We start from the raw sequence: 55,365 nt of genomic DNA on the forward strand, positions 1-55,365 counted from the left end.
GCAGGGGGGACCCTGTGGGAGAGTAGGACGCCGCCGAACAATCATTAGCCTCAACCCCCGGACCATGTCCGGGGGTTGAGGCATTTTTGCGTTCTGCCGCCAGGCGGTGCCCCTGTGCACGGCGGTGTTGTGGCTGAGGGTAAGGTCGGGGGGCATCGTCCGTACGTTCCCAGCAGGAGGCCCCCGGGTGGAGGTCCAGGAGACTCGCGTTCAGACCGACCGGGTCCTCACCATCCCCAATATCCTGAGCATGGCTCGGCTCGTGGGTGTGCCACTGTTCCTGTGGCTGATTCTCCGACCTGTGTTCGGCGGTCCCAACAGTGATGGCTGGGCCTTGCTCGTGCTGATGCTCAGCGGCATCAGCGACTACCTCGACGGCAAACTCGCCCGGCGCTGGAACCAGATCAGCAACCTCGGCCGGCTGCTCGACCCCGCCGCGGACCGTCTGTACATCCTGTCCACTCTCGTCGGACTCACGTGGCGGGAGATCCTGCCACTGTGGCTGACCGCCGCTCTCCTGGCGCGCGAGGCCATGCTGCTCGTGATGGTGGGAATCCTCCGCCGGCACGGTTACCCGCCGCCGCAGGTGAACTTCCTCGGGAAAGCTGCCACTTTCAACTTGATGTACGCGTTCCCGCTGCTGCTTCTCAGTGACGGAACGGGTTGGCTTTCGTCACTCGCTGAAGTTTTCGGGTGGGCCTTCGCCGGATGGGGTACAACTCTGTATTGGTGGGCAGGGATCCTCTACGTGGTCCAGGTCCGTCGACTCGTGAAGGCGGATACCGCGGCCGATTGAGCCCGTCTGTCCTGTGTCGAGCAGCGTCGCCGGCAACAACGAGGACGTCCGAGGGCCCCTGAGCGGACAGGTGAAGTCGGCAGGACCGTCGTCTCTTCAAGGAGGACGCTTCCGACATGAAGGCCGTTGTGATGGCCGGTGGCGAAGGAACCCGCCTTCGCCCCATGACCTCGAGCATGCCCAAGCCTCTGCTGCCGGTGGTGAACCGGCCGATCATGGAGCACGTCCTACGACTGCTCAAGAGGCACGGTCTCAACGAGACCGTCGTCACCGTGCAGTTTCTCGCCTCTCTCGTCAGGAACTACTTCGGCGACGGAGAAGAGCTCGGGATGGAGCTCACGTATGCCAACGAGGAAAAGCCACTCGGTACAGCGGGAAGTGTGAAGAACGCCGAGGAAGCGTTGAAGGACGACGCTTTTCTCGTCATCTCGGGAGACGCGCTCACCGACTTCGACCTCTCCGATCTCATCGCCTTCCACAAGGAGAAGGGCGCCCTCGTCACGGTCTGTCTGACCCGGGTGCCCAATCCGCTGGAATTCGGGATCACGATCGTCGACGAAGAGGGAAAGGTCGAGCGATTCCTGGAGAAGCCCACGTGGGGGCAGGTCTTCTCGGACACCGTGAACACGGGCATCTACGTGATGGAGCCCGAGGTCTTCGACTACGTCGAAGCGGATGTTCCGGTCGACTGGTCGGGTGATGTCTTCCCGCAGCTCATGAAGGAGGGCAAGCCGATCTTCGGCTATGTCGCCGAGGGCTACTGGGAGGACGTCGGCACTCACGAGAGCTATGTGAAAGCCCAGGCGGACGTCCTGGAGGGCAAGGTCCAGGTCGACATCGACGGCTTCGAGATCTCGCCCGGAGTGTGGGTCGCCGAAGGCGCCGAGGTTCACCCCGAGGCGGAGCTGCGCGGACCGCTCTACATCGGTGACTACGCCAAGGTCGAGGCCGGCGCCGAGATCCGTGAGCACACCGTCATCGGCTCGAACGTGGTCGTCAAGAGCGGGGCCTTCCTGCACAAGGCGGTCGTCCACGACAACGTCTACATCGGGCAGCAGAGCAATCTGCGCGGCTGTGTGATCGGGAAGAACACCGACATCATGCGGGCCGCCCGGATCGAGGACGGAGCCGTCATCGGGGACGAGTGCCTCGTCGGGGAAGAATCGATCGTGCAGGGCAACGTGCGCGTCTACCCCTTCAAGACGATCGAGGCCGGCGCCTTCGTCAACACCTCCGTCATCTGGGAGTCCCGCGGACAGGCCCATCTCTTCGGAGCGCGCGGGGTCTCCGGCATCCTCAACGTGGAGATCACCCCCGAGCTGGCCGTACGGCTGGCGGGGGCGTACGCGACGACCCTGAAGAAGGGGTCGACCGTCACCACCGCGCGTGATCACTCCCGGGGTGCCCGGGCGCTGAAGCGGGCGGTGATCTCGGCGCTGCAGGCCAGCGCCATCGACGTACGGGACCTGGAGAACGTACCGCTGCCGGTGGCGCGACAGCAGACCGCGCGGGGAAGCGCCGGCGGGATCATGGTGAGGACCTCGCCCGGGGTGCCCGATTCCGTGGACATCATGTTCTTCGACGAACGGGGAGCGGACCTCTCCCAGGGCGGGCAGCGGAAGCTCGACCGGGTGTTCGCACGCCAGGAGTACCGGCGGGCCTTCCCGGGCGAGATCGGCGACCTGTCGTTCCCGGCCAGCGTGTTCGACTCCTACACCGGCTCGCTGTTGCGGAACGTCGACACCACCGGGATCGCCGAGGCGGGGCTGAAGGTCGTCGTGGACGCCTCCAACGGCAGTGCCGGGCTTGTTCTGCCCAGTCTGCTCGGGCGGCTCCAGGTCGACTCGCTGACGATCAACCCCGGGCTCGACGAGTCCCGCCCCACCGAGTCGGCCGAGAGCCGGCGGGCCGGGCTCGTACGGCTCGGGGAGATCGTGGCCTCGGCGCGGGCCGCGTTCGGCGTCCGGTTCGACCCCGTCGGCGAGCGGCTCTCGCTCGTGGACGAGCGGGGCCGGATCATCGAGGACGACCGCGCGCTCCTGGTGATGCTCGACCTCGTGGCGGCCGAGCGGCGGTCCGGGCGGGTCGCGCTGCCGGTCACCACGACTCGTATCGCCGAGCAGGTCGCCGCGTACCACGGCACGCAGGTCGAGTGGACGACCACCTCGCCCGACGACCTCACGAGGGTCGGACGCGAGGAGTCGACGATCTTCGGCGGCGACGGGCGCGGCGGGTTCATCGTGCCCGAGTTCAGCAGCGTCTTCGACGGGGCCGCCGCGTTCGTGCGGCTGATCGGCCTCGTCGCGCGGACGCAGCTCACGCTGAGCCAGATCGACGCCCGGATCCCGCGGGCGCACGTCCTGAAGAAGGACATCGCGACCCCGTGGGCCGTGAAGGGTCTGGTGATGCGCCGGGTGGTGGAGGCGGCGGGCAGCCGGTCCGTGGACACCACCGACGGAGTGCGGGTGGTCGAGGCCGACGGGCGGTGGGTGATGGTGCTGCCCGACCCCGCCGAGGCCGTCACCCATCTGTGGGCGGAGGGGCCCGACGACGCCTCCGCGCAGGCCCTGCTCGACGAGTGGGCCGAGGTGGTCGACAGCGCAGGTCGCTGACGGTTCGGGCGGTCGCGGCCGGGAGGTGCCCGAGGGGTGCCTCCCGGCCGTACATGGGGGCCATTCGGCGGTAGGCCGTGCGACGTGCGACGATGTGCGGCATGTCGCAGCAGCCCCCCGTTCGGAGCACCGGATCACCGCCGCCGCGTCCGGACGCGTCGATGTCGCTGCTGAACAACGTGATCGACCACGCGCTCGACGACGGCTACGCCGAGGCGACAGCCCGGCGCGCGGCCGAGGGCGGCGGGATGCCCCGTAACCTCCGGGCCAAGCTGGGTGTCGCCGCGGGTCTTCTGCTCGCCGCCGTCGTGGTGACCGTGGGGGCGGCCGAGGCGCGGATCTCCGCGCCGGTCGTCGCCAAGGAGCGGCAGGACCTGATCGACCGGATCGAGAAGGAGACGTCGACCGCCGATCAGCTGGAGGAGGACGTCGAGCGGATCCGGACCGAGGTCGGGGACCGGCAGCGGCAGGCTCTGCAGCAGCACGGCGGCGACCAGGCCGAGCTCGTGGCGCTCCTCTCGGGCGCGACGGCCGTGCACGGCCCCGGCGTGAAGCTCGTCGTCGACGACGCCAAGGGCACCGATTCCGGTGGTGGCGGTCCGCGGGAGAGCAGTGGCTTCTCCGACACGGGCCGGGTCCGCGACCGGGACATGCAGCGGGTGATCAACGGGCTGTGGGAGTCGGGTGCCGAGGCCGTCGCGATCAACGGGCAGAGGCTGACATCGCTGTCCGCGATCCGGGCCGCCGGCGACGCCATACTGGTCGACAACAAGCCGCTGGTGCCGCCGTACACCGTCCTCGCGATCGGGGACGGACAGCGGCTGAGCACCGCGTTCCAGGACAGCGCAGACGGGCAGTACCTGCATGCGCTGGTGGAGAACTTCGGGATCAGGAGCAGGATCTCGGCCGAGGGCGATGTGCGCCTGCCGGCCGCGCCGAGCCTGACCGTACGTACCGCAGAGCCGAGGGGGGCCGGGGTGGCGACGCCCTCCGGTCGGGCCACGGCCGACACAGGGAAGGGCACATCGTGATCGCCGTACTGGGCCTGATCGTCGGAGTCGTGGTCGGACTGTTGGTCCGCCCCGAGGTTCCGGCGGTGGTCGAGCCCTATCTTCCGATCGCCGTGGTCGCCGCCCTCGACGCGGTGTTCGGCGGCCTGCGGGCCATGCTCGACGGCATCTTCGTCGACAAGGTCTTCGTGGTCTCGTTCCTGTCCAACGTGGTCGTGGCCGCGCTGATCGTCTTCCTCGGCGACAAGCTGGGCGTGGGCGCGCAGCTGTCCACCGGTGTGGTCGTCGTGCTCGGCATCCGCATCTTCTCCAACGCGGCCGCCATCCGGCGGCACGTCTTCCGGGCGTGAGGCCGATGAGCGAGAACCCTCAGAACTCCGAGCGGCCCGAGTCCGAGCAGCCCGAGTCCGGACGGCAAGAGTCCGGACGGCAAGAGTCCGGGAGGCCCGAGTCCGGGAGGCCCGAGTCAGGGAGGCCCGAGTCCGAGCAGCCTCGTAGCCCTGAGCAGCCTCGGATCCCCGAGAAGTCCGAAGCGCCCCCGACGCCCCCGGCGCCCTCGACGCCCGAGACGCCTGAGATCGCGAAGCCCGAGGCCGTGGGTTCCGAGGCGCGGGTGCCCGTCGCCGCGCCTGCCGCCGCCGGGCCGAGTGGGCGGCGGAGGCTCGCCTCCGCTCTGTGGCCGCCGCGGGTGACCCGGGCCCAACTCGTCGTCGCGCTCCTGCTGTTCGTCCTCGGTCTCGGCCTGGCCATCCAGGTCTCCTCGACCAGCGAGAACAGCGCGCTGCGCGGGGCCCGTCAGGAGGACCTCGTGCGGATCCTCGACGAACTCGACGACCGCACGCAGCGCCTGGAGGACGAGAAGTCGCGCCTCGAGAAGCAGCGCTCCGAGCTGGAGTCCAGCTCGGACCAGGCCGAGGAGGCGCGCAAGCAGACCCAGGAGAAGGAGCGGCAGCTCGGCATCCTGGCCGGCAGCGTCGCCGCCGAGGGGCCGGGCATCACCCTCACCGTGGGGGATCCCACCGGGGCGGTCGAGTCGGACATGCTGCTCGACGCCATCCAGGAGCTGCGCGCGGCGGGTGCCGAGGCGATCCAGGTCAACGGTGTCCGGGTGGTCGCGGACAGTTATTTCACCGGTAGCGGTGATGACATGCGGATCGATGGAACGAAGGTGGCCGCTCCGTACGTCTTCAAGGTCATCGGCAAGCCGGAGGATCTCGAGCCCGCGCTCAACATCCCCGGTGGTGTCGTGCAGACCCTGGAGAAGGAGCAGGCCACAGCCACGGTGGAGCGGTCGGCGAAGATCGTCGTCGACGCCTTGCGACCCGCGAAGCGGCCTGACTACGCTCAGTCGTCCTCCCAGTGAGGGGGACGGAGGGGGTCCCGCGACAAGGGCAAGACGTTGCGGGGGGTCGGCGCACCACAACGGTGGTGCGTGGTGGAAACTGTCCGGAGGATACGGACGTTGTGAAAGTGTCCGGGTCGGCAGGTGTGAAGGATTTCGGTTCGTCCTGCCCCACGGGCGGGTCTGTTTCGGTCAAGGGGAATCGCCCGTGAGTTTTTTTGCGAAGTTGTTCGGCAAGAGCGGACGTGAGGACAGCGGCAACGCCAAGCACGCCGCGCCTCGCCACGCCCAGAGCGAGGAGCAGGGCGGCGAGCGCCCGCTCTTCCGCGACGAGGTCGACGGTCGGGGCGGTGACATTCCGGGCACACAGGGCGCGTCTTCTGTTGACCCCGCCGGTGCCGCCCGCATAGGTTTCGGAGAACCATCAACCTCAAGTACGGGTGGAGGGTTTGCGTCCGACCCGTACGCGACACAGACCTCCGCGGGGCAGCCGCGGCAGGAGGATGCGTCCATGCCGGTGTGTACGAGGTGCGGTCACCGCAACACGGCCGACAGCCGCTTCTGCTCCCACTGCGGCACGCCGCTGCGGGGCGGGGTCGCCGCCGAGCGTGCGTCGGAGACGACGTCGACGATCTCCATCTCGGGCCTTGAGGCGTACGACGCGGAGGTCACCGGTCAGACCGCCCTTCCGTCGCTGTCTCCCGAGGCGATCGCCGCCGTGGAGGCGCTGCCCGCGGGCTCCGCGCTCCTCGTGGTGCGCCGGGGTCCCAACTCGGGCAGCCGGTTCCTGCTCGACGGCGAGCTGACGACGGCCGGCCGTCACCCGCAGAGCGACATCTTCCTGGACGACTTCACCGTCTCCCGGCGTCATGTCGAGTTCCGCCGGGCCCAGGACGGCAGCTTCACCGTCGCCGACGTCGGCAGCCTCAACGGCACCTACGTCAACCGTGAGCCGATCGACTCGGTCGTTCTGTCCAACGGCGACGAGGTGCAGATCGGCAAGTACCGGCTGGTCTTCTACTCGAGCCAGCGAGGCGTGTGACGCCTCGGGGAAGCCCCTTCAGGGAAGGTCCATGCTGCGAACACCGATGGGCGGTGCCGGATCCGGCACCGCCACCGCGGGCGACCGGCTGGTCAGCATCGGCACGGTGCTGAACCAGCTGCGCGACGAATTTCCCGAAGTGACGATCTCCAAGATCCGGTTCCTGGAGGCCGAGGGGCTGGTCGAGCCCCGACGGACGGCCTCCGGATACCGGAAGTTCAGCCCGCAGGACGTGGAGCGGCTTGCCCGCATCCTGCGGATGCAGCGGGACCACTACCTTCCGCTGAAGGTCATCCGCGAGCACCTCGACGCCCTGGAACGGGGCGAGCAGATCAGGCTTCCGGCGCCCGGGCGGCGGCGGGACCTCGTCGAAGGGGCCTGGGAACAGGACGAGGCGGAGTCGCCGACCGTCGTGCGGCTCGGGCGGGACGAGCTGATCGCCGCCGCCGAGGTGACCGAGACCGAGCTCGCCGAGTGGGAGTCGTACGGTCTGATCGCCGAGACGGAGGGCGGTGGCTACGACGCCGAGGCCGTCACCGTCGCCAGGCTTGTCGCGGATCTGGGGAGGTTCGGTCTCGAACCCCGGCACCTGCGGGCCGTCAAGGCGGCCGCCGACCGGGAAGCCGGGCTGATCGAGCAGGTGGTCGCGCCGCTGCGCCGGCACCGTAACCCGCAGACCAGGGCCCATGCGGAGGCCACCGCGCAGGAGCTCGCCGCGCAGTCGGTGCGGTTGCACGCGGCACTCGTCCAGACGGCCCTGGGGATCCGGCTGCAGTGACCCGCTTCCCGGGCCCGGCTTTCCGTGGCGCGGGGGTGCTCGGGGAGGCCTCGGAGGGTACTCGGGGAGGGGGCCCGGAGGGGCCCGACTATCCAAACCGGTCGGGCACGTCCTAGGGTTGCTGTGTGAACGAGCTCGACGTTGTGGGTGTCCGGGTGGAAATGCCCTCCAACCAGCCGATCGTGCTCCTGCGTGAAGTGGGAGGCGATCGGTACCTCCCCATCTGGATCGGACCGGGTGAGGCGACCGCGATCGCCTTCGCCCAGCAGGGGATGGCTCCTCCGCGGCCGCTGACGCACGACCTGTTCAAGGACGTGCTGGAAGCCGTGGGGCAGGAGCTCACCGAGGTCCGCATCACGGATCTGCGTGACGGGGTCTTCTACGCCGAGCTGGTCTTCGCCAGTGGCGTCGAGGTGAGCGCGCGACCGTCCGACGCGATAGCCCTTGCCCTTCGGACCGGAACGCCGATCTTCGGCAGTGACGGTGTGCTGGACGACGCCGGCATCGCGATTCCGGACGAGCAGGAGGACGAGGTGGAGAAGTTCCGCGAGTTCCTCGACCAGATCTCACCGGAGGACTTCGGGAGCAGCAGCCAGTGAGACGGAGCGGTGCGGCCGGAGGCCGTTCGCGGGGTGCCGTCAGAGCATTCGAGTAGCCTTTCCCCGGAGAGGGACACGCGAAACCACTCTCAGGGTGATTATCACTCGGCGTGCCGAGTGTGGCGATCGTTGACGCACCCCGAGTGACTGCCTACCTTCGTGTGGGCAGGTCAAGGACGGAGGGTCGGCGTGATGAGCAGCGCGGACGGTACGGCAGGGAGCTCGCTCGGACGTGTGTCCGAGGAGAGCGGTCCGTATCCGCTTCACGGCAGTGTGGGCGACTTCGGGACGGACACCGGTGCCGGCGTCGCCGACGCGGCGATCGGCTACCGCGGACCGACGGCCTGCGCGGCCGCCGGGATCACCTATCGCCAGCTGGACTACTGGGCACGCACCGGACTCGTGGAGCCGAGCGTGCGGCCCGCGTACGGGTCGGGGACACAGCGGCTGTACAGCTTCCGCGACGTCGTCGTGCTGAAGATCGTCAAGCGTTTCCTCGACACCGGGGTGGCCCTCCAGAACATCCGGGCCGCGGTGCAGCACCTGCGCGCCCGGGGCTTCCGGGACCTGGAGCGGATGACGCTCATGAGCGACGGGGCCACGGTGTACGAGTGCTCCTCGCCCGACGAGGTCGTCGACCTCCTCCAGGGCGGGCAGGGCGTCTTCGGCATCGCCGTCGGCGTCGTCTGGCGTGACGTCGAGGCCGCGCTGTCGCAGCTCCACGGAGAGCGGGTCGACACCGGCGAGACGCTGGTCGGGCACAATCCGGGCGACGAGCTGGCGCGGCGGCGGCGCGACAAGGCGGTCTGAGGGCGCGCGTTCCCTGGGGCCTGGCGGGCCTCGGGGGCGTTGTCAGTGGCGTAGGGCAGCATCGGACGTGTGAGAGCCGCGCCCACCATCCTGCATCTCGACATGGATGCCTTCTTCGCCGCCGCCGAGCAGGCGTCGAAGCCCAGCCTGCGCGGAAAACCCGTCGTCGTCGGCGGCCTCGGGCCGCGTGGTGTGGTCGCCACCGCCTCCTACGAGGCCCGTCGCTTCGGGGTGCACTCGGCCATGCCGATGGGCCAGGCGCGGCGGCTCGCGCCGAACGCCGCGTATCTCGTGCCGCGCTTCGCCTTCTACCGCTCCATCAGCGAGCAGGTCATGGAGCTGCTCCGGCGGCTCTCCCCGCTCGTCGAGCCCCTCAGCCTCGACGAGGCCTTCGTCGACCTCGAAGCCGGTGGTGTCGCCGAGGACAGCGCGAGCGCGCGAGCCGTGGGGGAGCGGCTGCGGGCCGACATCCTCGCGACGACGGGGCTCACCGGGTCGGTGGGGCTCGCCGGCTCCAAGATGATCGCGAAGATCGCCTCCGAGGAGGCCAAGCCGGACGGGCTCGTCCTCATCGAGCCCGGCACCGAGCGGGAGCTGCTCGGGCCTCGATCGGTACGGATCCTGCCCGGGGTCGGCCCGGCCACCGGGGAGCATCTGCGGCGCGCCGGGATGACCACCGTCTCCGACCTCGCGGAAGCGGGCGAGGACGAGCTCGTACGGCTCCTGGGACGCGCGCACGGGGCCTCGCTGTACCGGATGGCCCAGGGGTACGACGAGCGGCCCGTGGTGGCCGAGCGGGACGCCAAGTCCGTGTCGGTCGAGGACACCTTCGACGTGGACCTCCACGACCGGGTCCGGATCCGGATCGAGGTCGAACGGCTCGCGGAGCGGTGCGTGGGGCGGCTCCGGGCCTCCGGGCACTCCGGGCGGACCATCGTCCTGAAGGTGCGGCGGTACGACTTCTCGACGCTCACCCGGTCCGAGACGCTGCGGGGTCCGACGGACGACCCGGGCGTCGTACGGGAGGCCGCCGGGCGGCTCCTGGAGGCCGTGGACACGACGGGGGGCGTGCGCTTGCTGGGGGTCGGGGTGAGCGGGCTGGCGGACTACACGCAGGAGGATCTCTTCGCCCAGGCGGAGGCCTCGGAGCGGCCGGCGGACGAGGTCGCGCCCGAGGAGGCCGCGGAGGTGGAGGCGGCGCTTTCCACCGCTTCGGAGGCCGCCGCCGAGCGGGTGTGGGCGCCCGGACACGACGTACGGCACGCCGTGTACGGGGCCGGGTGGGTCCAGGGGAGCGGGGTCGGGCGGGTCACGGTGCGGTTCGAGGAGCCGTGGTCCGGGCCCGGGCGGGTGCGGACTTTCGCGGTGGACGACCCGGAGCTGGAGCCGTCGGAGCCGTTGCCGCTGGTGCGGGGGGATGCGGCGGCGTGAGGCTGGGGCCGTGGGCCGTGGGCCGTGGGCCGTGGGCCGTGGGCCGTGGGCCGTGGGCCGTGGGCCTTGCGGCCCGGGGGCCGGGCTGGGGGCGGGGCTGGAGGTGCTCAGCCGCCCCGCCCGTGCGGCTTGGTGCGCAGAGGTGCGGGTTCTCCCGTGGGGGTGGAGCGCCGTTGGCGGGGGGTGTGCCCGGCCTGGTGGCCGGGCCGTTGTTCCCGGCCTGGCGGCCGGGCCGTTGTTCCCGGCCTGGCGGCCGGGCTGTTGTTCCCATCCGCACCACCGTGCGGTTGGGTGGGCAGAGGTGCGGGTCTCCCCTGTGCCGGGAAAGCGCCCTCGGCGGCGTTCGGAGCCGTGCGTCACCCGGGCCCTGGGCCGGCCCTCAGGCCGGTCTGGGCGGCGTCCTTGGTAGCCCTGTGGGCTTGACCCTCGGTCGGCCCCTGCGGCGTGCCTGGTGGGCCTTCGGGGGTGGTCCCTGGGTGGGTGGGTGTTGCCGCGGGTTCAGGTGCCGTCCTGGCCTGCCAGGTGCCCGAAGTCCTTGTCCGGGGTGTCCGGGGGCGGCGGCGGGAGGGTCAGGCTGTAGTGGCGGTACAGCTGGAGTTCCTGCTCCGGCGAGAGGTGGCGGCCCACTCCGAAGTCCGGGGCATCCTTGATCAGGGCCCTCTCGTACGGGATGTGGAGGCCGTCGTCGAGCAGCGCGCTCGGCTCCAGGGGGACGAAGGCGTCCCTGCTGAACAGGCCCGTGCGGACCGCGGCCCATTCCGGGATGCCGGTCGCGTCGTCCAGGTACACCTCGTCCACGGTTCCGATCTTCTGCCCGTTCCGGTCGAACGCCTTGCGGCCGATCAGGCTGCGCGGATCGATATCGGTCTGCACGGTCCCTCCAACTGGTCGCAACTGCTCTACACCCCTACGAAAGTGCACATCTGGGATGTCGGCCACTTGAGCGATGGAAGCCGCAACCTCGCTGGTAGGCTGGTTGTGGCTGTCGACCCTGTGCGGGAGAGTCCCCCGGAGAAACCTTCCGGTGGGCGCCGAAGGAGCAAATCCTCCCCGGAATCTCTCAGGCCCCTGTACCGCGCGGACGAGGTCACTCTGGAAAGCAGAGCGGATGTCCGACGGCATTCCGCTCTCACCGACGGTGAAAGCCGGCGGGCCGCGAGGCGTGCCGGTGAAACTCTCAGGTTGAGATGACAGAGGGGGAGGCCGTCCGGGTACCCGCGCCGTGGTGCCCCTCGCAGGTCGTGACGACCAGGAGGCCTCCGTACATGACCGCCAACCGCACTCCGCTCTCCGAGCTCGAACAGGGCATCCCGTTCGAGCAGCGGCACATCGGACCCGACGCCGAGGCCCGGGCCAAGATGCTCGCCCAGGTCGGTTACGGCTCGCTCGACGAGCTCACGGCCGCCGCGGTGCCGGACGTCATCAAGAACGCCGAGGCGCTGGGCCTGCCGGCCGCGCGCACCGAGGCCGAGGTTCTCGCCGAGCTGCGCACGCTCGCCGACCGCAACCAGGTCCTCGCCCCGATGATCGGTCTCGGCTACTACGGGACCTTCACCCCGCCGGTCATTCTCCGGAACGTCATGGAGAACCCGGCCTGGTACACGGCCTACACGCCGTACCAGCCCGAGATCTCCCAGGGCCGCCTGGAGGCCCTGCTCAACTTCCAGACCATGGTCGCCGACCTCACCGGTCTGCCCACCTCCGGCGCCTCCCTCCTCGACGAGGGCACCGCCGCCGCCGAGGCCATGGCGCTCTCCCGCCGAGTCGGCAAGGTCAAGAACGGCGTCTTCCTCGTCGACGCCGACGCCCTGCCGCAGACCATCGCCGTCATCGAGACCCGCGCCGAGCCGACCGGTGTCGAGGTCGTCGTCGCCGACCTGAGCGAGGGCATTCCCGCCGAGGTCGCCGAGCGCGGTGTCTTCGGTGTGCTCATCCAGTACCCGGGCGCCTCCGGTGCCGTCCGCGACATCAAGCCGCTGGTCGACGCCGCCCACGAGCTCGGCGCGATCGTCACCGTCGCCGCCGACCTGCTCGCCCTCACGCTGCTCACCTCGCCCGGCGAGCTCGGCGCCGACATCGCCGTCGGCACCACGCAGCGCTTCGGCGTTCCCATGGGCTTCGGTGGCCCGCACGCCGGCTACATGGCCGTCCAGGACAAGCACGCCCGCTCCCTGCCCGGCCGCCTCGTGGGCGTCTCCGTCGACGCCGACGGCAACCGCGCCTACCGCCTGGCCCTGCAGACCCGCGAGCAGCACATCCGCCGCGAGAAGGCCACCAGCAACATCTGTACCGCTCAGGTGCTGCTCGCCGTCATGGCCGGCATGTACGCCGTCTACCACGGTCCCGACGGCCTGAAGCAGATCGCGCAGCGTACGCACCGCTACGCCGCCATCCTCGCTGCCGGTCTCACCGCCGGTGGCGTCGAGGTCGTGCACGGTTCGTACTTCGACACCCTCACCGTCCGCGTGCCCGGCAAGGCCGACGAGGTCGTCGCCGCCGCCCGCGAGGCCGGGGTGAACCTCTACCGCGTCGACGCCGACCTCGTCTCCGTCTCGTGCGACGAGACCACCGGGCGTGAGCAGCTCGTCGCCGTCTGGGGTGCCTTCGGCGTCACGGCCGACGTCGAGGCCCTCGACGCCGTCACCGAGGACGCGCTTCCCGCCGGGCAGCTGCGCTCCGACGCGTACCTGACCCACCCGGTCTTCCACGCGCACCGCTCCGAGACCTCGATGCTGCGCTACCTGCGCAAGCTCGCGGACCGCGACTACGCGCTCGACCGCGGCATGATCCCGCTCGGCTCCTGCACCATGAAGCTGAACGCGACCACCGAGATGGAGCCGGTGACCTGGCCCGAGTTCGGCCAGATCCACCCCTTCGCGCCGGTCGACCAGGCCGCCGGATACCTCACGCTCATCAACGAGCTGGAGGACCGCCTCGCCGAGGTCACCGGCTACGACAAGGTGTCCATCCAGCCCAACGCCGGTTCGCAGGGCGAGCTCGCCGGTCTCCTCGCCGTCCGCGCCTACCACCGCGCCAACGGCGACCTGCAGCGCACGATCTGCCTCATCCCGTCCTCCGCGCACGGCACCAACGCCGCCTCCGCGGTGATGGCCGGCATGAAGGTCGTCGTCGTCAAGACGGCGGAGGACGGCGAGGTCGACGTCGAGGACCTGCGCGCCAAGATCGCCCAGTACCGCGACGAGCTGTCCGTGCTGATGATCACCTACCCGTCCACGCACGGCGTCTTCGAGGAGCACGTCGCCGACATCTGCGCCGAGGTCCACGAGGCCGGCGGTCAGGTGTACGTCGACGGTGCCAACCTCAACGCGCTGGTCGGTCTGGCCAAGCCGGGCAAGTTCGGCGGCGACGTCTCGCACCTGAACCTGCACAAGACCTTCTGCATCCCGCACGGCGGCGGCGGCCCCGGCGTCGGCCCGGTCGGTGTCCGCTCCCACCTCGCCCCGTACCTGCCGAACCACCCGCTCCAGCCCACCGCGGGCCCGGAGACCGGTGTCGGCCCGATCTCGGCCGCCCCGTGGGGCTCCGCCGGCATCCTGCCGATCTCCTGGTCGTACGTGCGCCTCATGGGCGGCGAGGGCCTCAAGCGCGCCACCCAGGTCGCCGTCCTCGCGGCGAACTACATCGCCAAGCGCCTGGAGCCGCACTACCCGGTGCTCTACACCGGTCCGGCCGGGCTCGTCGCCCACGAGTGCATCGTGGACCTGCGCCCGCTGTCCAAGTCGACCGGTGTCAGCGTCGACGACATCGCCAAGCGCCTCATCGACTACGGCTTCCACGCGCCGACGATGTCCTTCCCGGTGGCCGGCACGCTGATGATCGAGCCGACCGAGTCCGAGGACCTGACCGAGCTCGACCGCTTCTGCGACACGATGATCGCGATCCGCGGCGAGATCGAGAAGGTCGCCTCGGGTCAGTGGCCCGCCGAGGACAACCCGCTGCACAACGCCCCGCACACCGCGGCCGCGCTGGGCGGCGAGTGGAACCACCCGTACACGCGCGACGAGGCGGTCTTCCCGGCCGGTGTCTCGGCCGCCGACAAGTACTGGCCGCCGGTGCGCCGCATCGACGGTGCCTTCGGCGACCGGAACCTGGTCTGCTCCTGCCCGCCGATGGACGAGTACGACAACTGAGCACGCGCCGAGGGCCGGTTCGGAGGATCTCCTCCGGGCCGGCCCTCGGCGTTTCCCTCGTACGGTGTCCTGCCGCGCGGCTTCAGGCGGCGGTCGTCACCTGTCCCGCGGTCAGCGGCCGGTGCGGGGCGATGATCTGCCCGTCCGGCAGCAGTTCACCGGTGTCCTCGAAGAGGAGGACACCGTTGCACAGCAGGCTCCAGCCCTGCTCCGGGTGGTGTGCCATCAGTCGGGCCGCCTCCCGGTCGGCGGAGTCGGCGGTGGGACAGGCAGGCTGATGCTGGCACATGGGTGGGTTCTTTCGCTGCGTCGTGGTGGATGTCCTGCGGCTCTGCTCGCTCATGGCCGCCCCCGTCGGTCGGTTCGGTTCCGGTCCCAGTCTTGCCCCACGGACGGTCTTCCGCAGGTATTTCGCGGCAGCTCGTCCTCTCCGGGGAAGACGCATCACCCGCAGGGGCGGTTCAGGTCAACTGCACCGTCTCTTCGGGTGGTTCGGGGTGGTCCCAGCGGGCTAGTCCGTCCGGGAGGGGCGTTCGGGAGGCGCGTTCGGGCGCACGGCTCGGACAGCAGTGCGCCCCGTGACCCGGCCGGGTCACGGGGCGGCGACGCGTGGGGTCGATCAGGCGGGCGCCGGCGAGCCCAGGAGGGGCGGCGGCGCGAGTCGCGTACTCAGCACGGGCAGGAGATCGGCGACCTGGTACGGGCGGTGGGCCGCGATCCCCGGGGGTGCGGGGGCCAGCGGCACCATCAGATCGGCCGCGGCCGGGGCGACGGTGGTGCCGTCCGCCTCCGGGTCCGTGTGCAGCCAGAGCGTCAGCATGTAGAGCTCCGGTACGGACAGCAGCTGTGGCCGGTAGGTGACCGGCAGCGCCTCGGCCTGGAGCAGGGCCTGTTCCGTGGCGGAGACGTACGGACCCTCGAAGAAGTGCGAGAAGGCCCAGCCGTCCGGGGTGAGCATGGTGTCCGCGGCGGCGATCGCCCGGTCCCCGCTCCGGATCAGGAAGCGCCAGCCGACGAGCCGGGTGCGGGGTGCGAGCCCCGGTGCTCCGGTGACGTCGAGGACGTGCACGGGCAGGGGGCGTTCGGGGCTCAGCGGTCCCTGTGCGGCCCGCAGTGCGGGAGTTCGCGGCTCGCGGACGGCGGTCGGTGAGCCGAGGGCCGCGAGGACACTGCGGAGGGCCGGCGCAGGGGCCGGGGAGGGTCGGAGCATGGTGGGTCGCCTCTCACTCAGGAGACACGGTGATGCGTGGGCAGGTACGACGGCGCTGTCGGCGGCGGGGCCAGAGAGGGGCCATGAGGCCATGGCCGGGCGCCAACACTCTGCCTCGTCCGCGGAGTTTATACGACACGTGTTCACACAGTGTTTCCGCTAGACCTCGTGGATATTCCTGACAAGGCGTCATCAGGCCGTAATCGCAGGGAGTTGAAGCGGAATCACGAGGAAGATACCGATCCCACCTGCGTATTCCTCGCGAAGGCGGACGGCTGAATTCCGACCCGGAGTCTCGGGACAATATGACATTGGTATATGTCGCGTGTCGCTTGCCTTCGGGATGTGCCGGTGGAGCGCTCCGTCCAGCCTATCCAACGACAGGCCGGTTCCGCAGGCGTTGTGGATCAGCGGGGTGGGCATCATCGTCCGTGACGCGCGGCCGTCCCGCCGGCCGCCCACTCGGGGAGGGACGCTTCGATGGGGCAGAAGGTCGTGGCCGACGGGTTCGGCCCGTCCGACCGGCAGCAGTACCGCAGAAAGCTCCAGCAGTGTCTCGCGGGGCTCGCGCGGCTGTTGGCGGAGAAACGGTTCGACCGGCCCCGCAATCTCATGGGCGTTGAGATCGAACTCAATCTCGCCGGCGCCGACGGGCTGCCCAGGATGCTGAACGGCCCGGTCCTGGAAAAGATCGCCAGTGCCGATTTCCAGACGGAACTCGGAATGTTCAACCTCGAAGTGAACATCGCGCCCCACCAGCTCCACGGCCGCGTATTCGACCGGCTCGCGGAAGAGATCGGAACCGGCATCGGATATGCCGACCGCAAGGCCGCGGAACTCGATGCCGGGGTCGTCATGATCGGCATACTTCCGACGCTCGCGCAGCGCGACCTGGTCCCCGAGAACCTCTCGGACAACGACCGTTACACACTCCTCAACGACCAGATACTCGCCGCACGCGGCGAGGACTTCACCCTCGACATCCACGGCGTCGAACGCCTGCTGTGCACCACCGAGTCGATCGTGCCGGAGGCGGCCTGCACCTCGGTGCAGCTGCACCTCCAGGTGACACCGGCCCGGTTCGCCGCCGTGTGGAACGCGGCCCAGGCCGTGTCCGGCGTCCAGATCGCGCTCGGTGCCAACGCGCCCTTCGTCTTCGGCCGCGAGCTGTGGCGCGAGTCCCGGCCGCCGCTCTTCATGCAGGCCACCGACACCCGGCCGCCCGAGCTGCAGTCCCAGGGCGTACGGCCGCGCACCTGGTTCGGCGAGCGGTGGGTGGACTCGGTGTACGACCTCTTCGAGGAGAACGTCCGCTACTTCCCCGCCCTGCTGCCGCTCTGCGACGAGGAGGACCCGCTGCTCGTCCTCGACGAGGGCGGGGTCCCGCGCCTCCAGGAGCTGGTCCTCCACAACGGCACCGTCTACCGCTGGAACAGGCCGGTGTACGGCTGGGTCGACGGGGTCCCGCACCTGCGCGTCGAGAACCGGGTGCTGCCGGCCGGGCCGACCGTCACCGACGTCATCGCGAACGCGGCCTTCTACTACGGGCTCGTCCGCTCGCTCGCCGACGACCCCCGGCCGGTGTGGAAGCGGATGACCTTCCAGGACGCCGAGGCCAACTTCGACACCGCCTGCCGTCAGGGCATAGAGGCGGAGCTGCGCTGGCCCCGCTCGGGGCGGGCCGGCGGCATCGCGACCGTGCCGGCCGTGCGCCTCGTCCTCGACGAACTGCTGCCGCTCGCCGCGGCGGGGCTCGACGCCTGGCACATCGAGCCCGCCGACCGCGACTTCTACCTCGGAGTGATCGAGCAGCGCTGTCTGCGGCGGGTGAACGGCGCCTCCTGGCAGGCCGACACCTTCCACCGGGCCCTGGACTCGGGCCTCGACCGGGAAGCGGCCCTCGCGGCGACGACCCTGCGGTACCGGACGCTCATGCTCGCGGGCGAGCCGGTGCACACCTGGCCGGTGGGCATCGACTGACCTCCTCCTCGCCCCCTCCATGGGCGATCATGTCCAGGTGGCCCCGGTCGGCCGGGGCCACCGGAACGGCGTGAGCCCGCGACGGGGAAGTGGAGACAGGTGTGGTGTCGGAGCAACGACTGAGGGACGGTTCCCTGCCCCCCGACGGCCTGCCGCGCGGTGTGCTGCGCTCCGAGACGCTCATCGTCCTCGCGCTCTCGCTCGGGGCGAGCGGGGTGTCGGCGCTCATCAGCTTCATCGGCTCGCTGACCAAGCCGGGGTCGCTCAAGGAGCAGGCGGCGACGCTCAACGGCTCGTACGCTCCCGGGCGGCCCTGGCTCGACCTGACCTGGCAGCTCTTCGGCATCGCCACCGCGCTCGTGCCGGTCGTCCTCGTCGCCCATCTGCTGTGGCGCGAGGGGCCGGGCGTACGGGGGCTGCGGGCCATCGGCTTCGACCGGAGCCGGCCGTGGTCCGACCTCGGGCGCGGCGCGCTGGTCGCGGCGGGGATCGGGAGCGCGGGGCTCGCCTTCTACCTGGCGGCGCGGGCGTCCGGGTTCAACCTGACGGTGGTGCCCGAGTCGCTGCCCGACGTGTGGTGGAAGTACCCGGTGCTCATCCTCTCGGCGATCCAGAACGCCGTCCTGGAGGAGGTCATCGTCGTCGGCTATCTGCTGCGCCGGCTGGGCCAGTTGGGATGGTCGCCGATGGCCGCCCTGGTGGCGAGTTCGGTGCTGCGCGGCTCGTACCACCTCTACCAGGGCGTCGGCGGCTTCATCGGCAACATGGTGATGGGCGTGGTCTTCGTGCTGCTCTACCGCCGCTGGGGGCGGGTCGGGCCGCTGGTCGCGGCGCACGCGCTGCTCGACATCGTGGCCTTCGTCGGGTACGGGCTGCTGGCCGGGAAGGTGGGCTGGCTGCCCACGGTGTGACGGGACGCGGAGGAGGGGGTGTACGGCCGGTCGGGCCGCACACCCCCTCTCGTACGTCTTCGCAGGTACCAGTACGTCGGCCTCGTCGTCCGTCTTCGCACGTACGGGTACGTCGGCCTCGTCGTCCGTCTTCGCACGTACCGGTGCGTCGGCCTCTTCGTGCGTCAGACCCGCAGGTCGCCCTCGATGACCGTGACGGCATGGCCGTTCAGGAGGGTCCGGTCGCCGCGCAGGCGGGTGCGGACGTGGCCCGTGCGGGCGCCGCCCTGGAAGCCGGTGAGCTCCTCGCGCCCCAGCCGCGCCGACCAGTAGGGGGCGAGCGCGGTGTGGGCGCTGCCCGTCACCGGGTCCTCGTCGATGCCGACCGCGGGGAAGAAGCCGCGCGAGACGAATTCGTAGCCGCTGTCCGGGTGTTCGGCGGCGGCGGTCGCGATGACGCCGCGCGAGGAGAGGCCCTTCAGGGCGGCGAAGTCCGGGGCGAGGGAGCGGACGGTGGCCTCGTCGCGCAGCTCGACGAGGAGGTCGCCGATGTGGTCGGCCGTGTCGTGGACGGCGACGATCTCGGCGCCGAGCGCCTTCTCCAGGCCCTCGGGGACGGGGATCGGGGTGAGGGAGGAGGTCGGGAAGTCCATGGTGATCGTGCCGTCGGCCTCGGCGGTGGTGATCAGGAGGCCGCAGCGGGCCGCGAAGCGGACGGTGCCGCTCGCGGTGCCGGTGCTGTGCAGGACGTGGGCCGTGGCCAGGGTGGCGTGGCCGCACATGTCGACCTCGGTGGTCGGGGTGAACCAGCGCAGGGCCCAGTCCGCCTCGCCGCCGGCGGGCAGCGGGTGGGCGAAGGCCGTCTCGGAGAGGTTGACCTCAGCGGCGACCTTCTGGAGCCAGGCGTCGTCGGGGAAGGAGTCGAGGAGCAGGACTCCGGCGGGGTTGCCGGAGAAGGGCCGGTCGGTGAAGGCGTCGACGATTCGGATGCGCATGCCACCGACCGTACCGGGGGAGGAAAACCGCGGACCAAGGCCAATCGCGGAGAACTGGACCCGTTCCTTCGTGCGGGTGGTGCCTGCCGTGCGGGCGCGTCGCCGTGGTGGGGGCGGAGCGTCAGCGCGGCCCGGGGGTCACAGGGGATTCAGGACCATGAGGATCTCGTCGCGGTCGTCGTCGGCGGACAGGCGCAGGGCTCCGGGCCAGCGGCCGATCTCCCGCCAGCCGAGCCGGCCGTAGAAGTCCTCGAGGCCGACGCCGCCGCGTGCCGCGAGGCGCAGCTGCTCCAGGCCCATCTCGTCGCGGGCGATCGCACGGGCGTGCCGCACGAGCTCCGCGCCGATGCCCAGGCCTCGTACCCCGAGGCGGGTCTGGACGTGGTGCAGGGTGCCCCAGTGCGCGACCAGGGGGAAGGTGTCGCGGCGGAGACAGAGCCAGCCCGCGAGGGCGCCGTCGACGGTGGCGACCACGAGACGGCTGCTCTCCGGATCGAGTCCCGTGACGATGCGGTCGACCGCGGCGGCGACCTCCGCCGGGTCGACCGGCGGGAAGGGGAACCCGGCCGCCCCGCCGGCGTCGCTCACCTCGGTCCAGCACTCCACGAGGGCCTGCACGAGCCCGTCGGGCAGCTCCTCGGGGGAGGTGAAGTGGGTGAGAAGCGCGGTGGTGTCCTTGCAGGTCATCGGAGGAGTGTCGCAGACCCTGTGGGTGTCGGTTCCTTCAGGGGAGTTCCAGGGAGAGTTGGGCGCCCAGCTCTTCGAAGCCCAGGGCCGCGGCGACCCGCCGGGAGGCCGGGGGACGTGCGCGCCACTGCGGCAGGAGGCCGGCGGCGAGGGCGTGGGCGACCGCCGCCGAGGCCGCCGTCCGCGCCAGTCCGCGGCCTCGGGCCTCCGGGGCCGTCAGCACGCTGATGTGGGCGGTCCGGCGGGGCCAGTCCTGGTATCCGGCGGCGGCGACCACCCGGCCGTCCTCGCGGACCACGAACGCGGGCGAGGTGATCTCGTCCAGGGAGGCCTCCGCGGAGTCGTCCTGCCCGGCGGCCTCTTCGAGGGCGCGCAGGGCCGCATGGCCGGCGGGCAGTCGTTCCACCGGGGACGGTCCGGTGGCCGGGCGGAAGCCCTCCGGGGACACGTACGCCAGGGTCGCGGGTCCGAGGATCCTGGCCACGGGCAGGACGTCACGGACGGCGGCGGCGTCCACCAGGGCCTCCGCCGGCAGGCCCGACAGGGCGGTGCGCACGGTCGCGGCGGTCTTCTCGCTGGGCACGGTCACGAGCGCCGATCCGCCGAGGGCGACCACACCGACCCAACCGGGCGGGCACAGGCCCGAATCCGGCGAAACGATCGGGCTCACAGCGCCCCCGGATGTGAACGACTGTGCTGCCCCTGCCAGTTCCTCCCAGGGCTCGCGGGCTCTGAGCAGGAGGGGATTCGTCGACATGGTGCCGATCATGCCAGCCGGAGGCGGCTCATCCGCGCTCGCGGAGGTACGCCTCCAGTGCGGCGGCCCCGGACAGCATCGCGCGACCACGGGCGGACAGGCGGGTGTGCCAGTCGGTCAGTGCGGCCTCCAGGGGTTCCAGGCCGCCGGCCGTCCGTACATGCGCGATCAGCGGGGCGATCCGCTCCAGCGGGTAGCCGCCGCGCCTGAGTTGGTGGGCCAGCCGGGCGTCCCGCACGGCGGCCTCGTCGTACACGCGGTACCCGGTCCGCGGATCGCGGTGCGGGTGGACCAGGCCGGCGTTCTCCCAGGCGCGCAGGGTCGCGGGACGGATGCCGAGCTTCCTCGCCAGCGGGCCGATGAAGGTGTCGCCGGGGTCGGTTCGCGTCGTGGGCTCCAGGTCCAGGTCGCGCAGGGCGCTCTCCACGGCGCGGAGGGTCTGCCGGTCGTCGAGGAGCTGGGCGTGGCTCTCGTCGATCAGACGGAACGCCCCGTCGGCCGCGCCCTCGTTCACGGCCCGCATGATCGCCGTCGCCGTCGGGTGGCCGTGGCCGGGCAGCAGGGCCAGGAACGCGCGCAGGGCCCCGGCGTGCAGCGGGGTGTAGGTCCGGTAGCCGTGGGGCGTCCGAGCGGCGGCGGGGAGGATGCCGGCCTCCTCGTAGTTCCTGACCGCCTGCGTCGACAGACCGTGCTCGCGCGCCAGATCGACCGGCCTGAGCCTGGGTCCGGTTCGATCCCCGCTTTGAAGGTTTTTCCCCATGAGATCGATTCTATGGGGAGTCCATCGCTCAAAAGTTTCCACCGAAAGTTCAACGATAGCGTTGAAGGCATGGCGACTGACATCAAGGACACCGCCCGTGCCGTCGACGCTGCCTCCGTCCTGGGGCTGCTTCCGGCCCGGCCCCGGCTGCTCGCCCTCGGCGAGCCCACCCACCGCGAGGACGCCCTCCTCGAACTGCGCAACGAGCTCTTCCGGCAGCTCGTCGAGCAGGAGGGCTACCGGACGATCGCGGTCGAGACCGACTGCCTGAGGGGCCTGGTCGTGGACGACCACGTCACCTCCGGCACCCGCACCCTCGACGAGGTCATGGAGCACGGATTCAGCCACGAGTGGGGCGCCCTCGCGGCCAACCGCGAACTCGTGCGCTGGATGCGTGCGTACAACGAGGGCCGGCCCGCCGCCGAGCGCCTCCGCTTCGCCGGATTCGACGGCCCGCTGGAGATCACCGCCGCCGAGAGCCCCCGGCAGGCCCTCACCGCGCTCCACCGCTACCTCGCGGCCCACGTGGACGCGGACCTCCTCCCCTGCACCCCGGAGACGCTCGACGAGCTGCTCGGCGGCGACGACCGGTGGACCGAGCCCGCCGCGATGATGGACCCCTCCCGGTCCGTGGGGCGGTCCGCCGAAGCCGGACGGCTGCGGCTGCTCGCCGACGAACTGGTGGCGCTGCTCGACGAACAGCGGCCGCACCTGAACGCGGTGAGCCCGCCGGAGGACCTGGACCGGGCGCGCCTGTACGGGCGCACCGCGCTCGGTCTGCTGCGGTACCACCACTGGATGGCCGACACCACGCCGGCCCGCCTGGCCCGGCTGGTGGCCGTACGGGACCGGATGATGTCCCTCAACCTGCTCGCGCTCGCCGAGCGGGGTCCGACCTTCGTCCACGCCCACAACGGCCACCTCCAGCGGGAGAAGAGCTCGATGCGGATGGGCGGGCGGCCGCTGGAGTGGTGGAGCGCCGGTGCGCTGGTGAGCGCCGAGCTCGGCGAGGAGTACGCCTTCGTGGCGACGGCCCTGGGCACGATCCGGCACCAGGGCGTGGACGCGCCGCCGGAGGACACCGTCGAGGGGCTCCTGTACGCGCTTCCGGAGGACCGCTGTGTGGTCGACGCGCGGCGCCTTGCCGCCGTCCTCGGCGATACGCGGCCCGCGCCGCGCGTGTCCCCCTGGTTCGGCTACGCACCGTTCGACCCGGCCCATCTCGCGGACTGCGACGGCCTCGTGTTCGTCAGGGACGTCCCGCAGCGGTAGTGCGTTCTTCCGTGACCGACCTGTCGGGTATTGCTCGGTGAACAGTTCCGATATATCGTTGAGGCATCGCGACAGTTCGACGATGGATTCTCGATGGAAGGAGCGTTGCGATGCGTTCACATGGACACGAGTACGGAAACGGACACGGCCACGGTCGTGGAGGCTGCGGCCCCGGGCCTCGGGGGGACTTCGAGGGGCGGCGTGCCGCGTTCGGGCCGTTCGGGCCCGGGTACGGCGGCGGGCCGTTCGGTGGCGGTGGCTTCGGCGGGCGGGGGCGCGGTGGCGGCCGGGGGAGGGCGCGGCGCGGTGACGTGCGCGCCTCGATCCTGGCGCTCCTGAAGGATCGCCCGATGCACGGCTACGAGATGATCCGGGAGATCGGCGAGCGCAGCGACGGGGCCTGGAAGCCCAGTCCGGGCTCGGTCTACCCGACCCTCCAGATGCTGGAGGACGAGGGGCTGATCACCAGCGCCACCGAGGGCGGCAAGAAGCTGTTCACGCTCACCGACACCGGGCGCGCCGAGGCCGAGGAAGGTCCCGAGGCGCCGTGGGAGGAGGCCGGGCGCGGGGTCGACTGGGACGCCGTGAACGAGATCCGGCAGGCCGGCTTCGGTCTGATGGAGGCGTTCGGGCAGGTCTGGAAGACCGGCAGCCCCGAGCAGCGGCAGAAGGCGGTCACCGTGATCAACGAGGCCCGCAAGAAGCTGTATCTGATCCTCGCCGACGAGCACTGAGATCGACGAGCAGTGAGATCGACGAGCAGTGAGGTCGACGAGCGCTGAGTTCGGCGAGCAGTGAGTTCGGCGAGCGCTGAGTTCGGCGAGCAGTGAGTTCGGCGAGCGCTGAGTTCGGCGAGCAGTGAGGTCGACGAGCGCTGAGTTCGGCGAGCAGTGAGATCGATGAGCAGTAAGTTCGGCGAGCAGCGAGTTCGACGCGCGCCGGGATCGGCGCGCTCCGAGATCGACCGTGCCGAGATCGGGCGGAAGGGCCCCGCGACCGTGGTCGCCGGGCCCTTCCGTCCTTCCGCGGTACGGGTCAGGCCACCAGGCCCGCGAGCTTGCGCAGGGACTCGGTCAGCGCCGCCGTCGCGGAGTCCCTCAGCTTGCCCGCCATGAGGGAGACCGCCGCACCGGTGAACTCCCCGTCGATCCGTACCGTCGTCGCGTCCCCCTCCACCGCCAGCGAGTAGCGGGTGGCGACCACGACCCCCATCGGGCCCTTGCCCCTGATGGCGAAGGCCCGCTCGGACTCCAGCTCCTCCACCGTCCACAGCACCTCGGCGGGGAAGCCCATCAGCTTCATGTTCTCCGTGAAGGTGGCGCCCGCCTCCAGGGCGGCCGGGCCGCCGTTCGGGAAGCTGGTGTGGGTGGCGTTCCATTCGCCGTACGAGGAGAAGTCCGTGAGCCGCGCCCAGACCTTTCCGGCCGGCGCCTCGATCCGTGCCTCCGCGCTGACTTCGGCCATGAGACCACCCCTTCACGCGTGCCAACTGGGTTCCGGTGTCGCGGAACGTAGCGGGACGGCCGTGAACATTCAATACTGATGAACCGTCAGTTCTGCGGTCGTCGGCCCCGCGCCGTCGCCGATCCACCAGATCTCGGCCGCGTCGAAGCTGTCGGAGGCCCGTGGCGCCCCGTCCTCCTCGTGGCAGTGGAAGGCCGCCCAGAACAGATCGGCCGGCAGTGCCTCCCGGGGTGCGTACACCCGGTACACGTACTGCCGCCCGTCGCGTGAGGGCAGGGCCACCATCCAGAACACGCTCGGAGGACGTCCGGGGAGGGGGTCGTGGTTGCAAGGGGGGCGCAATGCAAGGCGGCGCGCGCCCCTCGGGGTCGACGCGCGCGATCTCATCCGTAAGGAGGAGGAACCGTGCGCCCGTGCCCAACTCCGGTGGGATGCGGACATGCTTCTCCCCGGTGATGTTCCGGCCGTCCCGGCCTGATGAGGTGGGAGGGTGCACCATCCCGTCCCGCGCCCTCAGCCGCTCCCGTCCTCCGTCGCCCCGCGCGCGGAGCTCGCGCCCTTCCTGACGCCGTCGCTCGCGACAGTCGTCGCGGGCGCACGCCGCAGAGCCCTCAGGGACGGTGACCGTCAGATCGACACCGCCCACCTCCTGCACTCGCTCGTCGAGTCCGACCCCGAGGCCGGTGCCGCCTTCGAGGGCGGCCACCAGCTCGCCCGCGTCCTCGGCTATCTCGTCCAGCGGTCCATCGGCTACGGCCTGCGCTGGCAGCGCACGGAGGAACAGTCGGAGGCCCGGCGCCTGCTGCCCGCCGCGCGCGGGGCCGAACCCGCGGGCACCCGCCCCTCGCCCTGGTCGCCGGCCGCTGCCGCCGCCCTGGAGGGTGCCTTCCGGCGGGCCGCCGAGCGCGGCGAGCCCCAGGCCCGCGGCCTCGACCTGCTCGCCGCCGTCGCCGCCGATCCCGAGAGCCGGGCCGTCGAGGTGCTGCGCCGCGCGGGGGTCGAACCGGCCGCGCTGAGCGCCCGCATCACCGGCCTTCTGGCCGCCCGTGACGAGGAGCCGTCTCAACAGGTGTAACGGGGGTTACGCCCCTGACGGCGTCCTGTCATGATGGCCCGATGCACGCGTCTCAGGGGAGAAGCGCCGGCCTGGGACTCGCCCTGGCCTCGGCCTTCGCATTCGGTGGTTCAGGAGTGGCGGCCAAGCCGCTCATCGAGGCGGGACTCGACCCGCTCCATGTGGTGTGGCTCCGGGTCGCCGGCGCCGCGCTCGTCATGCTGCCGGTGGCCTGGCGCCACCGCGACCTCCTGCGCCGCAAACCGGCCCTCCTCGTGGGCTTCGGCCTGCTCGCCGTCGCCGGAGTCCAGGCCTTCTACTTCGCCTCGATCTCCCGCATCCCCGTCGGCGTCGCCCTCCTCATCGAGTACCTGGCCCCCGCCCTCGTCCTCGGCTGGGTCCGCTTCGTCCAGCGCCGGCCCGTCACCCGCGCCGCCGCCCTCGGCGTCGTCCTCGCCGCCGGCGGTCTCGCCTGCGTCGTGCAGGTCTGGTCCGGGCTGAGCTTCGACCTCGTCGGCCTGCTCCTGGCCCTCGCCGCCGCCTGCTGCCAGGTCGGCTACTTCGTCCTCTCCGACCAGGGCGCCGACGAGTCCGAGCAGGCGGAGCGGGCCCATCCGGTGGCTGTCATCGCGTACGGCCTGCTCATCGGCGCGCTCGTCCTCACGGTCGTGGCCCGGCCGTGGGGCATGGACTGGGGCGTCCTCGGCGGGCGGGCCGACATGAACGGGGTCAGCGTGCCCGCGTGGCTGCTGCTCGGCTGGATCGTGCTGATCGCCACCGTCCTCGCGTACGTCACCGGCGTCATCTCGGTGCGCCGCCTCTCCCCGCAGGTGGCGGGTGTCGTGGCCTGTCTGGAGGCGGTCGTCGCGACCGTCCTGGCCTGGATCCTGCTCGGCGAGCACCTGGACGCGCCGCAGATCATCGGCGGTGCGGTGGTCCTGGTCGGGGCCTTCATCGCCCAGTCCTCGACGCCGAAGGCGCCGCCGAGCGAGCCGGTGGCCGGCTCCGGCCCGGCGGCCGGAACCGGGGAGTCCGCGGAGCGGGACGCGGAGTTGTCGGCCGGCCGGACCGCATCGTAGGGTGCCGACCATGCATGCGACCGTGCTTCCGCCTCCCGCCGCCTAGCGCGCGCGGAGACTCTCCTCGACGAAGACCGGGCTCGGCCGGCGTTCCTCGCCGCCGAGCGGTTCGTCGCTGCCCGCGCGCGGAGCCCAGCGACCACCTCTCGCTCCTGTCTTCCACGGAGAACACACGTGTCGAACTCCTCGGGATCCGCCCTGTCCGTCGGGCGGAGCCTCCTCTATCTGATCGTCGCCGGCATCGCCTGGGGCACGGCCGGTGCCGCCGCCTCGCTGATCTTCCGCGTCAGCGACATGGGCCCGCTCGCCCTCTCCTTCTGGCGCTGCCTCGGCGGCCTCGTCCTGCTGCTCGGCGCGCTGGCGCTGCGGCCCCGGCGGGCGGCCGCCCGCGCCGAGCGGGAACCGCGCGGCCGTCGGACGGCCCGCATCCTCGGTACGGGGATCGGTCTCACCGTCTTCCAGAGCGCGTACTTCGCCGCCGTCGAGGCCACCGGCCTCGCGGTCGGCACCGTCGTCACCCTCGGCGCGGGACCCGTCCTCATCGCGCTCGGCGCCCGGATCACCATGGGGGAGCGCCTCGGCCGGGGCGGGATCGTCGCGGTCGCCGGGGCGCTCGCCGGTCTCTTCGTGCTCGTCCTGGGCGGCGGGGCCGCGGAGGTGCGGCCGCTCGGCGTCGTCCTCGCGGTGGTCTCGGCGGCCGGATACGCGGCGATCACCCTGCTCACCCGGTGGCTCGGCCGGGACGGCGGCGGTTCGGACGCCCTGGCGACCACCACCTGGGCCTTCGCGATCGGGGCCGTCGGGCTGTTGCCCGCAGCGCTCGCGGAGGGGCTCGTCCCGCACACCGACGCGCCGGTGAGCGTGGTGCTGCTGCTCGTGTACGTGGCGGCGGTGCCGACCGCGCTCGCCTACGCGCTGTACTTCGCCGGGGCGGCCGTCGTCCGGGCCGCCACCGTCTCCGTGATCATGCTCCTGGAGCCGGTGAGCGCGGCGCTGATCGCGGTCTCGCTGCTCGGTGAGCGGCTCACCGCCGCCATCGTGCTCGGCACCCTGCTGCTGCTCGCCGCCGTGACGGGCCTCGCCCTCGCGGAGGCACGGACGGCGGCGGAGGCGCGCAGGCGGGAGCCGGTGGCGGTGTAGGAGGGTGCCGGTGGGGCGGGCGGCCGGTGCCGCCCGCCCCACCGGTCTCATCCGTTCGTGCGGCGGCGCCGCTGGTGGGCCCGGGCGTTCAGGTCGCCGGGGCCCGCCCGTTCGGCGAGCCGCTGCGAGACCCGGTCCTGGACCTCCTGCGGCTTGTTGCCGGCGTACTTGAACTTCGCGCGCACGTCGGTCACCTCCAGGCTCAGCACCCGGATCCCCGACAGGAGCCTGCCGAACGGGGCCTCGCCCGGGGCGACGGGCGCGGTGCCGCCCTCCGGCTGGAAGTGGGCCACCTGGTGGTTGAGCAGGGCGGCCTTCTCCTCCGGTTCGTCGACCACGCGCGCGGTGCAGCGCAGCTGGACGGCCGCGTAGTACGAGGTCGGGGTGCCGTGCTCGGACGGGGCGCCCTCGGGGGCCGTCCAGTGCCCCGGTACGTAGACGTAGTCGTCGACCACGCTCAGGAGCACCGTCGGGTTCGCCTCCAGGGCGCGCCAGAGCGGGTTGGGCCGCGCCAGGTGGGCCAGGGCCCTGCCGTACGGGCCGGGCTCGGGGTCGTACCGGAAGTGGGTCGGCTGCACCCACGGCGGCTCGCCGGCCAGGCCGTTGACGGCGAGCTGGCCGAAGTCGTGCCGGGAGAGCCAGTCGCGCCACTCGCCCTCGTCGTGGGCGGCGTCCCAGGGGTGGATCAGCATCGCCGGTCCTTCCTTCCTCGGTCGGAGCGTGGTGTCAGAGCGCGGTGAGGTAGGCGGGCAGGGCGACGGACGGGTCGAGGTCGTCCGACGGGACCGGAGTGCCGTAGCCGCCCTGGACGGGGATCACGCCCGACCAGTGGGGGAGGCCGAGGTCCTCGGGGTCGTCGTTGGGGCCGCCGGTGCGGACCTTCGCCGAGACCTCGTCCAGGTCGAGCCGGATCACGGCGGTGGCCGCGAGCTCCTTGGCGTTCCCGGGGCGCGAGTCGGCGGAACGGCCGGGGACGACGTGGTCCACCAGGGCGTCGAGGGCCGTCCGCAGCTCCTCGGGGTCGGTGACCTGGTGGGCGGTGCCGTGGACGACGACCGAGCGGTAGTTGAGCGAGTGGTGGAAGGCGGAGCGCGCGAGCACCAGGCCGTCGACGTGCGTCACGGTCAGGCAGACGGGCAGGCCCGGGGCCGATACGCCGTCGCCGGCCGAGCGCAGCGGCCGCGAGCCGGTGGAGCCGTGGACGTAGAGGCGGTCGCCGACCCGGCCGAACAGCGTCGGCAGGACGACCGGGGCGCCGTCGCGGACGAAGCCGAGGTGGCAGACGTAGGCCTCGTCGAGTATCGAGTGGACGAGCTCCTTGTCGTACGAGGCGCGGTGGCGGGAGCGCGTGGGCACGGTCCGGTCGGTCGGCGTGTAGGCGTCGCCCGGCGCGGAGGTGTCGGGGGAGGTGCTCGTGTCGGCGGCGGCGCTCATTGCGTACTCCATTGCACTAGTGCATAATCATGTTTGTGCTAGGAGAGTATCGGATCGAGGGTCGTCGCGCATCGGACATCGCCGCCAGCGTCGAGCGGGGAGTGGGCGCGGGTGCACTGCAACCCGGTCAACTGCTGCCGCCCATGCGGGAATTGGCCCTCACGCTCGGCGTGAACCCGAACACCGTCGCCGCCGCCTACCGCACCCTGCGCGAGCGCGGGGTCATCGAGACGGACGGCCGGCGCGGCAGCCGGGTGCGGTCGCGGCCCGCCACGACCGCGCGCGGCTCGATCCGTGTGGAGGCCCCGGCCGGGGTCCGGGACGTCAGCAGGGGCAACCCCGACCCCGCCCTGCTGCCGCCCCTCGGCGAGGCCTTCGCGGAGGTCGCCCTGCGGTACGCCGAGCGGCCCGGGATGTACGGAGAGGCCCCCGTCGACGAGGAGTTCGGCCGCCTCGCGCGCGCCGCCTTCGACGCGGACGGTGTCCCCCCGGGGCCCATCGGCGTCACCTCGGGCTCCCTCGACGCCGTCGAGCGGGTGCTCACCGCCCACCTCAGGCCCGGCGACGCCGTCGCCGTCGAGGACCCGGGCTGGGGCAGCCTCCTCGACCTCGTGCCCGCGCTCGGACTGCGCCCGGTGCCGGTCGCCGTCGACGACGACGGTCCGCTCCCCGAGGCGGTCGAGCGCGCGATCCGGCAGGACGGGGCGCGTGCCGTGATCGTCACCGACCGGGCGCAGAACCCGACCGGGGCCTGCGTCTCCGAGGACCGGGCACGGGAGCTGCGGCGGGTCCTCGCCGCGCACCCCGGCGTGCTGCTCGTCGAGGACGACCACGGGCACGGCATCGTCGCCCAGCCCCTGCATCCCCTGGCCGGCGTCACCGACCGCTGGGTGCTTGTGCGTTCGGTCGCCAAGGCGTACGGGCCCGACCTGCGGATCGCCGCCTTCACCGGCGACGCCGAGACGGTCGACCGGGTGCTCGGACGGCAGCGGCTCGGCCCCGGCTGGGTCAGCAGGCTGCTCCAGCGGACCGTCGCCCACCTCTGGGTCACGGACGCGGTGGACCCGTCCGCCGTCGCGCGCGCGTACGGCAAGCGGCGCGACGGGCTGGTGCGGGCCCTGGCCCGGCGCGGTGTCGAGGCGCACGGGCGGGGCGGCATGAACGTCTGGGTCCCGGTCTCCGACGAGACCGGCGCGGTGGCCCGGCTCCTCGCCGCGGGCTGGGCGGTCGCGCCGGGCGCCCGCTTCCGGATGGACGCGGGGCCGGCGATCCGGCTCACCGTCTCGGGCCTCGCCGCCACGGACGTCGAGGCGCTGGCCGAGGCCGTGGCGGGGGCGGCGGGGCCGGCGCCCGCGCGGAGCTACGGGTAGGGGGCGGTGTGTCGCCGTCGCCCCATCTGCCGTACGGGCCGCGCCCGTTCGTCGTGCAAGTGACGTTTCTCTGGTGAAAGCGCTACGCCGGGAGAGTGAGTAAAGCGCTCGTATGGCGATGATCGTCCGTGGTTCAGGAAATCATCAGGTTTTGGTAAAGCCCCGCCGTGTTGCGGCGGTTCTTCATCGATGCCGTGTTCTCCCGAGATGACCAGGAGTCATGCCTTGAGTAACGCCCTGAGTTACGGAAGCAGTCTGCGCGAGGCCGTCGCGGCGCCGGGGACCACCCCGCTGATCGGCGTGTACGACATGTACTCGGCGTCCGTCGCCGCCGACCACTACGACGGGATGTTCGTCTCCGGGTTCGGCTTCGCCGCCTCGTACTACGGGCTCCCGGACATCGGCTTCATCGCCTGGCCGGACATGGTGGCCTTCGTGCAGCGGCTGCGCGGCGCCTTTCCCCGCCACCACCTGCTCGTGGACATCGACGACGGCTACGTCGACCCCGAGGTCGCCTGCCACGTCGTGGAGGGCCTGGAGCGCATCGGTGCCTCGGGCGTGATCCTGGAGGACCAGAAGCGGCCGCGCAGGTGCGGTCACGCGGACGGCAAGCAGGTGCTGCCGCTCGACGAGTACCTGGCCAAGCTGAAGATGGTGCTCGCCACCCGCCGGGACATGGTCGTCGTGGCCAGGACGGACGCCACCGACGAGGCCGACATCCTGCGGCGGGCGGAGTGCCTGGCCGCCACCGACGCCGACGTGGTCCTCGTGGACGGCGTGCGCAGCGTCGAGTGGATCCACCGGATCCGCGAGGTGGTCGGCGGGAAGCCGCTGCTCTTCAACCAGATCGCCGGAGGGAAGTCGCCCCGGCTCTCGCTGGACGAACTCTCCGACCTCGGCGTCGACGTGGCGATCTACAGCACGCCCTGTCTTTTCGCGGCGCACGAGGCGATGGACTCGGCTCTGGTCGAGCTGAAGCGGGCCAACGGCCGGCTGCCGTCCTTCGACCCCGAGACCGGTGTCGGGGTCGCCGCCTCGACCCGGCTCCTGGAGCGGAACATCGCCCGCCACCAGGCGGCGCCCGAGCGGGTGGGCGCGTGAGCCCGGTGATCCCGCGCAGGGGAGCGGGGCCCGTGCTCCCGCTCAGGACGCCGTTGAAGACGCTCGGTCTGGCCGCGGTGCTCCTGGCCGCGGGCGCCGCGCCGGCCGCGGCCGGCGGCAGTCTGCTGACCGTCATCGACAACTCGCACGCCGACTCCGTCGTGGAGATCGACCGGGCGGCCAACGTCCAGTACGGCAGCAGCGGTACGGCGGGGAGCGATCACGACGGCAGTGCCGTCGACGCCCTGCAGACCCTCTTCGGCGGGGCGCGGTCGGACGGCGACTGACGCCCGGAGCGAACGGAACGGCCGGACACCGCCCTCGTGGTGTCCGGCCGTTCCCCTGCCCCGCCGCTCCGTGCGGTCAGTCCTCCAGGAGGTCGGGGAGGCCCAGCTCGTCGAGCTCGACGGGCTCCGGACCGTCCATGGGAGCGACGGCCGCCACGGCGCCGGCGGTGGTGGTGGCCGCCTGCGCCGCGTCGGCGAAGCCGAGGAGGGCGCCGGTCACGGCGAGGGCGGCGACCAGGGTTCGGGGGAGTGCGGTGAGGTTCATGACCGGGGAACGATCTTGTCCTCGCTGGGGTCACGGAGAGTGACACGGGAGAGGGAGAGGCGCCCGCCCGAGGCCCGCACGCCCGCCGTTCGGGTGGAGCCGCGGGTCTGGGTGAGGGCCGCGCCCGCCAGGACCACGAGCGCGCCGACCGGGGTGTTCCAGGTGAGCCGCTCGTCCAGGAGCGCGACGCCCGCCGCCGTGGCGATGACCGGGATGAAGTACGTGACCATGGCGGCCGTCGTCGGGCCGACCTCCGCCACGACGCCGTACTGCAGCAGCATCGCGTACCCCGTACCGAGCGCGCCGAGGGCGATCACGGACAGCAGCGGCATGAGCTCGAACGACCTCGGGACCGAGGTGAACAGCGGGGTGACCACGGCCAGCTGAAGGGCCGCCAGGCCGACCTGCGAGCCCGCCAGCGAGAGGTTCGAGGCGCCGGTGCCGCTCAGGTTCCTGCGGACGTAGATCCAGCCGACCGCGTAGCTGAACGAGGCGAGCAGGGCCAGGGCCGTGCCGGTCACGTCGAGGCCGGAGAAGCCCTGCCAGGCGCCGAGCACGGTGAGGACGCCGATGAAGCCGATGCCCAGACCGGCCGCGCGGACCCGGGTCGGACGGTCCTCGGAGAGCGCCACGAGCGAGAGCGCCATGCCCCAGAGCGGGGTCGTCGCGTTGCAGATGCCCGCCAGGGTCGAGGGGATCGTCAGCTCCGCGTACGCGAAGAGGGAGAAGGGCAGCGCGTTCAGGAGGAAGGCCGCGACCGTCAGATGACCCCAGACGCGGGCCCCGCGCGGCAGCCGGTCCCGCTTCACGGCGATCGCGACGGCGAGGACCGCCGTACCGAAGAGCAGCCGCCCGAAGGTGACCTGGAAGGGTGCGAAGCCGTCCGTGCCGACCTTGATGAAGAGGAAGCTGAAGCCCCAGATGAGGGCGAGGGCGCCGAAACGGACGCGCCAGTCGAGCAGGCGGGAGGAGGCGGGGGGCGGGGAGGCCGGGGCTGCGGGGCTCATGCACTCAGGGTGCTGGGAACGATGTCTTAGAACAAGCGAGAATTCCTCGACCCTTCCCCTTAGTATCGCTTACATGTTGAACCTGGAGCGCCTCCGCACCCTCGACGCCGTCGCCCGGCACGGCTCGGTCAGCGGCGCGGCCGACGGTCTGCACGTCACGACCTCGGCCGTCTCCCAGCAGCTGTCCAAGCTGGAGCGCGAGGTCGGGCAGCAGCTCCTCGCCAAGAACGGCCGGGGCGTGCGGCTCACCGACGCCGGGCTGCTCCTCGCCGAGCATGCCGCCCGGATCCTGTCCCAGGTCCAGATGGCCCAGGCGGACATCGAGGCGCAGCGGGGGCGGGTCGTGGGCGAGGTGCGGCTCGCGGCCTTCCCGACGGCGGCGCGCGGACTGCTCCCGACCGCCCTCGCCGCACTGCGCGCCGGCCATCCGGAGCTCCGCGTCCGTACGTCGGAGCTGGAGCCGGAACCGGGCGTGCGGGCGGTCCTGCGCGGCGACGCCGACCTGGCGATCGTCCTGGACTGGAGCAACAAGCGGGCGCCCGTCCCCGGCGGCCTGGAGCGCGTTCATCTCCTCGACGACTCCGCCGATGTCGCCCTGCCCGCCGGGCATCCGCTGGCCGGGCGGGAGGCGGTGGACCTGGAGGACTTCGCCGACGAGGAGTGGGTCTCCTGGCCCGAGGGCGAGTTCTGCCACGACTGGCTGATGTTCACGCTGCGCTCGCAGGGCATCGAGCCGCGCATCGCGCACTTCGCGGGGGAGCACCACACCCAGCTGGCCCTGGTCGCGGCCGGGCTCGGGGTGTGCGTCACGCCCCGGCTCGGGCGTCCGGTGCCGGACGGGGTCGTCTTCGTTCCCGTACGGCAGAAGGTCCGGCGCCACATCTACGCCACCTGGCGCGCCGACGCGGGCCGCCGGCCCTCCGTACGGGCGGTCGTCGCGGCGCTGCGGGAGGCCGCGGAGCCGACGGTGGGCTGAGACGGCGGTCGGCGAGCCGAGGCGCCGGTCTCAGAGGCCCGCGAGCTTGCGGAAGTCCCAGGACGCGACCGCGTCCGGGGTCAGTCGCAGCCAGGCGTGCCGGCCGTCGTGCGGCATGGCGTCCAGGCCGAAGTTCTTGGCGGCGAAGAGCTGCTCGGGCACGTCGAGTTCGGGGCAGGGCTCCCCGGTGCGGGGCGCCTCGCCGACGAAGACGGCCGTCCCCGACAGCTCCACGCCGCGCAGCTCCCCGTACTCCTCGCCGTCGTCCACCACGACCGCGATCCTCGGATCGGCGCGCAGCTCCGCCCAGCGCCTGCTGCGGGTGATCGAGTACAGCCACAGCGAGGAGCCGTCCCAGACGAACCAGAGCGCGCTCACGTGCGGGCGGCCGTCGGCGGAGACGGTCGCGACCCGGCAGGTGCGCTGTTCGGCGAGGAAGGAGTCGAGCTCGGCCGGGGTCATCATGATCCGGCGTCCGCGGCGCTGTGCGACGGTCATCGTCCGCACCCTTCTGGATTTCTGATGAGACGTCAGAAAGCATGGGGGGCCAACCGCGCGCGTGCAAGGGGGAGGCCATGGGACAGAGTCCGAGAGAACGGCTCGGGGAGCGGATCCGCCCGGACGGCGGAGTCGTCCTGCTCACCGTCGAATGCCAGCAGGGGGTCGTCGGACCCGACAGCGCCCTGCCCGAACTGGCCGCCGTCGCCCGAGCGTCGGGCGCCCTGCGCAACGTCGCCCGGCTCGTCGCCGCCGCCCACGCGGCGGACGTCCAGGTGATCCACGCCGTCGCCGAGCGGCGCCCCGACGGGCGGGGCGCCAACACCAACGCCCGGCTCTTCACGGCCGCCGCCCGGCTGCCCGTGCAGCAGCACAGCGGCAGCAGGGCCGTCCGGATCGCCGAACCGATCGAGGTCACCGACGAGGACCTGGTCGTCCGGCGCCTCCACGGGCTCTCGCCGCTCGCCGGCACCGACGTCGACGCGCTGCTCCGCAACCTCGGCTGCCGCACGCTGATCGTCACGGGGGTCTCCGCCAACGTGGCCGTGCCCAACGCCGTCTTCGACGCCGTGAACCTCGGCTACACGGTCGTCGTGCCCTCGGACGCCGTCGCGGGGGTGCCGGCCGACTACACCCCCGCGATGATCCGCCACACCCTCGCGCTGGTCGCCACGATCACCACGACCGACGAGGTACTGGGGTGCTGGAAGGCGCCCGGGGGCACCGGGGGTGCCGTCAGCCGGGGCTGATCTCCTCGCCCACCACCTGGATCGGCTCCGGCGGCAGCGGTGCGGTCGCCGGGCCGGACTTCACGCTGCCGTCCGAGATGTCGAAGTGGCTCTGGTGGCAGGGGCAGACGATGGCCCCGTTCTCGATGCTGCTCACGGCGCAGCCCGCGTGCGTGCACTTCGAGGAGAAGGCCTTGAACTCTCCGGCCTTCGGCTGGGTGATCACCAGACCCTTGTCGGCGAGGATCTTCCCGCCGCCCACCGGGATGTCCCCGGTCCGTGCGAGCGCGCCGCCCTCCGGGGCCGTGTTCTTGTCCTCGTCCGCGCCGCCCCCGCAGGCGGCGAGTGCCGCCACCAGGCCCGCGCTGCCCGCCGCCGCGACCACCGTCCGGCGTGCCACTCCGCTCATGTACTGCCCCTCTTTCCTCGGTGTGCTTGCTGCACGGGTGACGGTACGGCTGTGAGCTGTGTCCCGTTCACAGGATGCGTACTTCGAGAGCCTTACAGTTCTGAGTAGAGTGTCGGAACCTGGACATCCTTCGATGAAAGTGTCTAGCTTCGGTGAACTCGTCGGTCAGCACCCATCACGTACAGGCCGTACTGTTCGGCGCCGAGCGGCGCGGGCTGGCTCCCGGGCCGCTCCTCGCCCGTGCCGGACTGCCCGCCGGGCTCCTGGAGGAGGAGCACCGGGCCAGGATCCCCGCCGAACAGTTCGGACAACTCGTCAGAACGCTCTGGGCCACCCTCGACGACGAGCTGATCGGCTTCGGCGGCGCGCCCAGCAAGGTCGGGACCTTCGCGATGATGGCCCACGTCGTCGTCCACGGCAGCCGGACCCTGCGCGAGGCGCTCCGGCGCGCCCAGACCTTCTACTCCCTCTTCCCTGCGGGGCCGCGCTTCCGGCTCCTCGAACCCCCCGCGGGCGGGACCGGCGCGAGCCGGGCCGACACGGGCGGGACGGGCGGACTCGACGAGGCGCGGATGGAGTTCGACGTCTCCGGGTACGACGACCCCCTCCACTTCGGCGCCGAGTCCACCGTCCTGGTGGCGCACCGCTTCGCCGGCTGGCTCGTCCGGCGCCGGATCGGCCTGCGGCGGGTCGAGTTCGTCCACCCCGCACCCCGGCACGCGCGCGAGTACGCCCTCCTGTTCGGCGCGCCCTGCGTCTTCGGCGCGGAACGCACGGCGGCCGTCTTCGACCGGGCCGACCTCGACGAACCCGTCCTGCGGGACGCGGCGGCGCTCAAGGTCTTCCTCCGCCGCGCCCCGGTCGACGTCCTGGTCTGCGCCGACTACGGCAGCACGGTGACCGGCCGGGTGCGGCACCTGATCGGCCGGGCGCTGCCCGCCGGGCCGGTGCCGACGCCCGAGGAGCTGGCCGACCGGCTGTCCGTCAGCCCGCAGACCCTGCGGCGTCAACTGGCCGCCGAGGGAACCACGTACCAGCGGCTCCGCGACCAGGTGCGGCGCGACCACGCCATCGCCGAACTGACCGGCGGCCGGGTGTCGATCGAGCGGCTGTCCCGGCAGCTCGGCTTCTCCGAACCCAGCGCCTTCCACCGGGCGTTCAGGCGCTGGACCGGCGAGACGCCCCGGTCCTATCAGACGCGCGGTCAACAACCCTGAGCGGTACGGTCACAGCCGCCGCCCGCCGCCCGGCCTACCTTCCCGCCATGACCGAAATCGACCGGTCCGGCGCTGTACGGCCGCCGGACCGCACCCGACGCCGATGAACCCGCGCCGGGCGGCCGGCGCCGTCCTCGGGACCGGTGTCCTGCTCTGCCTCCTCGCCGGGGTCGCCGTCACGGCCCTCGGCGTCCGGGTCGACGGCACCAGCATGGCCCCCACCCTCCACCAGGGCGACCGGATCCTCGTCGCCCCGGGGTCGGCGGGCCGGGCGAACCGGTTCGACGTCGTGCTGCTGCGGGCCACCGGGAAGGACGCCCTCCTGGTCAAGCGGGTGATCGCGCTGCCCGGCGACCGGGTCGCGATCGTCTCCACGCCGGACGAGCCCTTCCAGGTGCTCCTCCAGGAGGGGGGCCGGGGGCCCCTGCGGCGGGTGGTGGCGCCCCCATGGGCGGAGCAGGCCCACCGTACGGGCGCCTGCTGCGGGCCCGACGGCACCCGGTCGGCGCGGGCCGCGCTGCGGACCGTGCCCGAGGGGGCGTTCTTCTACCTGGGGGACAACCCCGACCTCTCGGACGACTCGCGGGTGTACGGCTGGGGCGCGCTCGACCGGGTCGAGGGCAGGGTCGGCGTGCGGGCCTTCCCCGTCTCCGCGTCACCGGACATCGGCAACCGGCCCGTCCTGGAGGAGTACCGGGGGCCGGGCCCCTGACTACTGGGGCCTGGTCGCCGGATCAGGGCCGGACCGGCCCTGGTCGGGGATCCGCTCCCGGCCGGTGCTCAGGGCGACCCGGACCACGGTGTCCGCGATCCGGCGGGCCGACTCCTCCGGCGAGGGGCCGGCCTGGACGATGTGGCTGGCGGTCAGCCGGACCGCCGCGTCCACGGCCAGTTCGCGCGCCACCGGGTCGATGGTGGGCCAGGCCTCCGTCACGTACGCGTCGCACATCGCCGTCGCCATGTCGAAGGCCGCGGCGGACCGGGTCGTGAGGTACGAGAGGAGTCCGTCCTCGCCGGTGCTGGTCAGCATGGCTTTGATCAGCGGGTTCCGGCCGGCCAGCGTGAGCGTGAAACCGACGGCGGCCTCGACGGCCGCGCGAAGGTCGTCCCGGTGCGCGTCCAGGCCCTGCTGGATGCCGACGAGGCAGCGCTCCAGCTCGCGCTGGAAGAGGGCCTCGCCGACCGCCTCCTTGGAGGGGAACTCCGAGTACAGCGTCTGCCGGCTGACGCCGACCGCGGAGGCCAGGTGTGCCATGCGCAGCTTGTCGAAGCCGCGGTCCGCGACCGCCTCGTACGCGGCGTCGAGCAGTCGCTCGCGCAGCAGTGTCCGGACCGTCTCCCTGAACCGTGGCATCGGCCAAGCCTAGTCCAGGGGGATTTCTCCGCAGGATTGTCAGAAGTGTTGACACTTCTCCAGGGAGTGTCCAATTCTCGAACAGGGAGCCGCTAAGTGTCATTCGACCCCGGCGGCACGACGGTTGGAGATCACATGCAGCACGAGACCAGAGGCGTCACCCGCTGGCGCAGATCGGCGTTCCTCGCCCTGCCCGCGACGGCCGCCATCGCCGCCATGGCCACGGCCATGGTCCAGGGCGCGCTCGCCGCGAACCTCTCGCTCACCAGCGTCCCCTTCACCCTCAGCTCCAAGACGGTCGCCGCGCCGCAGGGCATCGGCGCGGTCATGCACACCATCGACGCCGGCGGGGCCAAGGGCGCCGCCGAGGTCGGCATCGCCAAGGCGGGTCTCGACGGCATCTGCGTCCACGCCGTCCAGTCGGTCAACCTCCCGGTGATCGGCAGCCTCGGCACCTGGTCCCTCAACATCTCCTCGCCCGCCGCCGCGACCCCGCTCACCAGCGACCAGCTCGTCGCCGGTGCCGGGCTCCAGGCGAACAAGCTCGTGCTCGACGCGCAGGCCCTCAAGGCGGCCACCGCCACGCTCAACGCGAGCGACACCACCCCGAACGTCATCGGCGCGGCCGCCGACGGCGCCGGGATCAAGGGCACCGGCATCAACGACGGCACGCCGGGCCAGTTCGGCCTCGACGCCACCGGCGGCCGGACCGACATCAAGAACCTCAACGCCGACGCCAACGGCGCCACGATCGCCGGCGCGATCACCCTGCCGGACCTCGCGATCGGGATCGCCCACGGCGACAAGACCTGCGGCGCCTGACCGCACGCACCACCCGGGGCCCCGCACCCCTCGTACGGCGCGGGGCCCCGGCCCTCCCACCCCGACCCACCGCTGCGAGGCCCCCATGACCACAGATCCGCCGCCCGAGCCGACCCGAGGGCCCACCCCGGGCGGGCCGCACCGTGCGCGCATCGCCTTCCGCCGCTGGCGCCGCACCCGCCCGTTCTGGGCGGGCGTCTGGACCGGACTCGGCGGGTTCGTCATCTTCTTCCTGCCGATGGCGCCCCTCGGCAAGATCCTCCAGGTCGGCGTGGGAGGCATCGCGGGCATGGCCGGCGGCGTCCTCCTGATGGCCATGGCGCTCCTCATCCTGCTGCTGCCCGGACAGCGCCACACCGCCGGAGTCATCGCCGTGATCGCCGGAGTCGCCTCCTTCCCCCTGTCCAACCTCGGCGGCCTCTTCGCCGGAATGTTCCTGTCGGTCCTCGGTGGCTCCATGGCCTTCGCCTGGCTGCCGGAGAAGCCCGCCCGGCGGCGCCGCCTCCGCCGTACCGCCCCGTCCGCGCCGGTGGGGAGCGGATCCGTATGAGCGACCTCCTCCCCGGTGCCCGCCGCGCCGCCGCCCACTGGAACACCCGGATGCTCGCCCGGGCCGCCGACTGGAACACCGGGATGCTCGCCCAGGCCGCCGACGGCACCCGACGCGGCACCCGCTGGGGGCGCGGCGCCTTCGCCCTCGTCCCCTCGGCCCTCGCCATCGGCGTCCTCGGCACCGCGCTCGCGCAGGGCGCGCTCGCCGCCAACTTCAGCGTCACCGGGCAGCCCTTCACCCTGACGTCCAACGGTGTCGAGGGCAGCGGCTTCGGCGCCATCGTCAACACCCCCGCCGTCGGGCGCCCCGACGGCACCACGACCACCAACACCGCGATGGCGCGCGTCGGCTTCGCCAGTGCGGGGCTCGCCGGACTCTGCGGCATCGTCCACCAGACGATCGCCGGCGTCCCGTACTCGCTGCTCCTGACGGGCGGCCAGAAGGTCACGGCGGCCCCGCCCGCGACCTTCACCACGGACATCGACGCCTCGAACCTCTACATCCAGGCCACCGAACTCCAGGCCTACGGGCCCACCACCCTCCAGAACGCGGTGCTCGGCCAGTCCGCCGACCAGGTCACCGTCGCCGGCAAGCCGCTCACCGGCGCTGTGCCCGGCGGCTTCGGACTCGGCTCGGCCGGCGGCGAGGGCGGCAGCTCCATCGCGCTGCACGGACTGAACGCCACCGCGTACGACGCCGAGATGGCAGGCGCGCTCGTGCTGCCCGACCTGAAGATCAGGGTCGTCGCGGGAACGGCGACCGCATGCTGAGCCGCGTGAGTGGGGCACCCCTTCGGACCGCGTACGTCTGGTTCCGCGCGTTCCGCCGCACCCGGCCGTTCTGGGGCGGGGTGTGGCTGGTGGCCGGCGGCTGGACCGTGCTCAAGTTCTCCCTCAGCTCCCTGCAGCTGATCGTGAGCACCGGCTTCGGGGGAGTGGCGGGCTATCTCGTCGGCGGCGGGATGATCCTCTGCGGGCTCGTCCCGCTCGCGCTGCCCGCCCAGCGGTACACCTTCGGGCTGATCGGCGCGGTCCTCGCCGTGGTCTCGCTGGTCGTCTCCAACCTGGGCGGCTTCCTGCTCGGCATGACGCTCGGCGTGCTCGGCGGCTCCATGATGGTCGGCTGGGGCGTCAAACGCCCGCGCGGCCGGGCGGTGGAAGGATGACGGCCCGGGTGAGCGGGGCGCGCCACCGGGCCCTCGCCGTCGCGGCCGTCCTGCTCCTCGCGGTCGTCACGGCGGTCTGGTCCGGGCAGCCCAGCAGCGCCTCCGGTGAGGCGGCCGCCGTCGAGCCCCTCGGCGTGCCCTTCCTGCCCTCCCCGGACCCGCTGCACGTCACCATCGACAGCATGGTCGCGGTCTCGATGACCGTCGACAAGAACGTCACCATCCGGCTCTCCGACGGCTCGACGCGCACCACCACCCAGTACACCTTCACCAAGCTCAAGATCCGCTCGCACATGAACGTCGTCCAGCGGGCGGCCGGACACACCGTCACCATCGACGTGCCCGGGGAGGGCTCGCTCGGCGGCTACGACAGCGCGGGGAAGGCCGAGACGACGACGATGTGGGGGAACATCACCAACGTCTGCGTCCGCGTCCTCGTCAAGATCTGCGGCGTGCAGGGGCTGCTCGACTTCTTCGGCTCCCTCATCCCGCTCACCGCCGGAGCCGAGGACTTCACCGGCGACATCTACGCCATCCGCACGGTCGACGACCACGCGGCCCTCGACTCCACCGACAACCCCGTCCACCTCCCCGGAACCATCACGGTGACCACACCATGAGCCCGTCCGACACGAGCGTCCCTGACATGAGCACCCGTGACGTGAGCACCCGTGGGGAAGGACGCACCCACTGGCGCCGGTCCCTCGCCGTCGCCGTGCCCGCGCTCCTCGCCGCCGGCGGCCTCGGCTCCGCCATGGCGACCGGGGCGCTCGCCGTCGGCCTCCGCATCCAGGACCGGCCCGTCGACTTCACCACCAGCAGCCTGTACGGGACGCAGTACGGCGCCGCCGTCGTCGACCAGAGCGTCGTACGGCCCGACGGCACCACCGGAACCGAACGCGTACTGCGCATGGGCTTCGCGGACGGCGTCATCAACGGCCTCTGCCTGAGCCAGAGGCAGCAGATCGCGGGAGCCACGTACACCCTGCTGCTCACCCTCGGCGACGACAACCCCGGCTCCTGGGAGATCAGGACGCGGAACACCGTCCTCGACCTGCGCAGCGCCACCGGGGTCCTCGACATGGACGGCATCGTCGACCTCAACACGAACGGCGCCGACGTGAAGACCGTGAAGGACGCCACCGGCGCGTACGTCGTGAACCCGCTCGACAGCCCGCAGCACCGCTTCGGCATCCAGGCGCGCTACGCCAAGTTCGACCGGATCACCGGCACCGCCCAGGACTTCCAGATCCCGGGCCTCCTGACGACTCCCAGGCTCTCCCTCTCCGTACGGCCGGGCACGGTCGCCTGCCCCGCCCCGGCGGCCCCCACGGGGACCCCCGGCACGCCGTGACCCCTGACGGTCGTCTGACGGATTTCTGACGTCGGTCGGCAACTTCTTGACGTCCGCTTCCAGTTCCTGAATCCGGCTGCAGGAGCAGCCGTGAAAACTGAGGGAAGTGGCCACTTTCCTGCACCAGAAGCCGTTGCCGGGGTCACCCGGAACGGGACAACCTTGAATTCATGACCGGCTCACGAGCGGCCAGTTCGAGTTCAAGTGATTTCTGAGGCAGGAGATTCCATCGTGCGAAAGGTGCTGATCGCCAACCGCGGCGAGATCGCTGTCCGCGTGGCCCGGGCCTGCAGGGATTCGGGGATCGCGAGTGTGGCCGTGTACGCGGATCCGGACCGGGACGCCCTGCATGTGCGGGCGGCGGACGAGGCGTTCGCCCTCGGTGGTGACACGCCCGCGACCAGCTATCTCGACACCGCGAAGGTGCTGAAGGCGGCCGCCGATTCCGGCGCGGACGCGGTGCATCCCGGCTATGGATTCCTTTCGGAGAATGCCGAATTCGCCCAGGCGGTCCTGGACGCCGGTCTGATCTGGATCGGGCCGCCACCGCAGGCCATTCGTGACCTCGGCGACAAGGTGTCGGCCCGTCATATCGCCCTGCGCGCCGGTGCGCCCCTGGTCGCCGGCACCCCCGACCCCGTGTCCGGAGCCGCGGAGGTCGTCGCCTTCGCCGAGGAGCACGGGCTGCCGGTCGCGATCAAGGCCGCGTTCGGCGGCGGCGGGCGTGGCCTGAAGGTCGCCCGCACCCTGGAGGAAGTGCCGGAGCTGTACGAGTCGGCGGTGCGCGAGGCCGTCGCCGCGTTCGGTCGAGGCGAGTGCTTCGTGGAGCGGTACCTCGACCGGCCGCGGCATGTGGAGACCCAGTGCCTGGCCGACCGGCACGGCAACGTCGTCGTGGTCTCGACGCGTGACTGCTCGCTGCAGCGCCGCCACCAGAAGCTGGTGGAGGAGGCGCCCGCGCCGTTCCTCTCGCGGGAGCAGAACGCCGAGCTGTACGCGGCCTCCAAGGCCATCCTTCGCGAGGCCGGGTATGTGGGCGCCGGCACCGTGGAGTTCCTGGTCGGCGTGGACGGCACGATCTCCTTCCTGGAGGTCAACACCCGCCTGCAGGTCGAGCACCCGGTCACCGAGGAGATCACCGGTATCGACCTGGTCCGCGAGATGTTCCGCATCGCGGACGGTGAGGCGCTGGGCTACGACGACCCGCCGAGCCACGGCCACGCGTTCGAGTTCCGCGTCAACGGCGAGGACCCCGGGCGGGGCTTCCTCCCCGCCCCCGGCACCGTCACCGTCTTCAACCCGCCGTCGGGACCCGGCGTGCGGCTGGACGCGGGTGTCGAGTCCGGATCGGTCGTCGGTCCGGCCTGGGACTCCCTGCTCGCCAAGCTCGTCATCAGCGGAGCCACCCGGGAACAGGCCCTGCAGCGGGCCGCCCGGGCCCTGGACGAGTTCACCGTGGAGGGGATGGCCACCGCCCTCCCGTTCCACCGAAAAGTGGTCACCGACCCCGCGTTCGCCCCCGAACTGCACGGCTCGGAAGGCCCGTTCACGGTCCACACCCGCTGGATCGAGACCGGGTTCACCAACGACATCCCCGCCTTCGCGGCGCCCGGCGAGGCCGGGTCCGACGAGGAGTCCGGCCGCGAGACCCTGGTCATCGAGGTCGGCGGCAGGCGTCTGGAGGTCTCCGTCCCCTCCCCGTCGTCGCTGGGCACGACAGCGACCCGCGGCGGTGCGGCCGGCGGGGCCAGGCCCGGGCGGCGCCCGGTCAGGACGTCGGGACCCGCCGCCTCCGGCGCCCATCTCGTCTCGCCGATGCAGGGCACGATCGTCAAGGTCGGCGTCGAGGACGGCCAGGAGGTGGCCGAGGGCGAGCTCATCGTCGTCCTGGAGGCGATGAAGATGGAACAGCCCCTCACCGCCCACCGCTCCGGCACGGTCGACGGTCTCTCCGCACAGGTCGGTGCGTCGATCACCTCGGGCCAGGTCATCTGCGAGATCAAGGCCCACAGTCATGCCAGCACGACCAGTTGAGGAGTGAACTCCATGCACAGCACACTCATCGTTGCCCGGATTCAGCCCGGCGCGGCGACCGACGTGGCCGAACTGTTCGCCGCGTTCGACGAGACCGAGATGCCCCACCTCATGGGCACGCGGCGCCGCCAGCTGTTCTCGTACCGGGGCCTGTACTTCCACCTCCAGGACTTCGACGAGGACAACGGCGGCCGGCTGATCGAACAGGCCAAGACCGACCCGCGCTTCATCGGCATCAGCAATGACCTGAAGCCCTTCATCGAGGCGTACGACCCGGCGACCTGGCGCTCGCCCGCCGACGCCATGGCCCAGCGCTTCTACCACTGGGAGGTGTCGGCGTGACCGGGCGACGCGTAGTCGTCACGGGTATCGAGGTGCTGGCCCCCGGAGGCATCGGAGCCAAGAACTTCTGGAACCTGTTGAGCGAGGGCCGCACGGCGACGCGCGGCATCACCTTCTTCGACCCGGCGCCGTTCCGCTCCCGGGTCGCCGCGGAGATCGACTTCGATCCGTACGAGCACGGGCTCAGCCCGCAGGAGGTCCGCCGCCTCGACCGGGCCGCGCAGTTCGCCGTGGTCGCGGCGCGCGGTGCGGTCTCCGACAGCGGCATCGAGCTGGGCAGCCTGGACCCGTACCGGATCGGCATCACCGTCGGCAGCGCGGTGGGCGCCACCATGGGGCTCGACGAGGAGTACCGGGTGGTCAGCGACGGCGGCCGGCTCGATCTCGTCGACCACGCGTACGCGGCCCCGCACCTGTACAACCACATGGTCCCCAGCTCCTTCGCGGCCGAGGTCGCCTGGGCCGTCGGCGCCGAAGGGCCCAGCACCGTGGTGTCCACGGGCTGCACCTCCGGCATCGACTCGGTGGGCTACGCCGTCGAGCTGATTCGCGAGGGATCGGCCGACGTCATGGTCGCCGGCTCCTCCGACGCCCCGATCTCCCCGATCACCATGGCGTGCTTCGACGCGATCAAGGCCACCACCCCGCGCAACGACGACCCGGAGCACGCGTCCCGTCCCTTCGACGGCACCCGGAACGGGTTCGTCCTGGGAGAGGGCGCCGCCGTCTTCGTCCTCGAGGAGCTGGAGAGCGCGAAGAAGCGCGGCGCGCACATCTACGCCGAGATCGCCGGCTACGCGACGCGCAGCAACGCGTACCACATGACGGGCCTGCGCCCGGACGGCGCGGAGATGGCGGAGGCGATCCGGGTCGCACTCGACGAGGCGCGGCTGAACGTGGAGACGATCGACTACATCAACGCGCACGGCTCCGGCACCAAGCAGAACGACCGTCACGAGACGGCCGCCTTCAAGAGGAGCCTGGGCGATCACGCCTACCGCACCCCGGTCAGCTCCATCAAGTCGATGGTCGGGCACTCGCTGGGCGCGATCGGCTCCATCGAGATCGCCGCCTCGGCCCTGGCGATGGAACACAACGTGGTGCCCCCCACCGCCAACCTGCACACCCCGGACCCGGAGTGCGACCTCGACTACGTGCCGCTCGTCGCGCGCGAGCAGCTGACCGACGCGGTCCTCACCGTCGGCAGCGGATTCGGCGGATTCCAGAGCGCCATGGTGCTCGCACGTCCTGACAGGAGCCTCGCATGACCGTGACCGCGCCCGCCTCGGTGGTGGTGACCGGCCTCGGCATCGCCTCCCCGAACGGCCTCGGCACCCAGGACTACTGGGCGGCCACCCGCAGCGGCCAGAGCGGCATCGGCCGCATCACCCACTTCGACCCCTCCGGCTACCCGGCCCGGCTCGCCGGAGAGATATCCGGCTTCGAGGCTGCGGATCACCTGCCGAGCCGCCTCATCCCGCAGACCGACCGCATGACGCGGATCGCGCTGGCCGCCGCCGACTGGGCCCTCGCCGACGCCGGCGTGACCCCGGAAGAACTCCCGGACTTCGACATGGGCGTGATCACCGCCAGCTCGTCCGGTGGCTTCGAGTTCGGCCAGGGCGAGCTGCAGAAGCTGTGGAGCCAGGGCAGCCAGCACGTCTCCGCGTACCAGTCCTTCGCCTGGTTCTACGCCGTCAACAGCGGCCAGATCTCCATCCGCAACGGCATGAAGGGTCCCAGCGGTGTCGTGGTCAGCGACCAGGCGGGGGGCATCGACGCGGTGGCGCAGGCCCGGCGGCAGATCCGCAAGGGCACCAGCCTGGTCGTGTCCGGCGCCGTGGACGCCTCCATCTGTCCCTGGGGCTGGGTCGCCCAGCTCGCGAGCGGCCGGCTGAGCACCAGCGACGAACCGACCCGGGCGTACGTGCCCTTCGACCGTGACGCCGGCGGATACGTGCCGGGCGAGGGCGGCGCGATCCTGATCCTGGAGGACGCCGACGCGGCACGCGCGCGGGGCGCGCGGGTCTACGGCGAGATCGCCGGATACGGCTCCACCATCGACCCCAGGCCGGGGACCGGCCGTGAGCCCGGCCTGCGCAAGGCCATCGAACTGGCCCTCGCCGACGCCGGCCTCGCGCCGGACGAGGTGGACGTGGTCTTCGCCGACGCGGCGGCCGACCCCGAGCTCGACCGGGTGGAGGCCGAGGCCATCACCGCCGTCTTCGGGCCCCGGGGCGTCCCCGTCACCGCCCCCAAGACCATGACCGGACGCCTCTACTCGGGCGCCGCGCCGCTCGACCTGGCCGCCGCGTTCCTGGCCATGGAGGACGGCGTCATCCCGCCCACCACGCACATCGATCCGTCCCCGGAGTACGACCTGGACCTGGTCGTCTCCCAGCCGCGTCCCGCCCGGATCCGCGCCGCGCTGGTGCTGGCCAGGGGCCATGGCGGGTTCAACTCCGCGATGGCCGTCCGCGCCGCCGATGAGCAGGTCCGCGGCATCTAGATCCACGTTTTCGAGCGACAAACCCCCACGTCACACCGTTGAAAGGGAACCACCATGGCCACTGAACCCTTCACCCTCGACGACCTGAAGCGGATCCTCCTGGAGGCCGCCGGCGCGGACGAGGGGGTCGACCTGAACGGCGACATCCTGGACACCGAGTTCGAGCTCCTCGGGTACGAGTCGCTGGCGCTCCTGGAGACGGGCGGGCGTATCGAGCGCGAGTACGGCATCACGCTGGACGACGACGCGCTGACCGACGCCGTCACCCCGCGCGCCCTCATCGACGCCGTCAACGCGCAGTTCGCGGCCTCCCGCGCCGCCTGAACCGCCCGAACAACCCGGAAGGAAGGGAACGGACATGACGCGGGACACGCAGAACGCACAGAGCACCGCACGAGTCGCGCTGATCACCGGAGCCACCAGCGGCATCGGCCTCGCCACGGCCAGACTGCTGGCCGCGCAGGGACACCGCGTGTTCATCGGCGCGCGCAGCACCGAGAACGTCACGGCGACGGTCAAGGAGCTGCGGGAGGAGGGCCTCGACGTCGACGGTTCCGTCGTCGACGTCCGCGATGCCGCGGCGGTGACGGCGTTCGTCCAGGCCGCCGTCGACCGGTTCGGCCCGATCGACGTCCTGGTCAACAACGCGGGCCGGTCCGGCGGCGGGGTGACCGCGGACATCGCGGACGACCTGTGGCTCGACGTGATCGACACCAACCTCAACAGCGTCTTCCGGCTGACCAGGGAGGTGCTGAACACCGGCGGGATGCGGCACAAGGACCGCGGCCGGATCATCAACATCGCGTCCACCGCCGGCAAGCAGGGTGTCGTGCTCGGCGCCCCCTACTCCGCCTCCAAGCACGGCGTGGTCGGCTTCACCAAGGCCCTGGGCAACGAACTGGCGCCCACCGGCATCACGGTCAACGCCGTCTGCCCCGGATACGTCGAGACGCCCATGGCGCAGCGGGTGCGGCAGGGATACGCCGCCGCGTACGACACCGACGAGGACGCGATCCTGGCGAAGTTCCAGTCGAAGATCCCTCTCGGCCGGTACTCCACCCCCGAGGAAGTCGCCGGACTCGTCGGCTACCTGGCCTCCGACACCGCCGCCTCCATCACCGCGCAGGCGCTCAACGTCTGCGGCGGACTCGGCAACTTCTGACCCACCGCCGCGACACCGACCAAGGAGAGGTGCTCATGACGACTCGCGAGGTCGAGCACGAGATCACCGTCAACGCCCCGGCCGCCGCCGCCTACCGGCTGCTGGCCGAGGTGACCAACTGGCCGCGCATCTTCCCTCCCACGATCCACGTCGACCAGGTGGAGACGAACGGGACCGGCACCGAGGAACTGATCCGCATCTGGGCGACGGCGGGCGGCGAGGCCAAGAACTGGACGTCGCGCCGCACCCTGGACCCGGACGCCCTGCGCATCACGTTCCGGCAGGAGATCACGACGCCGCCGGTCGCCGCGATGGGCGGCACCTGGATCATCGAGCCGCTGGGCGGAACGGAATCGAGGATCCGGCTGCTGCACGACTACCGCGCGATCGACGACGACCCGGACGGGCTGCGCTGGATCGACGAGGCCGTCGACCGCAACAGCCGCTCCGAGCTGTCGGCGCTCAAGGAGAACCTCGAACTCGCCCATGCCGCCGAGGACGTGACGTTCTCCTTCACCGACAGCGTGCTCATCCAGGGCAGCGCGAAGCAGGCGTACGAGTTCATCGACGAGGCGGACCTGTGGGCCGAGCGGCTGCCGCACGTGGCGACCGTCCGGCTCACCGAGGACTCCCCGGGACTGCAGACGCTCGAGATGGACACGCGGGCCAAGGACGGCAGCGTGCACACCACCAAGTCGTACCGGGTGACGTTCCCGCACCACAGGATCGCCTACAAGCAGGTCACGCTGCCCGCGCTGATGACCCTGCACACAGGTCTGTGGACCTTCGAGGAGACCCCCGAGGGCACGCTCGCCGCCTCCCAGCACACCGTCACCCTCAACACCGCCAACATCGCGGCGATCCTCGGCCCGGAGGCGACCGTCGCCGACGCCCGCGCGTACGTGCACGGTGCGCTGAGCACCAACAGCCTGGCCACCCTCGGCCACGCCAAGAGCTACGCCGAGCAGAGCGGCTGACCGTGCCCCGCAACCGCCTGGACACCCAGGCCGTCGTCGTCGGCGCCGGACCCGTCGGGCTCATGCTCGCCGGTGAGCTGCGGCTCGGCGGCGCCGACGTGGTCGTCCTGGAACAACGCGACGCACCCACCACGGAGTCGAGGGCCTCCACCCTGCACGCCCGCACCATGGAGATCCTCGACAGCCGTGGACTGCTCCCGGCCTTCGGCACCCCGCCGAACGAGCCGCGCGGGCACTTCGGCGGCATTCCGCTCGACCTCACCCTGCCCAGCCCCTACCCCGGCCAGTGGAAGGTGCCGCAGTTCCGGACCGAGGAGGCGCTGCAGGAGTGGGCGCTCTCGCTCGGTGCGGACATCCGGCGCGGCCATGAACTGCGCGGGGTGTCCGTGCCGGCGGCGGACGGGGAGTACGTCGAGGCCGAGGCCGTCGGCCCCGACGGCCCCCTGCTGCTGCGCGCCCGGTATCTCGTCGCCTGCGACGGCGAGGACAGTGCGGTGCGCCGCCTCACCGGCGCCGCCTTCCCGGGCCAGGACGCCGGCCGTGAACTGCTGCGCGCCGACGTCGACGGCATCGAGATCCCGAACCGGCGCTTCGAGCGCCTGGCCGGGGGCCTGGCCATCGCGGCGCGCAGGGACGACGGTGTGACCCGGGTGATGGTGCACGAGTTCGGCAGCACGGCCGCGGCGCGCACCGGAGCACCGGAGTTCGCCGAGATCGCCGACGTCTGGAAGCGGGTGACCGGCGAGGACATCGGCGCCGGCACCCCGCTGTGGGTGAACTCCTTCGGCGACGCCGACCGTCAGTTGGTCCGCTACCGGGACGGCCGCGTCCTGTACGCCGGTGACGCGGCCCACCGGCAGATGCCCATCGGCGGCCAGGCCCTCAACCTCGGACTCCAGGACGCCTTCAACCTGGGCTGGAAGCTCGCACTGCACCTGCGCGGGGCCGCCCCTGCCGCCCTCCTCGACACCTATCACCAGGAACGGCACACCGTGGGCCGGCGTGTTCTGGCCAACATCACGGCGCAGGCGTCGCTGCTGCTCGGCGGCGCCGAAGTGGAACCCACACGCGCCGTGCTGGCGGAACTCATGGCGAGCGAGGCGGTGCGCGCACACCTCGCCGCGATGATCAGCGGCCTCGACGTCCGCTACGCCGTCGACGGCCCCCCGCACCCCCTGCTGGGAGCCCGGCTGCCGCACACCCTCCTGGCGTCCGGTGACGTCCCGAACCCCCTCGCGCGGGCACTGCGCGCCGGCCGTGGTGTGCTGATCGACCCGCGCCGGGGCACGGACACCGTGCCGCGGGTCGGCGACGGGTGGGCGGACCGGGTCAGCGCGGTGGCGGCCCCCGCGGCCCCCGGGGTCCCCGCGGCACCGGGCAGCGCCCCGGAAGGCCTCGACGGCGTCCTCGTACGGCCGGACGGTCATGTCGCGTGGGCGGGACCGGGGAGCGACGGCCTGCCGGAGGCGCTGGAGCGCTGGTTCGGCCCACCGCTCTGAGCCCTCCGCACCCGACCCTCCAGGGCATGCCCTGCCCTTTCACTCCACCGCAACGAATCGAAGGGAAGGCAGCCATGCCCCTCAACTCGCCCGACGGCGCAGGCACCCTGGACGCCGACGTGATCGTCGTCGGCGCCGGACCGGCCGGTCTGATGCTCGCCGGGGAACTGCGGCTCGGCGGGGCGCGCGTCATCGTGACGGAGCGGCTGGAAGGCCCCACCGGGCAGTCCCGCGGCCTGGGCTTCACCGCGCGCGCCATGGAGGTCTTCGACCAGCGCGGGCTCCTCCCGCGCTTCGGCGGGCTGACGACCAGCCCGATGGGCCACTTCGGCGGGGTGCAGTTCGACTACACCGTGCTGGAGGGCGCCCACTTCGGGGCCCGCGGCATACCGCAGTCGCAGACGGAGGCGGTCCTGGAGGAGTGGGCCGCGGAGCTGGGTGCGGACATCCGGCGGGGCTGGGAGTTCGTCGCGCTGGCCGAGGGGTTCCTGGACGCGGACGCGGACGGGGTCGAGATCACCGTACGCACCCCGGACGGTGTCCGACAGCTCCGCGCCGCCTACCTGGTGGGCTGCGACGGCGGGCAGAGCGCCGTACGCAGGGCGGCCGGGTTCGACTTCCCGGGCACCGCGGCGACCCGGGCGATGTTCCTCGCCGACGTGGTCGGCTGCGATCTGCGCCCGCGGTTCCTGGGCGAACGGCAGCCGCACGGCATGGTGATGGCGGCCCCCCTGGGCGACGGCGTGGACCGCATCATCGTCTGCCCGGACGGTGTCCCGGCGCGCGACCGCGACCAGGCGCTGACCTTCGCCGAGGTCGCGGACGCCTGGCAGCACATCACCGGTGAGGACATCCACGCCGGCGAGGCGCAGTGGGTGAGCTCCTTCACCGACGCGACCCGGCAGGCCTCGGAGTACCGGCGTGGCAGAGTCCTGCTCGTCGGAGACGCGGCGCACATCCATCTCCCGGCCGGCGGGCAGGGGCTGAGCACCGGCGTGCAGGACGCCGCGAACCTCGGCTGGAAGCTGGCGGACGAGGTGCGGGGCGGGGCGCCCGAGGGCCTGCTGGACAGCTACCACGCCGAGCGGCACCCGGTGGGCGCCCGGCTGCTGATGAACACCCGCGCGCAGGGCACGGTGTTCCTCGGCGGGGAGGAGTCCGACCCGCTGCGCGAACTGTTCGCGGAACTCATCGAGTACGACGACGTCAAACGGCATCTGGCCGGAGTGGTCAGCGGCCTCGACATCCGCTACGACATCGCCGACGCCCCGTCCGGCGCCCACCCGCTCACCGGCCGCCGGGTCGGGCACCGCCGGCTGATCGGCGCGGCGGGGGAGACCAGCACCACCGAGTTGCTGCACCCGGCCCGCGGCGTGCTGCTCGACCTCGCCGACGACCCCGACGTACGCCGGGTGGCGGTCCGCCATCTGGGGCGGGTGCGCGTCACGACCGCGGTACCGAAGCCTGTGGACGGCGAGGACCCGCTCTCCGGGGCGTCCGCGGTCCTGGTGCGGCCCGACGGGTACGTCGCGTGGGCGGGCGACGCGGACGACCTCGGCGGACTGTCCCGGGCGGTGCGACGGTGGTTCGGGGAACCCGCCTCATGAGTGCCGCGCGGAGCACACCGACCCTGGCGCCGCCCGTCTCCCGCGGCGTACGCCGGATCACCCTGGACGCGGCCGGCATTCCGCTGTCCGCCCTGCTGAGCGAGCCGGAGGGCGCCGTGCCGCGCGCGGCCGTCGTCGCCCTCCACGGCGGCGGCATGAGTGCGGGCTACTTCGACGGACAGGCACACCCCGAGCAGTCCCTCCTGGCGCTGGGCGCGAGCCTCGGCTACACGGTGCTCGCCCTCGACCGCCCCGGCTACGGGCGCTCGGCGACGCGACTGCCCGACGGACAGACCCTGAGCGAACAGTCCGCCGCGGTGCGCGCGGCGCTCGCCGACTTCACCTCGCGGTACGCGACCGGGGCCGGCACGCTCCTGCTCGCCCACTCGTTCGGTGGCAAACTGGCGCTGTCCCTCGCGGCCGACCCCGACACGCCCACCCTCCTGGGCCTGGACATCTCCGGTCTCGGACACCGCTACGCCGTGGACCTCGCCGAGCCCGCCGGTGCGGGGCCCCGACGGAGGTTCCACTGGGGCCCGTTGTCGCTCTATCCACCCGACACCTTCCGCGCCAGCGCCGACGTCGTGGCCCCCATGCCGAAGCGCGAGGAGGGCGAACTGCCCCACTGGCCCGGCCTGTTCACCGCGCTGGCCCCGCGCATCCGCGTCCCGGTGCGGCTGACCTTCGCCGAGCACGAGGCATGGTGGCGGCACGGCGAGCAGGACCTGGCGGACCTCACGGCCCGGCTGACCGCCGCCCCCCGTGTGGTGGTGGACCGGCAGCCCGCCGCGGGCCACAACATCAGCCTGGGCTGGGCGGCCCGCTCGTACCATCTGCGGACCCTGGCGTTCCTGGAGGACTGCATCCCGGACCGGACGCGAGGTGGGACCCCGCACTCATGAGCAGCTCACTCAGGCGTCCCTTCCCCTCCCTGTCCGTACGCAACTTCCGGCTCTTCGCGGCCGGACAGGTGCTGTCCGCCACGGGCACCTGGATGATGGTCGTGGCCCAGGACTGGCTGGTCCTGAGCCTCACGGACAACTCCGCGACGACCCTGGGCACGGTCACCGCCCTGCAGTTCGCACCGCTGCTGCTGACGCTGCAGGGCGGCCGGCTCGCGGACCGCCACGACAAGCGGCTGCTGCTGACCGTCGCCAACCTGGCATCCGGCGCCCTGGCGCTCCTGCTGTCCGTGCTGGTGCTCGCGGACACCGTGCGCCTGTGGCACATCTGCCTGTTCGCGCTCGGCCTCGGCGTGGTCAACGCGGTCGAGGTGCCGACCCGGATGGCGTTCGTGAGCGAACTGGTCGGCGGTGACCTGCTGCCCAACGCCTCGGCGCTCAGCGCCGCCTACTTCAACGTCGCCCGCGTCGTCGGCCCGGCGCTCGCCGGGCTGCTCATCACCGGCTTCGGCACCGGCTGGGTGATGCTCCTCAACGCCCTCAGCTATCTGGCGACGGTGGCGGGACTGCGCATGATGCGGCCCTCCGAGATGCACCGCGGCGCGGAGCGGGACGCCCGGCCCCGCGTCGTGGACGGGCTGCGCCATGTGGTGGCACGCGGCGACCTGGCCCCGGTGCTGGCGCTCGTCGCGGTCGTCGGGCTGTTCGGGATGAACTTCCAGCTCACGCTGCCCCTGCTGGCCAAGACCGTGTTCCACTCCGACGCGGCCTCCTTCGGCCTCCTGACGGCGGGCTTCGCCGCGGGGTCGCTGCTCGCGGCCTTCGCCACCAGCGCCCGGAGGGGCCGCCCGTCCGCCGCACTGGTGGCCGGGTCCGCGCTCGCCTTCGGAATCCTCGAGACGGTCGCGGGCGTGGCACCCACCACCACGGCGGCCGTCACCCTGCTGTGCCTGACCGGCTTCGCGGCGATCTTCTTCGTCCAGGCCGCCAACCACCGCGTCCAGCTCGGCAGCGATCCGCGCTACCGCGGCCGGGTCATGGCGCTCTACACCCTGATCCTCCAGGGCTCCACACCGATCGGCTCCCTCGTCGTGGGGCAGGTCACCGAACGGCTCGGGGCCCGGTCGGGACTGTGGCTCGGCGGGCTCGTGTCGCTGACGGCGGGAGGCCTCGCGCTGCTGCACGTGCGCCGTACGGGACAGCTGCGAGCCAAGGAGCCCGCGGCGGCGGACGAACCCGTGGTGCGCCCATGAGCACCTCCGCCGTGTCCACGAGCCCGCTCACCGGTGCCGGGCGGCGAGCGTCCCTCGCCGTCCCCGACGCCGGCCTGCACGTGTGGATCCTGCGCCTCCCGGCCACGGACGAGTCGGTACCGATCGGGCTCCCGCCCGAGCTGGACGAGGCCGAGGCGGAGCGGGCCGGTTCCTTCGTGCGCCCCCGCGACCGGCAGCGGTACGTGGTGGCGCACCTCGCGCTGCGCCGGCTGCTCGCCCGCTACACCGGCATTCCGCCCGGCCGGATCCGCCTGGGCAGAAGCGGTGGCCCGCGCGGGAAGCCACTGCTCCTCGACGCCCCGGTGCCCCTGCACTTCTCGCTGTCGCACAGCCACGGCCTGATCGCGATCGGTGTGGCCGGACAGCCCGTGGGGGTCGACGTCCAGGCCCTGCCGTCGCCCGAGAGGGTCGAGGCGTGTCTCCCGGCGCTGCATCCGGCGGAGCGCGAGGAACTGTCCGCGCTGCCCGCGGCCGAACGCCGGGTGGCGTTCGGCCGGTTGTGGACCCGCAAGGAGGCCTTCCTCAAGGGCCTCGGCACCGGCCTGGCCCGCCCGGCCGCCGCCGACTACCTGGGCGAGCGCGGAACCCCCGGCAGACCGCGGGGGTGGACCGTGCGCGACCTGCCCACCCATCCGGGATACGCGGCGGCCACCGCCCTGC

General features: G+C 72.1%; 59 protein-coding genes and 1 riboswitch (1 of these 60 only partly in view). Of the genes, 43 read left to right on the plus strand and 16 right to left on the minus strand.

The window, feature by feature from the left end:
• The first annotated feature begins 187 nt into the window (after positions 1-187).
• The 10 genes from ACF07V_RS27780 (at position 188) to ACF07V_RS27825 (ending at position 10,420) form a co-directional block, all read left to right on the plus strand.
• Positions 188-796, plus strand: coding sequence for a CDP-alcohol phosphatidyltransferase family protein (locus ACF07V_RS27780; RefSeq protein WP_392158180.1), 609 nt, complete (start codon positions 188-190; stop codon positions 794-796).
• A 116-nt stretch (positions 797-912) separates the two neighbouring features.
• Positions 913-3,408, plus strand: coding sequence for a sugar phosphate nucleotidyltransferase (locus ACF07V_RS27785; protein ID WP_369143054.1), 2,496 nt, complete (start codon positions 913-915; stop codon positions 3,406-3,408).
• Between the two features lie 101 nt (positions 3,409-3,509).
• Positions 3,510-4,439, plus strand: coding sequence for a DUF881 domain-containing protein (locus ACF07V_RS27790; protein ID WP_392158181.1), 930 nt, complete (start codon positions 3,510-3,512; stop codon positions 4,437-4,439).
• A complete protein-coding gene (locus tag ACF07V_RS27795; RefSeq protein ID WP_015032176.1) occupies positions 4,436-4,768 on the plus strand; it encodes a small basic family protein in 333 nt (110 codons plus the stop codon). The genes ACF07V_RS27790 and ACF07V_RS27795 overlap by 4 nt, the downstream gene beginning before the upstream one ends.
• 245 nt (positions 4,769-5,013) lie before the next feature.
• Positions 5,014-5,781 carry a DUF881 domain-containing protein gene (locus tag ACF07V_RS27800; RefSeq protein WP_392158183.1) on the plus strand — a complete coding sequence of 256 codons (768 nt, stop codon included), beginning with the start codon at positions 5,014-5,016 and terminating at the stop codon, positions 5,779-5,781.
• A 79-nt stretch (positions 5,782-5,860) separates the two neighbouring features.
• Entirely contained in the window at positions 5,861-6,802 is a 942-nt protein-coding gene (locus tag ACF07V_RS27805) for an FHA domain-containing protein (RefSeq protein ID WP_392158693.1), read from the plus strand.
• 31 nt (positions 6,803-6,833) lie between these two features.
• Entirely contained in the window at positions 6,834-7,580 is a 747-nt protein-coding gene (locus ACF07V_RS27810) for a MerR family transcriptional regulator (RefSeq protein WP_392158185.1), read from the plus strand.
• A 125-nt stretch (positions 7,581-7,705) separates the two neighbouring features.
• Positions 7,706-8,179: a bifunctional nuclease family protein gene (locus ACF07V_RS27815; RefSeq protein ID WP_030686418.1), complete on the plus strand. Its 474-nt coding sequence runs from the start codon at positions 7,706-7,708 to the stop codon at positions 8,177-8,179.
• A 192-nt stretch (positions 8,180-8,371) separates the two neighbouring features.
• Positions 8,372-8,989 carry a MerR family transcriptional regulator gene (locus ACF07V_RS27820; protein WP_392158187.1) on the plus strand — a complete coding sequence of 206 codons (618 nt, stop codon included), beginning with the start codon at positions 8,372-8,374 and terminating at the stop codon, positions 8,987-8,989.
• Positions 8,990-9,058: 69 nt separating this feature from the next.
• Entirely contained in the window at positions 9,059-10,420 is a 1,362-nt protein-coding gene (locus ACF07V_RS27825; protein ID WP_392158188.1) for a DNA polymerase IV, read from the plus strand.
• Between the two features lie 498 nt (positions 10,421-10,918).
• On the opposite strand, the gene ACF07V_RS27830 is transcribed toward ACF07V_RS27825, so the two are convergent.
• Positions 10,919-11,293 carry a PRC-barrel domain-containing protein gene (locus ACF07V_RS27830; RefSeq protein ID WP_392158190.1) on the minus strand — a complete coding sequence of 125 codons (375 nt, stop codon included), beginning with the start codon at positions 11,291-11,293 and terminating at the stop codon, positions 10,919-10,921.
• A 113-nt stretch (positions 11,294-11,406) separates the two neighbouring features.
• Positions 11,407-11,506, plus strand: a riboswitch (glycine riboswitch).
• 179 nt (positions 11,507-11,685) lie between these two features.
• Between ACF07V_RS27830 and gcvP the strand changes: the two genes are divergently transcribed.
• Positions 11,686-14,571, plus strand: coding sequence for an aminomethyl-transferring glycine dehydrogenase (gene gcvP / locus ACF07V_RS27835; protein WP_392158191.1), 2,886 nt, complete (start codon positions 11,686-11,688; stop codon positions 14,569-14,571).
• A gap of 82 nt (positions 14,572-14,653) precedes the next feature.
• Here gcvP and ACF07V_RS27840 read toward each other — a convergent pair whose 3' ends face one another.
• Complete coding sequence (locus ACF07V_RS27840) at positions 14,654-14,860, minus strand: DUF5999 family protein (protein ID WP_017238438.1); 207 nt, start codon at positions 14,858-14,860, stop codon at positions 14,654-14,656.
• A 330-nt stretch (positions 14,861-15,190) separates the two neighbouring features.
• Positions 15,191-15,781 (minus strand): hypothetical protein, encoded by a 591-nt coding sequence (locus ACF07V_RS27845; RefSeq protein ID WP_392158193.1) that lies wholly within the window; start codon positions 15,779-15,781, stop codon positions 15,191-15,193.
• Between the two features lie 480 nt (positions 15,782-16,261).
• On the opposite strand from ACF07V_RS27845, the gene ACF07V_RS27850 reads away from it, so the two are divergent.
• On the plus strand, positions 16,262-17,761 hold the full coding sequence (locus tag ACF07V_RS27850; protein ID WP_392158195.1) for a glutamate--cysteine ligase: 1,500 nt from the start codon (positions 16,262-16,264) through the stop codon (positions 17,759-17,761).
• 119 nt (positions 17,762-17,880) lie between these two features.
• Complete coding sequence (locus ACF07V_RS27855) at positions 17,881-18,672, plus strand: CPBP family intramembrane glutamic endopeptidase (protein ID WP_392158695.1); 792 nt, start codon at positions 17,881-17,883, stop codon at positions 18,670-18,672.
• Positions 18,673-18,836: 164 nt separating this feature from the next.
• Here ACF07V_RS27855 and ACF07V_RS27860 read toward each other — a convergent pair whose 3' ends face one another.
• The 4 genes from ACF07V_RS27860 to ACF07V_RS27875 form a co-directional block, all read right to left on the minus strand.
• On the minus strand, positions 18,837-19,646 hold the full coding sequence (locus ACF07V_RS27860; RefSeq protein WP_392158197.1) for a PhzF family phenazine biosynthesis protein: 810 nt from the start codon (positions 19,644-19,646) through the stop codon (positions 18,837-18,839).
• 138 nt (positions 19,647-19,784) lie between these two features.
• On the minus strand, positions 19,785-20,333 hold the full coding sequence (locus tag ACF07V_RS27865; RefSeq protein WP_392158199.1) for a GNAT family N-acetyltransferase: 549 nt from the start codon (positions 20,331-20,333) through the stop codon (positions 19,785-19,787).
• 37 nt (positions 20,334-20,370) lie between these two features.
• Positions 20,371-20,922, minus strand: a complete 552-nt coding sequence (locus tag ACF07V_RS27870; protein WP_392158200.1) for a GNAT family N-acetyltransferase — start codon at positions 20,920-20,922, stop codon at positions 20,371-20,373.
• 196 nt (positions 20,923-21,118) lie between these two features.
• A complete protein-coding gene (locus ACF07V_RS27875; RefSeq protein ID WP_392158202.1) occupies positions 21,119-21,850 on the minus strand; it encodes a TioE family transcriptional regulator in 732 nt (243 codons plus the stop codon).
• Positions 21,851-21,919: 69 nt separating this feature from the next.
• On the opposite strand from ACF07V_RS27875, the gene ACF07V_RS27880 reads away from it, so the two are divergent.
• On the plus strand, positions 21,920-23,122 hold the full coding sequence (locus ACF07V_RS27880) for an erythromycin esterase family protein (protein WP_392158204.1): 1,203 nt from the start codon (positions 21,920-21,922) through the stop codon (positions 23,120-23,122).
• A gap of 110 nt (positions 23,123-23,232) precedes the next feature.
• A complete protein-coding gene (locus ACF07V_RS27885; protein ID WP_392158206.1) occupies positions 23,233-23,856 on the plus strand; it encodes a PadR family transcriptional regulator in 624 nt (207 codons plus the stop codon).
• A 301-nt stretch (positions 23,857-24,157) separates the two neighbouring features.
• Here ACF07V_RS27885 and ACF07V_RS27890 read toward each other — a convergent pair whose 3' ends face one another.
• Together ACF07V_RS27890 and ACF07V_RS27895 are read right to left on the minus strand one after the other, a co-directional pair.
• Positions 24,158-24,586 (minus strand): SRPBCC family protein, encoded by a 429-nt coding sequence (locus tag ACF07V_RS27890; RefSeq protein ID WP_392158208.1) that lies wholly within the window; start codon positions 24,584-24,586, stop codon positions 24,158-24,160.
• A 69-nt stretch (positions 24,587-24,655) separates the two neighbouring features.
• A complete protein-coding gene (locus tag ACF07V_RS27895; RefSeq protein WP_392158210.1) occupies positions 24,656-24,880 on the minus strand; it encodes a hypothetical protein in 225 nt (74 codons plus the stop codon).
• A 196-nt stretch (positions 24,881-25,076) separates the two neighbouring features.
• On the opposite strand from ACF07V_RS27895, the gene ACF07V_RS27900 reads away from it, so the two are divergent.
• The 3 genes from ACF07V_RS27900 to ACF07V_RS27910 all read left to right on the plus strand — a co-directional run bounded on the left by ACF07V_RS27900 (position 25,077) and on the right by ACF07V_RS27910 (position 27,859).
• Positions 25,077-25,661: a Clp protease N-terminal domain-containing protein gene (locus ACF07V_RS27900; RefSeq protein WP_392158211.1), complete on the plus strand. Its 585-nt coding sequence runs from the start codon at positions 25,077-25,079 to the stop codon at positions 25,659-25,661.
• 41 nt (positions 25,662-25,702) lie between these two features.
• A complete protein-coding gene (locus ACF07V_RS27905) occupies positions 25,703-26,719 on the plus strand; it encodes a DMT family transporter (RefSeq protein WP_392158213.1) in 1,017 nt (338 codons plus the stop codon).
• A gap of 174 nt (positions 26,720-26,893) precedes the next feature.
• Positions 26,894-27,859, plus strand: coding sequence for a DMT family transporter (locus tag ACF07V_RS27910; RefSeq protein ID WP_392158215.1), 966 nt, complete (start codon positions 26,894-26,896; stop codon positions 27,857-27,859).
• Between the two features lie 47 nt (positions 27,860-27,906).
• Here ACF07V_RS27910 and ACF07V_RS27915 read toward each other — a convergent pair whose 3' ends face one another.
• Both ACF07V_RS27915 and ACF07V_RS27920 read right to left on the minus strand, forming a co-directional pair.
• The gene (locus ACF07V_RS27915; RefSeq protein ID WP_392158216.1) at positions 27,907-28,551 is read right to left on the minus strand and encodes an FMN-binding negative transcriptional regulator; all 645 of its coding nucleotides are present in this window, start codon (positions 28,549-28,551) and stop codon (positions 27,907-27,909) included.
• Positions 28,552-28,585: 34 nt separating this feature from the next.
• Positions 28,586-29,293, minus strand: a complete 708-nt coding sequence (locus ACF07V_RS27920) for a pyridoxamine 5'-phosphate oxidase family protein (protein WP_392158217.1) — start codon at positions 29,291-29,293, stop codon at positions 28,586-28,588.
• 35 nt (positions 29,294-29,328) lie between these two features.
• On the opposite strand from ACF07V_RS27920, the gene ACF07V_RS27925 reads away from it, so the two are divergent.
• From ACF07V_RS27925 to ACF07V_RS27935, 3 genes are all read left to right on the plus strand, one after another.
• On the plus strand, positions 29,329-30,663 hold the full coding sequence (locus tag ACF07V_RS27925) for an aminotransferase class I/II-fold pyridoxal phosphate-dependent enzyme (RefSeq protein ID WP_392158219.1): 1,335 nt from the start codon (positions 29,329-29,331) through the stop codon (positions 30,661-30,663).
• Between the two features lie 237 nt (positions 30,664-30,900).
• On the plus strand, positions 30,901-31,764 hold the full coding sequence (locus ACF07V_RS27930) for an oxaloacetate decarboxylase (RefSeq protein WP_392158697.1): 864 nt from the start codon (positions 30,901-30,903) through the stop codon (positions 31,762-31,764).
• Between the two features lie 32 nt (positions 31,765-31,796).
• The gene (locus ACF07V_RS27935; RefSeq protein ID WP_392158221.1) at positions 31,797-32,051 is read left to right on the plus strand and encodes a hypothetical protein; all 255 of its coding nucleotides are present in this window, start codon (positions 31,797-31,799) and stop codon (positions 32,049-32,051) included.
• 76 nt (positions 32,052-32,127) lie between these two features.
• Here the strand turns inward: ACF07V_RS27935 and ACF07V_RS27940 are convergent, their stop codons facing one another.
• Together ACF07V_RS27940 and ACF07V_RS27945 are read right to left on the minus strand one after the other, a co-directional pair.
• The gene (locus tag ACF07V_RS27940; protein ID WP_392158222.1) at positions 32,128-32,316 is read right to left on the minus strand and encodes a hypothetical protein; all 189 of its coding nucleotides are present in this window, start codon (positions 32,314-32,316) and stop codon (positions 32,128-32,130) included.
• Complete coding sequence (locus ACF07V_RS27945; protein WP_392158224.1) at positions 32,313-33,323, minus strand: DMT family transporter; 1,011 nt, start codon at positions 33,321-33,323, stop codon at positions 32,313-32,315. Before ACF07V_RS27945 ends, ACF07V_RS27940 begins: the two co-directional genes overlap by 4 nt.
• A gap of 73 nt (positions 33,324-33,396) precedes the next feature.
• Here ACF07V_RS27945 and ACF07V_RS27950 point away from each other — a divergent pair, with 73 nt between their 5' ends.
• Positions 33,397-34,299 (plus strand): LysR family transcriptional regulator, encoded by a 903-nt coding sequence (locus tag ACF07V_RS27950; protein WP_392158226.1) that lies wholly within the window; start codon positions 33,397-33,399, stop codon positions 34,297-34,299.
• Positions 34,300-34,329: 30 nt separating this feature from the next.
• Here the strand turns inward: ACF07V_RS27950 and ACF07V_RS27955 are convergent, their stop codons facing one another.
• Positions 34,330-34,797 carry a pyridoxamine 5'-phosphate oxidase family protein gene (locus ACF07V_RS27955; RefSeq protein ID WP_392158228.1) on the minus strand — a complete coding sequence of 156 codons (468 nt, stop codon included), beginning with the start codon at positions 34,795-34,797 and terminating at the stop codon, positions 34,330-34,332.
• A gap of 77 nt (positions 34,798-34,874) precedes the next feature.
• On the opposite strand from ACF07V_RS27955, the gene ACF07V_RS27960 reads away from it, so the two are divergent.
• Complete coding sequence (locus ACF07V_RS27960) at positions 34,875-35,546, plus strand: cysteine hydrolase (protein WP_392158230.1); 672 nt, start codon at positions 34,875-34,877, stop codon at positions 35,544-35,546.
• On the opposite strand, the gene ACF07V_RS27965 is transcribed toward ACF07V_RS27960, so the two are convergent.
• Positions 35,533-35,934: a Rieske (2Fe-2S) protein gene (locus ACF07V_RS27965; protein WP_392158231.1), complete on the minus strand. Its 402-nt coding sequence runs from the start codon at positions 35,932-35,934 to the stop codon at positions 35,533-35,535. The genes ACF07V_RS27960 and ACF07V_RS27965 overlap by 14 nt on opposite strands.
• Positions 35,935-36,086: 152 nt before the next feature.
• Between ACF07V_RS27965 and ACF07V_RS27970 the strand changes: the two genes are divergently transcribed.
• Positions 36,087-37,151: an AraC family transcriptional regulator gene (locus tag ACF07V_RS27970; RefSeq protein ID WP_392158233.1), complete on the plus strand. Its 1,065-nt coding sequence runs from the start codon at positions 36,087-36,089 to the stop codon at positions 37,149-37,151.
• Between the two features lie 103 nt (positions 37,152-37,254).
• A complete protein-coding gene (gene lepB / locus ACF07V_RS27975; RefSeq protein ID WP_392158235.1) occupies positions 37,255-37,863 on the plus strand; it encodes a signal peptidase I in 609 nt (202 codons plus the stop codon).
• Here lepB and ACF07V_RS27980 read toward each other — a convergent pair whose 3' ends face one another.
• A complete protein-coding gene (locus tag ACF07V_RS27980; RefSeq protein WP_392158237.1) occupies positions 37,864-38,505 on the minus strand; it encodes a TetR family transcriptional regulator in 642 nt (213 codons plus the stop codon).
• Positions 38,506-38,640: 135 nt separating this feature from the next.
• Here ACF07V_RS27980 and ACF07V_RS27985 point away from each other — a divergent pair, with 135 nt between their 5' ends.
• The 18 genes from ACF07V_RS27985 to ACF07V_RS28070 all read left to right on the plus strand — a co-directional run.
• On the plus strand, positions 38,641-39,327 hold the full coding sequence (locus tag ACF07V_RS27985) for a cholesterol esterase (protein ID WP_392158239.1): 687 nt from the start codon (positions 38,641-38,643) through the stop codon (positions 39,325-39,327).
• Positions 39,328-39,412: 85 nt separating this feature from the next.
• On the plus strand, positions 39,413-39,877 hold the full coding sequence (locus ACF07V_RS27990; RefSeq protein WP_392158241.1) for a DUF6114 domain-containing protein: 465 nt from the start codon (positions 39,413-39,415) through the stop codon (positions 39,875-39,877).
• Entirely contained in the window at positions 39,874-40,650 is a 777-nt protein-coding gene (locus ACF07V_RS27995) for a DUF6230 family protein (RefSeq protein ID WP_392158243.1), read from the plus strand. The genes ACF07V_RS27990 and ACF07V_RS27995 overlap by 4 nt, the downstream gene beginning before the upstream one ends.
• A 5-nt stretch (positions 40,651-40,655) precedes the next feature.
• Positions 40,656-41,045 carry a DUF6114 domain-containing protein gene (locus tag ACF07V_RS28000; RefSeq protein WP_392158245.1) on the plus strand — a complete coding sequence of 130 codons (390 nt, stop codon included), beginning with the start codon at positions 40,656-40,658 and terminating at the stop codon, positions 41,043-41,045.
• 8 nt (positions 41,046-41,053) lie between these two features.
• Entirely contained in the window at positions 41,054-41,665 is a 612-nt protein-coding gene (locus ACF07V_RS28005) for a hypothetical protein (RefSeq protein WP_392158246.1), read from the plus strand.
• 26 nt (positions 41,666-41,691) lie between these two features.
• Positions 41,692-42,399, plus strand: coding sequence for a DUF6230 family protein (locus tag ACF07V_RS28010; protein ID WP_392158248.1), 708 nt, complete (start codon positions 41,692-41,694; stop codon positions 42,397-42,399).
• A 231-nt stretch (positions 42,400-42,630) separates the two neighbouring features.
• Positions 42,631-44,433, plus strand: a complete 1,803-nt coding sequence (locus ACF07V_RS28015; protein ID WP_392158250.1) for an acetyl/propionyl/methylcrotonyl-CoA carboxylase subunit alpha — start codon at positions 42,631-42,633, stop codon at positions 44,431-44,433.
• Positions 44,434-44,445: 12 nt separating this feature from the next.
• Positions 44,446-44,775 (plus strand): TcmI family type II polyketide cyclase, encoded by a 330-nt coding sequence (locus ACF07V_RS28020; protein ID WP_392158251.1) that lies wholly within the window; start codon positions 44,446-44,448, stop codon positions 44,773-44,775.
• Positions 44,772-46,043 (plus strand): beta-ketoacyl-[acyl-carrier-protein] synthase family protein, encoded by a 1,272-nt coding sequence (locus ACF07V_RS28025; protein WP_392158253.1) that lies wholly within the window; start codon positions 44,772-44,774, stop codon positions 46,041-46,043. Before ACF07V_RS28020 ends, ACF07V_RS28025 begins: the two co-directional genes overlap by 4 nt.
• Entirely contained in the window at positions 46,040-47,284 is a 1,245-nt protein-coding gene (locus ACF07V_RS28030) for a ketosynthase chain-length factor (protein ID WP_392158255.1), read from the plus strand. The genes ACF07V_RS28025 and ACF07V_RS28030 overlap by 4 nt, the downstream gene beginning before the upstream one ends.
• A gap of 54 nt (positions 47,285-47,338) precedes the next feature.
• Entirely contained in the window at positions 47,339-47,608 is a 270-nt protein-coding gene (locus ACF07V_RS28035) for an acyl carrier protein (protein ID WP_392158256.1), read from the plus strand.
• Between the two features lie 34 nt (positions 47,609-47,642).
• A complete protein-coding gene (fabG, locus tag ACF07V_RS28040) occupies positions 47,643-48,446 on the plus strand; it encodes a 3-oxoacyl-ACP reductase FabG (RefSeq protein WP_392158258.1) in 804 nt (267 codons plus the stop codon).
• A gap of 35 nt (positions 48,447-48,481) precedes the next feature.
• Complete coding sequence (locus ACF07V_RS28045) at positions 48,482-49,423, plus strand: aromatase/cyclase (RefSeq protein ID WP_392158259.1); 942 nt, start codon at positions 48,482-48,484, stop codon at positions 49,421-49,423.
• Positions 49,424-49,425: 2 nt separating this feature from the next.
• Positions 49,426-50,922, plus strand: coding sequence for an FAD-dependent monooxygenase (locus tag ACF07V_RS28050; protein ID WP_392158261.1), 1,497 nt, complete (start codon positions 49,426-49,428; stop codon positions 50,920-50,922).
• 74 nt (positions 50,923-50,996) lie between these two features.
• Positions 50,997-52,529, plus strand: a complete 1,533-nt coding sequence (locus ACF07V_RS28055; protein WP_392158262.1) for an FAD-dependent monooxygenase — start codon at positions 50,997-50,999, stop codon at positions 52,527-52,529.
• Positions 52,526-53,431, plus strand: a complete 906-nt coding sequence (locus ACF07V_RS28060; RefSeq protein WP_392158264.1) for an alpha/beta hydrolase — start codon at positions 52,526-52,528, stop codon at positions 53,429-53,431. Before ACF07V_RS28055 ends, ACF07V_RS28060 begins: the two co-directional genes overlap by 4 nt.
• Positions 53,428-54,684, plus strand: coding sequence for an MFS transporter (locus ACF07V_RS28065; protein WP_392158266.1), 1,257 nt, complete (start codon positions 53,428-53,430; stop codon positions 54,682-54,684). The genes ACF07V_RS28060 and ACF07V_RS28065 overlap by 4 nt, the downstream gene beginning before the upstream one ends.
• On the plus strand, positions 54,681-55,365 hold the 5' portion of the coding sequence (locus ACF07V_RS28070) for a 4'-phosphopantetheinyl transferase family protein (RefSeq protein ID WP_392158267.1). The gene runs 23 nt beyond the window's last position; 685 of the gene's 708 nt are visible here — the first part of the coding sequence; its start codon is at positions 54,681-54,683; its stop codon lies beyond the right edge, outside the window. The genes ACF07V_RS28065 and ACF07V_RS28070 overlap by 4 nt, the downstream gene beginning before the upstream one ends.

It is taken from the genome of Streptomyces sp. NPDC015661, from assembly GCF_043077765.1.
GTDB lineage: Bacteria > Actinomycetota > Actinomycetes > Streptomycetales > Streptomycetaceae > Streptomyces.

Coding starts and splice junctions, on each gene's coding strand:
- ACF07V_RS27785 (WP_369143054.1), top strand. CDS start 913: ATGAAGGCCGTTGTGATGGCCGGTGGCGAAGGAACCCGCCTTCGCCCC.
- ACF07V_RS27790 (WP_392158181.1), top strand. CDS start 3,510: ATGTCGCAGCAGCCCCCCGTTCGGAGCACCGGATCACCGCCGCCGCGT.
- ACF07V_RS27810 (WP_392158185.1), top strand. CDS start 6,834: ATGCTGCGAACACCGATGGGCGGTGCCGGATCCGGCACCGCCACCGCG.
- ACF07V_RS27820 (WP_392158187.1), top strand. CDS start 8,372: ATGAGCAGCGCGGACGGTACGGCAGGGAGCTCGCTCGGACGTGTGTCC.
- gcvP (WP_392158191.1), top strand. CDS start 11,686: ATGACCGCCAACCGCACTCCGCTCTCCGAGCTCGAACAGGGCATCCCG.
- ACF07V_RS27840 (WP_017238438.1), bottom strand. CDS start 14,860: ATGTGCCAGCATCAGCCTGCCTGTCCCACCGCCGACTCCGCCGACCGG.
- ACF07V_RS27845 (WP_392158193.1), bottom strand. CDS start 15,781: ATGCTCCGACCCTCCCCGGCCCCTGCGCCGGCCCTCCGCAGTGTCCTC.
- ACF07V_RS27850 (WP_392158195.1), top strand. CDS start 16,262: ATGGGGCAGAAGGTCGTGGCCGACGGGTTCGGCCCGTCCGACCGGCAG.
- ACF07V_RS27860 (WP_392158197.1), bottom strand. CDS start 19,646: ATGCGCATCCGAATCGTCGACGCCTTCACCGACCGGCCCTTCTCCGGC.
- ACF07V_RS27865 (WP_392158199.1), bottom strand. CDS start 20,333: ATGACCTGCAAGGACACCACCGCGCTTCTCACCCACTTCACCTCCCCC.
- ACF07V_RS27875 (WP_392158202.1), bottom strand. CDS start 21,850: ATGGGGAAAAACCTTCAAAGCGGGGATCGAACCGGACCCAGGCTCAGG.
- ACF07V_RS27880 (WP_392158204.1), top strand. CDS start 21,920: ATGGCGACTGACATCAAGGACACCGCCCGTGCCGTCGACGCTGCCTCC.
- ACF07V_RS27885 (WP_392158206.1), top strand. CDS start 23,233: ATGCGTTCACATGGACACGAGTACGGAAACGGACACGGCCACGGTCGT.
- ACF07V_RS27890 (WP_392158208.1), bottom strand. CDS start 24,586: ATGGCCGAAGTCAGCGCGGAGGCACGGATCGAGGCGCCGGCCGGAAAG.
- ACF07V_RS27905 (WP_392158213.1), top strand. CDS start 25,703: ATGCACGCGTCTCAGGGGAGAAGCGCCGGCCTGGGACTCGCCCTGGCC.
- ACF07V_RS27915 (WP_392158216.1), bottom strand. CDS start 28,551: ATGCTGATCCACCCCTGGGACGCCGCCCACGACGAGGGCGAGTGGCGC.
- ACF07V_RS27920 (WP_392158217.1), bottom strand. CDS start 29,293: ATGAGCGCCGCCGCCGACACGAGCACCTCCCCCGACACCTCCGCGCCG.
- ACF07V_RS27940 (WP_392158222.1), bottom strand. CDS start 32,316: ATGAACCTCACCGCACTCCCCCGAACCCTGGTCGCCGCCCTCGCCGTG.
- ACF07V_RS27945 (WP_392158224.1), bottom strand. CDS start 33,323: ATGAGCCCCGCAGCCCCGGCCTCCCCGCCCCCCGCCTCCTCCCGCCTG.
- ACF07V_RS27950 (WP_392158226.1), top strand. CDS start 33,397: ATGTTGAACCTGGAGCGCCTCCGCACCCTCGACGCCGTCGCCCGGCAC.
- ACF07V_RS27955 (WP_392158228.1), bottom strand. CDS start 34,797: ATGACCGTCGCACAGCGCCGCGGACGCCGGATCATGATGACCCCGGCC.
- ACF07V_RS27960 (WP_392158230.1), top strand. CDS start 34,875: ATGGGACAGAGTCCGAGAGAACGGCTCGGGGAGCGGATCCGCCCGGAC.
- ACF07V_RS27965 (WP_392158231.1), bottom strand. CDS start 35,934: ATGAGCGGAGTGGCACGCCGGACGGTGGTCGCGGCGGCGGGCAGCGCG.
- lepB (WP_392158235.1), top strand. CDS start 37,255: ATGAACCCGCGCCGGGCGGCCGGCGCCGTCCTCGGGACCGGTGTCCTG.
- ACF07V_RS27980 (WP_392158237.1), bottom strand. CDS start 38,505: ATGCCACGGTTCAGGGAGACGGTCCGGACACTGCTGCGCGAGCGACTG.
- ACF07V_RS27985 (WP_392158239.1), top strand. CDS start 38,641: ATGCAGCACGAGACCAGAGGCGTCACCCGCTGGCGCAGATCGGCGTTC.
- ACF07V_RS27990 (WP_392158241.1), top strand. CDS start 39,413: ATGACCACAGATCCGCCGCCCGAGCCGACCCGAGGGCCCACCCCGGGC.
- ACF07V_RS27995 (WP_392158243.1), top strand. CDS start 39,874: ATGAGCGACCTCCTCCCCGGTGCCCGCCGCGCCGCCGCCCACTGGAAC.
- ACF07V_RS28010 (WP_392158248.1), top strand. CDS start 41,692: ATGAGCACCCGTGACGTGAGCACCCGTGGGGAAGGACGCACCCACTGG.
- ACF07V_RS28020 (WP_392158251.1), top strand. CDS start 44,446: ATGCACAGCACACTCATCGTTGCCCGGATTCAGCCCGGCGCGGCGACC.
- ACF07V_RS28030 (WP_392158255.1), top strand. CDS start 46,040: ATGACCGTGACCGCGCCCGCCTCGGTGGTGGTGACCGGCCTCGGCATC.
- ACF07V_RS28035 (WP_392158256.1), top strand. CDS start 47,339: ATGGCCACTGAACCCTTCACCCTCGACGACCTGAAGCGGATCCTCCTG.
- fabG (WP_392158258.1), top strand. CDS start 47,643: ATGACGCGGGACACGCAGAACGCACAGAGCACCGCACGAGTCGCGCTG.
- ACF07V_RS28045 (WP_392158259.1), top strand. CDS start 48,482: ATGACGACTCGCGAGGTCGAGCACGAGATCACCGTCAACGCCCCGGCC.
- ACF07V_RS28055 (WP_392158262.1), top strand. CDS start 50,997: ATGCCCCTCAACTCGCCCGACGGCGCAGGCACCCTGGACGCCGACGTG.
- ACF07V_RS28060 (WP_392158264.1), top strand. CDS start 52,526: ATGAGTGCCGCGCGGAGCACACCGACCCTGGCGCCGCCCGTCTCCCGC.
- ACF07V_RS28065 (WP_392158266.1), top strand. CDS start 53,428: ATGAGCAGCTCACTCAGGCGTCCCTTCCCCTCCCTGTCCGTACGCAAC.